A 57,671-nucleotide genomic window follows, 5' to 3' on the forward strand; every position below is an offset into this window, starting at 1 on the left:
GTTGTTAATTGGGCGTGGAAAAAAAATTATAAACTGAGAGTTGTGGGAGAGTCACATAACTGGTCGCCTTTGATCATTTCAGCTCAGGAACAAAATAATCATCAAGTCATGCTCATGGATCTTACCCAGCACTTTAATCAAGTAAGTATTAAACATCTTCCTGAGTATGCCATTGTCACTGCGCAGGCTGGTGTATTAATGGAAACACTCATGACAAAAATGGAAGAGCAAGGAGTTGGTTTTACTGCAACTCCGGCACCCGGTGATTTAACTCTCGGTGGAGTACTGGCAATCGGTGGGCATGGAACAAGTGTTAAGGCGCTGAATGAAGAACCGCAACCCGGCCATCACTTTGGCTCAGTCAGTAACTCTGTACTCTCTTTGTCCGCCGTCGTTTGGGATGAAAAAAGTGAGCAATATATTATCAGGAATTTTAAGCGCAATGATCCTGAGTGTGCGCCTCTTCTCGTGAATTTAGGCTGCTCCCTGATTTTAAATGCTGAGCTCCAGGCTGGTAAAAACCAGCGTCTTCGGTGTGAAAGTATTACTGATATTCCGGCAACAGAACTATTTGCACTTTCACAAGATAAAAAAAACAAAAAAACTTTTAGTCACTTTCTGGATAAAAGTGGGCGTGCTGAAGCTATTTTATTCCCATTCACTGCTAACCCTTGGCTAAAGGTATGGAGTGTTACACCGAAAAAGCCTATTTCCAGTATTGAAGTTACCCACCCGTACAACTACCCATTTTCTGATAATATTCCTGTTCAAATATCTCAACTCATTAAACAAATAACCCATGATAATCCTAGCCTCACTCCAATATTTTCCCATCTTCAATACGCAGTGATGCTAGGTTATTTTTTAGCTGCCGGAAATGATATCTGGGGCTGGAGCAAAAATTTATTGCTATATGTTAAGCCAACAACATTACGTGTTACTGCAAATGGTTATGCCATATTAACCAGCCGCAATAATATTCAAAAAGTTCTCCATCTCTTTTATTCCCAGTGGCAATCCTTAATGCAGGAATACCAGAATCAGGGTAAATTTCCTGTCAACGGACCCATTGAGATCCGGGTTACAGCACTGGATGAACCTTCTGACGTCATGCAGGAAAATGCTGTAGTACCGAGTCTATCTGCTATTCGCCCACGTCAGGATCGTCCGGAGTGGGATGTCGCTATTTGGCTCGATGTGTTAACCCATCCAGATACTCAATATGCTGCTGAATTTTATAGCAGGCTTGAAGCATGGATGTTTAAAGAATTTGATGACACTTACGCGTCTATTCGTGTTGAATGGAGTAAAGGCTGGGGATACAGCACAAAGGGTGCATGGGCTAATGAGGATATACTGACCCAAAAAATCCCGGCTTCATTTACGGATGGATTACCCGCTGATAATAATTGGCATTCGGCAATTAATACCTTACAGAAATTTGATCCGCATAATCTGTTCAGATCGCCATTATTAGAGAAGTTAATTTCTTTCAAATAAAAGCGAATACTCTATATTAGTTATCTAATTATATCCCACTGGATGGATAATTCAGCCCGTTTAAGAATCTGTTCTGATTTGGATGGCAATTATCGGGCTGAGTTTCTTTAAAATGCGCAATAAAAATACGAATTATCGATATTCCTTGATACACTACCGCTTGTATTCAAAACAATAACCTCCGCCCTATCGCTCTTAAATGCAGGGTATATTACCTTTGAGGAATCTTATGTCTTTGTATCAAGATAATCAGGCACTCTCTCAACTCACTCTCGGAAAACCAACTTCCTACTGTGATACGTATGAACCTGCATTACTACAGGCCGTTCCCCGCAGTATGAACCGTGAGCCACTTGGACTGTATCCTGATAATCTGCCGTTTTACGGCGCAGATATCTGGACAATGTACGAACTGTCATGGCTCAATTCGCGGGGTGTTCCTCAGGTTGCCATCGGGCATGTCAGTCTGAACGCTGCCAGTGAAAATCTTATCGAGTCAAAAAGTTTCAAGCTCTATCTGAATAGCTTTAACCAAACCCGCTTCGCTGATTGGGAAACCGTCCAGCAAACGCTGCAACGGGATTTGTCTGCCTGTGCCAATGGTGAGATTGACGTTGTTTTATACCCTCTGCATGATTTCAATCAACAGCCAATTGCCGATTTTGAAGGTAAATGTATTGATAATCAGGATATTGAAATTGATGATTATCAATTCAATCGCGATTATCTTAATGGAGCAGCGACAGGGCCTGTTGTTGATGAAGTTTTGGTCAGCCATCTATTAAAATCAAATTGCCTGATCACAAACCAGCCTGATTGGGGTTCAGTACAAATTCGCTATAAAGGCCCTAAAATCGATCAGGAAAAATTATTGCGTTATCTGGTTTCCTTCCGTCACCACAACGAGTTCCACGAACAGTGTGTTGAACGTATTTTCAACGACTTAATGCAGCTATGTGCACCGGAAAAACTCACTGTTTATGCGCGTTATACCCGCCGGGGTGGGCTGGATATCAATCCGTGGCGCAGTAATGACTCATTTGTGCCGCCAACCGGCAGGCTAGCCCGTCAGTAATCGCTGAATCCACCCCGATGGCATACATCCGTAGGCCATTCGGTAATCTAACGGGCTGACTTAAACCAGATAAATTCAATTAGTCCCTACAAATTTCAGGTAGAACCATTATTGAGAAACCCCTATTGGGGTATAAAAGGAGTCATTCTTGATTACACATGTCAGCCCGTTAGGGTCAATGGATTTACTCTCTCAGCTTGAGGTGGATACCCTTAAACGCACAGCAAGCAGTGATCTGTACCGTCTTTTCCGCAATTGCTCACTCGCCGTGCTCAATTCTGGTAGCCAGACTGATAACAGCAAAGAACTACTCTCAAAGCATAAAGATTTTGATATTAACGTTCTGCGTAGAGAGCGGGGAGTTAAACTGGAGCTGGTCAATCCACCGGAAGAAGCATTTGTTGATGGCAAAATTATCCGTTCTCTGCGGGCAAATTTATTCGCAGTATTGCGGGATATTCTGTTTGTTCATGCGCAGATTACCGATGCCCAAAAAGCCGACTCTCTGAATCTGAAAAATGGTATGCATATTACCAATACCGTTTTTTCCATCCTGCGCAATGCCAAAGCACTGCATCTTGCTGAAAATCCCAATATGATCGTCTGCTGGGGCGGGCATTCTATCAATGAACAAGAATATCTGTACGCCCGCAAAGTCGGCAATGAGCTTGGTTTACGGGAGCTGAATATTTGTACCGGCTGCGGAGCGGGTGCAATGGAAGCTCCAATGAAAGGTGCAGCGGTCGGTCATGCGCAGCAACGTTATAAAAATAGCCGTTTTATTGGTATTACAGAGCCTTCCATTATTGCAGCTGAGCCACCCAATCCGCTGGTTAATGAACTGATCATCATGCCTGATATCGAAAAGCGGCTGGAAGCTTTTGTTCGTATCGCTCACGGTATTATCATCTTCCCCGGAGGTGTGGGAACAGCAGAAGAGCTGCTTTATCTACTGGGGATCCTGATGCACCCTGAAAATGAGAATCAGGTATTGCCTCTGGTCTTAACCGGGCCAAAAGAGAGTGCTGATTATTTTCATGTTCTGGATGAATTTATTGTCAACACTCTGGGTGAACAGGCTCGCCGTCACTACCAGATTATTGTGGATGATCCATTAGAAGTGGCCAGAGTGATGAAAACTGCGATGCCACTGGTCAAGGAAAATCGCCGCTCAACCGGTGATGCCTACAGTTTTAACTGGGCAATGAAAATCCCTCATGATTTGCAGCATCCTTTTGACCCTAACCATGAAAACATGGCGAATCTGGATTTACATCTGGATCAGCCAACGGAAAAACTGGCAGCGGCACTGAGACGGGTATTTTCTGGTATCGTGGCGGGCAATGTGAAAGAGTTCGGCATTCAGGCTATCGAAAAGCACGGGGTGTTCGAGATCCACGGTGACGCAGAAATTATGCGCCGGATGGATAGCCTGCTGGAAGATTTTGTGAAGCAGAATCGCATGAAACTTCCGGGTGGCACAGCTTATGAGCCATGTTATAAAATCATTAGATAAATAATGGCAGATTACCTGCCTCATCAAAACCCAGTGAGGCAGTCGCCAGGGAATAAGTCCACGGATGGAATAAGAAACTATGATACACCTTTTGATTGTAGACGCCCTGAATTTGATTCGACGTATCCATGCTGTGCAGGGAACGCCCTGCGTTACCGCCTGTGAGCATGCGTTGAAGCAATTAATCTCTCACTCTTCTCCAACTCATGCCGTAGCGGTATTTGACGAAGATGATCGTTACCATAGCTGGCGCCATCAGTTACTTCCCAATTACAAAGCCGGGCGTTCGGCTATGCCGGAGGATTTACAACAGGAAATGCCGCTGATTAAACAGGCATTCAATGCGCTGGGTGTAGCCAGCTGGCATGCTGAAGGACATGAAGCAGATGATTTAGCCGCAACACTGGCAACCAAAGTTGCCGCTACAGGGAATCGGGTTACCATTGTTTCGACGGATAAAGGCTACTGCCAGCTACTTTCTCCGAATATCCAAATCCGGGATTATTTCCAGAAACGCTGGCTGGATCTGCCTTTTGTACAGCAGGAGTTTGGCGTTTCTCCTGCCCAGTTACCCGATTACTGGGGGCTGGCGGGGATCAGCAGCAGCAAAATTCCGGGAGTTCAGGGTATTGGTCCCAAAACAGCCGTTACTTTGCTGCAACAGGCGGGTTCGTTAGATAATCTCTTCCGGGATCTGGAAGCTCAGCCGGAGAAATGGCGTAATAAATTGGCGTCTGACAAAGAAATGGCCTACATCTGCCGTGAAGTTGCTTCGTTAAAAACCGATTTATCCCTGCATGGTAACTTGCAACAACTCCGGCTGAACCGTCTCTGAATCAAACTCGGGCAATGTGTTCAAGCAAAATTCAGGGTTCAGCCAAAATAATGAGAAAGCAGCTGAATATGTTCCCTATTTAGCTGCCCTGATTCATTCAATAAGCCAATCCAGGATTTCATATAGTCATATTTTGCCTGAGAAAGCTCACGACGGGCGGTATAGAGTTGCTGCTCTGCATTCAGTACATCCACATTTACCCGCTGTCCCAACAGGACGCTTTTTTCCGTTGCATGTACCTGCAATTCAGCGGCTTTTACCGCCTCTTCATAAGCACGTATCCGCTTCTGCCCATTAACACACCCGTTATAATGGCGACGCAGTGCATTGAGGATTTCCCCTGCCTGCGCATCCATTTCATATTTGGTCTTATCATAATTAGCCGCCGACTGACGCTCAGATGCCAATGTTCCATTGCCGTTATAGAGATTCATGGAAACACGCACGCCAATAGAATCTGTACGATATTTCTGATTGATGGTGTTGTCAGTACCGGATTTATTTTCACTATGAGAAGCATATAACTCCAGTTTCGGCAAATATCCTGCCTGACTACGTTTAATCTCCTGATATGCCACATCAATTTTCCGGCGAGCAACCGCTAATTGAGGATTTTGACGCAATGCGGCCTGTTCCCAATCGGCATAGCGTTCAAACATCAGATTTATTGTATTGAAATGCTCAACATTCGATAAACGCGTCACAGGGATATCTGCCGGTAATGGCGTTCCTACTAACAACTGTAAGTCACGAATTGCCGCATCCAGCTCATCCCGTACAGTCAACTCATCCGCCTGAACCTGACTGTAACGGGCCTGAGTTTCTGCTATATCCGTGCGGGTTCCTTCACCGGAAGTGAATAATTTCTGATTCATTTCCAACTGTTTTTCATAGGCCATACGCCGCTGTACAATCTGCGCCAGCCTGTCCTGTTCATACGCGACAGCAACATAGCTATTCACGACTCTGACAGCCAGTTGCTGACTGTCAGCCCGAAAACGGGCATCGCTCATCAGCGCATAAGCCTTACGGATCTGATAACGTGACCAGACTTCGATATCGAACAATGGCTGAGTCAGGAGCAGTACGCCGCTATAACTGTCATACTGCCGATCAAAACGCTCTTGAACCTGATGACCCCTTGTATTCATAGAACTGGATTCCATCTGCTGCCAGTTCTTTGGGGCATTCTGATAGCTAATGGATAACTTAGGTAATAACTCTGCCCGCCCGAGCGCTTTTTCTTCCTGCCCTGCTTCCTGCTCTTTTATCGCAGCCTGAAACGTTGGATCATGATGTAACGCCAGAGCATAAGCTTCCGTCAGGGAAAGTGCCCTGAGCGGAGCTGAATGCAATATTGCGGGAACAGTGATTAAAAATAACGACAGGAGCACAGAGCGTTTTCTTGTATTTTTCCCTGTAGTTTGATGATGCCTGAACATTTCCACTACTCCTCGATCAGCGATGTTGATGCTCTGTCCACCAGCGGTTTGAATAAATAACTCAGCAGTGAGCGTGACCCTGTTTTGACAAAAACCTCAACCGGCATTCCGGGTTTGATGTGTAAATCCGTCAGCTTCGCCATGCCTTCTGGTGTCACCCGAATTCGGATCTGGTAATAGGATTCTCGGGTCACATCATCCACTAAACGGTCGGCGGAAATAACCAGTAATTTCCCGGTCACTTTAGGTGTGCGGTTCTGGTTTAACGCTGTGAACATCAGGTCAACGTTCTGACCAATCTCAACTTTATCAATCAGGTGTACCATCAGACGCGCTTCAACTTCCAGTGCACTCTGTTCAGGCAGGATCTCCATCAGTTTTTCCCCTGATGCAACAACGCCTCCCTGAGTAAAAACCTTCAGTCCGACTACCGTTCCCTCAACAGGAGCCGCAATCGAGGTATGGGATAAATCAAACTGTGCGGTTTCCAGTTTATTGTGCAGTTCATTGGCCTGAACCTGTACATCAGCAAGCTGGCTACGAACTTCGCGCTGATAATCCGCCTGTCGCTGAATAATCCGTTGTTGCGTTTCCTGTTGTTGCTTTTCAAGCAACCCGATCCGTCCTGCCATCTCAGCCATACTGCCGCTTAACTCAATCTGGTTGCGCTGTAGTTCCAGATAACGGTTGCGGGGAAAATAGCCCTCTTCTGTCAGTGGGCGCAGGTTTGTGATTTGTTCTTTAAGTGAAGCCTTCTGCTGCTGTTTATTTACCATTGCCTCCCGCAATCCTTTGATCTGAACAATCACGCCCTCTTCTGACTGCTTCATTCCCGCCAGATCACTTTTCAGCATCTCCCGCCGGGAAAGAAAAAGCTGTTTCTGTAACGCCAGAATATTGTCAATCCGCGGCTCTGAGGACTGGGCCTGTAAAAAGGCCGGAAAAACCAGCTCATCTGCGCCCTGCTGTTCAGCCAGTAAACGCGCTTCCGTTGCCAGCATGGTATGCCACTGCTGTTTCAGAGAATCAATCTGGGCATTAACCTGAACCTGACTGAGCTGAACCAATATCTGTCCTGCCCTGACATGCTCTCCTTCTGCCACTAAGATCTGCCTGATGATGCCATTAGTCGGGGATTGAACAGTCTTACGGTTACCATCCACCACAACCATGCCGGAAGAAGCGACACCCTTATCGAGCGGAGCAAATGCTGCCCATATTAAAAACCCCAGAATGCCAATACCAATAACCAGCCAGCCCAATCGCAGATAACGGCTTGCATCCAGTGGCAGTAATGCGGGTTCATCATGTTGAGTCTGTTTTATGTTGGTCTGTTCGGACATTTTAGCTCCCAGACAAATTCATATTATCGGCACGTTTCGCCTGTACAGGTGTTGTCTGTACTGATGCGGATTGTACTGGTGCGGACTGTACTGATACGGATTGTGCCAATGTCGCCATAACCTGCTGAGATGGACCAAATAGTTTCGTTTTTCCCTGTACTAACAACAAAACTTTATTTGTTTGGGAGAGCAACGCCGGACGATGGGTAATTACCACTACCGTTTTTCCCTGTTGACGTAATTGGTTAATCGCCTGGCTCAGTGCTTTTTCCCCGATATCATCCAGATTGGAATTAGGTTCATCCAACACAACCAACGATGGATTACCATAAAGCGCCCGAGCCAACCCGATACGCTGTTTCTGCCCGCCGGATAATCCCATACCTCCTGCACCAATCAGCGTGTCATAACCCTGTTCAAGATTGAGCACCAAGTCATGTACACCAGCCTTCTCTGCCGCTTCGATGACTTTTTCCGCATCAATATCATTAAAACGGGCAATATTCTCCGCAATCGTTCCGGCAAATAATTCAATATCCTGTGGTAAATAGCCGATGTGAGAACCCAGCTCATCCTTGTTCCACTGGTAAATATCTGCACCATCAAGCCGCACCACCCCTTCCTGAGCTTGCCAGACCCCAACCAGCAAACGTGCCAGAGTGGATTTTCCTGATGCGCTGGGCCCAATAACACCGAGAATATCTCCGGCTTCAAGGGAAAAATTGATGTCCTGCAAAACAGGCTTATTCTTTTCAGTAGATTTAGCGGCTTTAATTTTTCCGGGCGGAGAAGCAAACACTTTTTCTAACAACAGCGTTCCGTTAGGAGCAGGTAACGTCATCCCGCTTTTCCGCTCAGGCTGTGCTTTCAGCAAATTATCCAGCCTCTGCCATGACAGACGGGCAGCATTCCAGCTTTTCCATGCCTGTATTAACTGCTCAATCGGCGATAGCGCCCGTCCCATCAGGATTGAGCCGGCAATCATCATACCGGGCGTGATATTGCCTTCAATTGCCAGCCAGCCCCCTAAACCAAGGATCAAGGACTGTAATGCCATGCGCACTGTTTTTGTGATGGCTGTAATCGATGCAGATCTTTCACTGGCGATACGCTGAAAGTTAAGGAAACGCTCATGCAGACCAAACCAGCGCCGGCGTAGCGCCGGTAACATACCTAATGCTTCAATAACTTCTGCGTTGCGTAAATTGGTACTGGCAAGATTGGCCGAACGCAGGGAAAGGTGACTAGCCTGTGCCAGAGGAGAATGAGATAACCACTGATTCAGAACAGCCAGCGCAATCAGGATAAGCGCCCCAACCAGTGCCAGTAATCCTAAATAGGGACTGAACAGGAAAATAACGCCCAGATAAACCGGAAACCACGGCGCATCAAAAAAAGCAAACAGTGCGCTTCCCGTCAGGAACTGGCGAATGGTCGATAAGTCATTCAGCATTTGTCCCGCATCTGTCGAGCCATTTTTCAGATTAGATTCATACGATGCGGTATACACGCGCTGATTCAGGCACATATCAAACTGACTGCCGATACGGATAACAACCTGACTCCGAATATATTCCAGTCCACCGATGATGGCGTACATACTCAGCGTAATCAGCGTTAACATCAGCAAAGTCATTGTGTTACTGGACGGCAGGACTCGATCATATATCTGAAGCATATAAATGGAGGGAACCAGCATCAGTAAGTTAATAAATGCTGTAAATAAACCGATTGTCCAGAATACTTTGCTGCGTGCACGGATAATATCCGTCATTTCACCTTTTGAATGGCGTAATTTCACAGAAATCCCTTCATTATCAGAAGACTTCATTATCAAAAGAAAGTCGCTTATTTATGTTCTTATCTTTATCTTGTTTTCACTATCCCCAGCAGGTTTCAGTTTCCTGAAAAACACTTTACTAAAAAGCACTGGGGATATTGTTTTCTTAATTTTGTCTATTCTTTACTTTTTAATGTCATAACCAGCTCCCGGCCATCGACAAGATAAGCGACCCATTCTTCAGAACCCTGACTAAAAAAAGCCAGACCATAACCCGTTGCATCCGTCAGAGTGATACCATCAGGTGTTGCTCGCCAGCCTGTGACCGGGTTGCCTATCATTTTTGTCAGACAGTCGTCGCTTTTCAGCGCCCAGATGGAACCTTCCGGCAAACGCACATCTGTCAGTTCGATACTGCATACCTGATGTTTATCCGTAACCTGCCAGATGCCTGTCAGTTCAGTTGGTTCAGGGAGATTCAAACTACTTGCCATACATCCTCCAATGAAAAATAAAGATACCGTTATCGATAGAGTGAAAAACTTCAATAAATTAAACAGCCTATTGATATTGAAGGAAACCAGATGTTGTTGTATCACAGCTCACCCTATAAATGGCTGCTGCCTCAAAAGAGACAGCAGCCTATCCGATTAAACGATGAAATCCATTTCAGGCGATGGCTGACCAATAATTTTCACCAGAAAATCATTTCCAGCTAATTCTCCTCCGAGACTGATAGACATATCTGTTACATCTGTTAACTCGTTATAATTCAGTAAAACTTCACCTGCTTTACCTGAGAATGAGTTAACAAACTTGAGATCGCCTTTGCTTCCGAAGTTAAATTGCGACAGGTCGATTTTGTCTTCACCTGAGACAAAATCGTGGATCCAGTCCGGATTACTTTTCAGTGATTCCTTGCCATCCAGATAGACAAAAGTATCCTTGCCTGAACCGCCCCAAAGATGATCGCCGCCCAGACCGCCATAAATGACATCATTGCCTGCACCACCTTTAAGGATATTATCTGCGCTGTTGCCGACGATGATGTCGTCACCACTGCCACCAATCGCATTCTCAATAACCACGCCACGTGCAATCGAAACATTACCTTTCAGGCCACCCACATCAGAGAACGCGCCTTCATTCAGATTAATACGCTGATTCTGGGTAAAACCGGAGAAATCAAATGTATCTTCCCCGCCCGCATCCCAGACGCTGAATAGCAGTTCACTGTCAGCATCTGTTGCTGTCATAAAATCGCGGTCGGTGTTGGAGTTGAAGCCATATACGGTATCACCTTTACGGGTTTCCATATTGGCACCGTACAGAGCCTGAATAGCAGTAATATCATTCAATAATGGCGCTGATGAGTAATTCCCCTGAAAATCCTGACCTGTGAATTTCTCACTGAAATAACTCATTACGGTATAAGCGCGGCTATCTTCGAAATATTGGCCGACATTGGGATAAGTTGGCCTTACGGCGTCAGAGGCATCATAATCAGCAGGATGTTCCAGACCTAAAGTATGCCCGATTTCATGAACAAACGTCTGTCGTCCGTAGCCATTTACACCGATATCATTCGTTTTGAAAGTATGGTTTTGCGCGTTGTACCAAGAATACGTTGTATTTTGTCCTCTGGGTAAAGTGGCAAAAGCATAATCGCCACTCGCACTATAATCAAAGAAACCAAAAGTGATATTAGCGTCGGAAAGTTTGCTGACTTCCGTAAATTTTATATTGGCGACATCAGACCAGGATTGTAATGAAAGTCTGGCTGCTTCTTTTTGTTCCGAATTAAAAGCCTGGAAGTCTGAAATATCAAACCTAGGCATAATAGAAGGTGCTGTTTTTAAAAAATGATAGGTTAATTCTAATGTGCCGGAAGAGCCGACTTTATTATTCCCCCAGTGGAAGTTGGTCCGCAAAAGCTCATCTGGGGCCTTATCCCCTAAAGGCTTATGAATAACGCGGATATTTAGATCAGAGTTTGGAACGTAGGCTGATAATAGTGATGTAATATCCTGTACAGAGTGAGAGTTAGAGTCGGATAACCCCGTATAGGTATATTTTTTCTTTGAGGTCATATAAATCTCCTGTAAAAAAAGACTCATAGTTTATGCCCCGCAATTTCAATAATAGCGGGTATATAAGTTTATTATTCTTCCTAAGCAAGTTATTAGAAGTAAAACTCTTGGATAAAATAACGTCAGTTTCTGGCTGTGTAAAAATGATTGATACATCATTTTAAGTTATACATTAAACATATTTAATTTCCATGTCTAATTATTAATTTGAAAATAAACGATTGCGTTAACAAAAAAGAATCTTTCTTTATTTATTAAAAAATACATCTTTGTATATATGAAATTAATTCAAATAAAGAGTTAACTTAGGTGAAAATTTCTTGTGATTTTAAATTTAGAACACAGAAAAACAAAAAATGCCCCGGTTATGTAAAAAATCAAATAACCGGGGCATTTTCAGATTGTTTAAGAGATAACTACCGGAAAATAGGAGGGGTTCAATCAAAAATCACGGTGCATTGCATAAGCAGACCAAATACGGCGAACGTGTACTGTGATTTCTTCACGATCATGATATAAGTGTTTTGCCTGAATCTGGGCATTAACACCACTTTCTTTCAACTGACTCTCAATTTTTTCCAGAATATGAGCCACTTCTTCATAACGTTTTTTCATCGGCAATTTGAGGTTGAAAATTGCTTCACGGCACCAGCTTTTAGCCAGCCAGTCAGTCATAAGCTGGGCAACTTTCGCCGGTTTCTCCACCATATCGCAGACTAACCAATAAATATTTTTTACCGATGGTTCAAACTTGAAGCCATCCACACGATGGTGTTTAACCTGACCGGTATCCATCAGGCTTTCAGCCATTGGCCCGTTATCTACTGCATGAACGATCATGCTGCGTTTAACTAACTGGTAAGTCCAGCCTCCCGGACAGGCTCCCAGATCCACGGCATACAAACCACTATCAAGACGCTCTTCCCACTCGTCATAAGGGATAAACATATGGAAAGCTTCTTCCAGTTTCAGCGTCGAGCGGCTTGGTGCATCTGACGGGAATTTCAGACGCGGGATACCCATGTAAAAACGCGAGTTATTATTACTGTAAGAATACCCCACATAACAGCATCCGGGGGCAATGAAAAAGACATGAATGACCGGACGACCGGGATTTTCTTTTGCCAGCAGGAGCTTTTCCTGTCGCATCGCATTACGCAAAGGAACCGTAAATTTACGGCAGAATTTCATCAATTCCTTACTCTCATTGGTATCCGGTACTTCTACGCGCAATTCGCCTGCACGTTCAATAACACCGCTCAGCATGCCAATGATAGGCGTGATACGATCTTCCTGAGGCAAATCTTTCAGCAACTCTCCCACAACCAGCATCTGGCGGGCAAAAATGAACTCACGGAATGGAATTTCACGGATCAGGCGATCGGCATCATCATGCTGATAACACTCGAACAGCACATAACCGCTGTTTTCTTTCACTCGGGCAAAACCGTAGATTTCTTTCTGCCCGGCTTTATGCGTAATTTCTGCCGCACACTCTTTTTCAAACCCGGGGCGGCAATATAAAGCAACTTTATTCATGGCTAAGCGCCGATTTCCTTAGACGCAGAGCGCCAATTAATACACATAACCAACCGATGAGAAAACTGAACCCACCAATTGGTGTCAGATAAACCAAAAATTTTAGCGGTAAAAAGGCCAGACAATAAAGACTGCCACTAAACAGGATGATCCCGGCTACAAAAAATATTCCTGCCCGGCTAAATAACGTCACAGGTTGCCTTATCAGTACAGCCGCCAGCGCCATCAGCGCCAATGTATGTAACCCCTGATATTGCAGACCGGTATGAATCCACTCCAGTTGCTTCGGTGTCAGCACCGATGCCAGAAGATGAGCACCCATTGCTCCAAAGGCCACGTAGAAGAAGCCACTTATTCCGGAAAAAACAAGCATTGCACGGCTATTCATTGCGCTGCTCCCGCTCTCATTCGTTAATGTCATTCGCTCGTAATAAAGCCTAATCTTTCCTGTTCGCTCGCAGCTTGTGTAAGTACCCATTTACGAAAAGCTGCAATCTTGCCCAATTCTGCCTGATTATCCTGACAAACCAAATAAAATGCATTCTTGCTGACCAGAACATCATTAAACGGGCACACCAGACGCCCTGCATCAATTTCATTTTGCGCCATCACATTATTGGCAAGCGCTACGCCCTGCCCGTGTACCGCAGCCTGAATCACCATAGCACTATGGCTGAATATCGGCCCCTGCTGGACATTAATCAACTGCTGCATATCAAGCTGGCGAACGTAGGCCTGCCAGTCCCGTCGGGACGAATCATGCAACAAAGTATGATTGACAAGATCTGCCGGTGTTTTCAGCGGGCGCTCACCCATTAATAACGAAGGCGAACAAACAGGCAGTAAATATTCAGGATAGAGCTTGTCTGTCCGCAACCCCGGCCAGTTTCCCCGCCCATAGAAAATAGCGACATCAACATCATCTGCCAGTTTATCTTCTTCCCGATCCACGGCCTGAATCCGCACATCAATCCCCGGAAAGCTCTGATTAAAACCAGAAAGCCGTGGCACCAGCCACTGAATAGCAAAACTGGGAGAAAGACTGACTGTGAGTGCACCTTTGGCACTACGGGCCTGAAGTTTCCGGGTCGCTTCATTAATGGCGGTGAATATTTCTTTAATATCCAGATAATAACTTTGCCCCTCTTCCGTCAGCAACAAAGAGCGGTTGCGACGACGAAAAAGTTTCAGCCCCAGAAAATCCTCCAGACTTTTCATCTGATGACTGACAGCAGCCTGAGTAACAAATAATTCTTCTGCCGCTTTAGTAAAACTTAAATGACGTGCAGCAGCATCAAAAACTCGTAACGCATTGAGTGGTGGTAAACGTTTGGACATGTTGGTTTCTTATATAGTGGTTACGATACCGGTAACTCTTTTCTCTCAGGTATTAGTTTTTGTAATCCGAAGCATTATAATTTGTCCATTGATGATATACCAGCAAATCCCTATAGTGTGCGCACTTCCTAAGCCGGAACGAAAAGTAGCTCTGTCGCGGGCAAATTTGGAGTGATACAAATTTGCAGCAATACATAGGTACTTTTGGCTTTGTGGTTGTGATGTTGTGTTTGCAAGTTGTCTGGGAAACCAGACTTTGTAGCGTATGCTACAGTTTATTTTTCACTTCCTGTACATTTACCCTGTCTGTCCATAGTGATTTTTTTATGCACCGCAATTGCGGTGCTTTTTTTCGCTGCTTTGCTGTAAAATCCCTCCAACCTGATTAAAGAAAATTAATTCTTTTACGACTCTAATTAACATCATTTATGAAATCCTTTGATTCAGAAAAATTTCGCTGCCAGTTTCCTGCCCTACAGCCATCCTCTGAGTTTCCAGAACCGGCAGTGTTTCTGGACAGTGCAGCAACTTCCCTCAAACCCGCGTGTATGATTGAGGCAACTCAGTGCTACTACCAGAATCACAGTGCGACAGTTCATCGCAGCCAGCACGCAACGGCGCAGGCAATGACCGAGCGCTACGAACAGGCGCGTTCTTTAGTAGCTGAATTGATCAGCGCCCCACAACCGGAAGATATTATCTGGACAAAAGGCGCCAGCGAAGCCATTAATCTGGTTGCACAAGGGTATTTTCGTTCCCGTTTATCAGCGGGTGATGAAATTATCGTCAGTGAGCAGGAACATCATTCCAACCTGCTGCCGTGGCTGATGCTGGCAGAACAGACCGGCGCTAAAGTTGTAAAATGGCCGATTGGTACAAATAAACAAAAACGATACCAACCAGAAATTGATACGCTGGCAACACTGCTCAATGAAAAAAGCCGACTGGTTGCGATTAGCCAGATGTCAAATGTCACCGGGGCGGCGGTCGATTTGGAACAGGTCACCTCCCTCGCTCATCAGTATAACTGTCTGGTACTGGTTGATGGCGCTCAGGGGATTGTTCATTCTCCCGTTGATGTACAGCGGTCAGATATCGATTTTTATGCTTTTTCCGCTCATAAACTCTATGGCCCGAATGGATTGGGTGTACTGTATGGCAAAGGAACATTACTGAATGCAATGTCCCCGTGGCAGGGTGGCGGAAAAATGCTGACTCAGGTTTCTTTCGACGGTTTCACTCCGGAAGCCGTTCCTTATCGTTTTGAAGCTGGCACACCGAACGTGGCTGGTGTTATTGGTTTCGCGGCTACTCTCGAGTGGTTAAAAACTGTCGATATTCCACTTGCCGAATCCTATGCCGTTGCCCTGACTGATTATACAGAGCAACAACTTAGTGCGATTCCGGGCTTTACCAGCTATCGCTCAACGGGCTCCAGTCTGCTGGCCTTCAATATTGCCGATATACATCATAGCGATTTGGCCATGCTTATTGCTGAACAAAATATCTCCCTGCGCTCAGGGCAACACTGTGCTCAGCCTCTGCTTGATTCATTAGGGATAGACGGATGCCTGCGGGCTTCATTTATGCCTTATAACAATAAGCCAGATGCAGATAAATTAGTCAGTGCGGTAAAATTCGCCCTATCGCTGCTTGAGGATTAAATAACCAATGACATCACTTTCAAACCGAATACCGCCAACATCAATCGTTGCTCCACATCCATTCGGAACCGAAATTACAGAGCAGCAGCTGATGGAAACATTTAAGCAATGTCGATTGTGGGAAGATCGCTATCGGCAGCTTATCGGGCTTGCCAAAAAATTACCGGCTCTGCCCGATGAGCTGAAACAACAACAGATTGAAATCAAAGGCTGTGAAAACAGGGTTTGGTTAGGACACCAGCTACTTGCTGAGAACCACCTGCATTTTTACGGTGATAGTGAAGGCCGTATTGTAAAAGGCTTACTGGCTTTTATCCTGACCATAGTGGAAGGAAAAACACCGGAACAGGTCTTGCAGACACCATTAATCGAACTATTTCAGCAAGCAGGCCTTGAACAACAACTAAGTGGCTCACGAGTTAATGGTGTCAAATCCCTGATTAACGCTATACAGGAAATCGCCCGTACTTATCAAAATCGTTCATAACAGACTGGCTAAAGACGATTCTCCCGCTCTGCCTTGGCAACCATTTTCTTCAATGCGTGAGAGACTGAAACAAACCCAAAAGTTGCCGTAACCATGGTTGCGGCACCAAAACCAGAAGCGCAATCCATCCGTTTTGAGCCATCAGCCGTACTTTTAGCCGCACACACCGTGCCGTCAGATTGTGGGTACACCAACTGTTCTGTTGAGAAAACACAGTCGATACCCAGTTTTCCTTTACCGTTTTTCACAACACGATAATCAGATTTCAGACGTTCTTTTAATTTGGCAGCCAAAGGGTCTTGCACTGTTTTAGCTAGATCCACTACCTGTATCTGAGTGGGATCGAGTTGCCCGCCAGCGCCTCCGGTTGTCACCACAGGGATCTTATAACGGCGGCAATAAGCGAGCAAAGCAGCTTTCGGGCGAACACTGTCAATAGCATCAATAACATAATCAAAATCCGCCGATATCAATTCCGCCACATTATCCGGTGTAACGAAGTCATCAATACAGGTGACGCGACATTCAGGATTGATTGCCCGTATCCGCTCCGCAATCACGTCCGTTTTTGCTAACCCGACATTCTGTACCAGTGTGTGCAACTGGCGGTTAGTATTCGTGATACAGACATCATCCATATCAATCAGTGTGATCGCTCCGATGCCCGTACGAGCCAACGCTTCCGCCGCCCATGATCCCACACCACCAATACCGACAACGCAGACATGTGAACGTGCAAATAATGAAAGCGCTTTCTGGCCATATAATCGTGCGGTACCAGCAAAACGTTGAAGATAAGCATCAGAGAGAGAAACTTGCATCATTAATAAATCCTGAATAAAACCTATGCCAGCTGATACCGTTATTTCCTGACAGGTAATCGGTCATGAATAGATAAAAGATGATAGGTGATCGATAGTTTGAACTGAGCAGGATCTTACTGGTTTGCTGCCAAAAAGCCAGTTGATGCTTTCTTTAATATCCAGACACGCCCGTAGTGATTATAGAAACCGGCCATTTCTCCGGCTCTATCACCAACACCATGATAAATATCGAAATGGTGGCCTTTTATCGCTCCACCGACATCCAGTGATACCAACAGACGCATCCGATATTGCCCGGTGAACTGTCCCAAATTATCCAGTACAGGCACTTCTGCCAGTAACACTGTTCCCGGCGGAACCAATATTTTATCTGATGCCACTGAGGCTTTGGCAATTAAAGGCACGGCGCTGGCTCCCCGAACCGGGGTATATGGTTCCGGTTTAAAAAACACAAAAGACGGGTTTTGCTCCAGAATTTGTCTCACATCAAATTCATTATTCTGTTCAGCCCACTGACGAATCGCTTTCATTGACATTTTTTCACGGGGAATATCCCCCTTATCGATCAATGCCTTGCCTATACTGCGATAAGCCTGACCATTTTTCCCGCCATAGCCGAAAAACGTTAGCGGGCTGTTATCACCAAAATCCACATAACCACTTCCTTGCACTTCCATGAAAAAATTATCAATCAGGGAATTGCTGTAGCCGATGATCCATTTTTTATCGAGGGCACCATTATAGATAGCTGAGCGATCCGGTAAGCGGGAAACCGATTTATCCGGCATCCGGTACAGAGGATATTTAAATTCCCCTTGCCTGCTGTGGCGAGCCTGTAAAATAGGCGTATAGTAACCCGTAAATTTGACATTACCGTAGTTGTCTTCGCCTTCCATCTGGTAAGCAAGCAGACCAAACTGATTTAAATTGCGGACATCACCACCATACTGTGTCCAGTTTTCAATCGCATCAAAAGTTGCGCGATGGCTGGCATATAGTTTGGGAGAGGTTTCACTGATTAATCTCACCTGAGTGGCAAAATCACTGATATTGACGGGAGAGCCTTGCGTATTTGGTGTATCAACCAGCCGGAGATCCTGAACAAAATGGCCATCCTTATACTGCTGCCCTTGCCCAGTTTGCTGCCCTTGTTCAGTCGGGCGCTGATGACAGGCAGATAATAAAGATATGGCGATGCCACATAAAAAATATTTACTCCAAAGTTTCATATTATGCTTCATATCCTGCCATCCCTAATCTGATAGCGAACAATATCAAACCTGTATAAATAATAAAATGTAGTTAGAAAAAAATAGATTATGCTACTTAAATCACAAGTGAACAAAAATAAAACAGGGCGCTTCGTTTTTAACCCATAAGCAAACAAAATTGGTAAATATCAACAAAAAAGCTTGCAACGGAAAGGATCCAGAGTATAGTGTGCCCACATCGGACGCGGGGTGGAGCAGCCTGGTAGCTCGTCGGGCTCATAACCCGAAGGTCGTCGGTTCAAATCCGGCCCCCGCAACCAATTCGATATCATATTTATCGAGACAATTTAGCATTTGCAGTAGTTAGACGGACGCGGGGTGGAGCAGCCTGGTAGCTCGTCGGGCTCATAACCCGAAGGTCGTCGGTTCAAATCCGGCCCCCGCAACCAATTCGATATCATGTTTATCGAGACAATTCAGCATTTGCAAGCAGTTAGACGGACGCGGGGTGGAGCAGCCTGGTAGCTCGTCGGGCTCATAACCCGAAGGTCGTCGGTTCAAATCCGGCCCCCGCAACCAATTCTCAGATTCACATCTTTATTTCTTCCTTTTTAGATTTCCAACTAGCTCACTCATTCCTGTAATTTTCCTCTTTTTCAGCAAAATTTACCGCTTTTTCCATATGCCTTGCTCTCATATAGAGAAATAATGGTAATGCGAATGATACACCAATACACAAACCTAACAGGGAATAAATGCCATTTGGCATTTTCAGGCGCCTGCTTTCATAAACAACAAAGAAAACTAACACGATAGCTGAAACAACGACATCAGCCACAAAGAAGCGAGAGGCATCATTTCCCAATAAAAGCTGTATAAACAAAGATACGTTTAAACCGTTTTCGGCTAAAAACAGGAAAACAAAATACCACGGGATTACTGCACCTAAGATAGCCAAAACCAAGTAAAATCGCGTCATGATTTAAACCCTTAATTGCTTTATTTCAGTTAAATAGCTCCATTAACACAATATACTGAGATTAACCGGGATCTAATATGCTAGATAAAAAACTCTAATTTTTTTGGGGGAAATATTTCACCTTCGTGCTAATTCTGCCCCATTTTTAAAGTAGGCTTTAATCCCCGAAAAAATAGACTCCGCTATTTGCTGCTGAAATTTTGCAGTACGTAGCTTTTTTTCTTCTTCCGGATTACTGATAAAAGCCGTTTCAACCAGAATGGACGGTATTTCTGGTGCTTTTAATACGGCAAATCCAGCCTGATCGACACTGTTCTTATGCAGCTTATTCACTTTCCCCATTCGTGTCAGGACTTCATCCCCGAATTTCAGACTGTCATTGATCGTCGCGGTCTGAACCAGATCCAGCATGGTATGATCCAGATACTTGTCACCACTTTTACTGACTCCACCAATCAGATCAGCTTCATTCTGAGTCTGAGCCAGAAAACGAGCCATATTACTAGTGGCTCCTTTGGTCGAGAGCGCAAATACAGAAGATCCCCGAATCGTACGATTAGTAAAAGCATCCGCATGGATGGAGACAAACAGGTCTGCCTGCATCTTACGTGCTTTTGCAACCCTGACAGTCAATGGAATAAAAACGTCTTCATTGCGGGTCATATATACTTTCATCCCCGGCTGACGTTTAATGAGAGCCTGCAAGCGACGGGCAATTTGTAAAACAACATCTTTCTCACGGGTTTTATGCTTGCCGATAGCGCCCGGATCTTCACCGCCGTGGCCCGGATCAAGCATTATCACAACCGGCCTGTCTTTTCCTGCCTTGCCAGCTTTTTTCCTCTTTGCCGGCATATGCTTTTCCAGATTCCCGCTGTTGTACTCTTCCAACAGAGCCAGTAACGGATCGTCATCAACTTTTGCTGCTTTTGGATAGAGATCCAACACCAGACGATGTTTAAATTCCGCAACCGGCGGCAAAGTAAAAATATGCGGCGAAACAGGTTGTTTAATTTCAAATACCAGACGCACCGTTTTAGGATCAAATTGCCCGGCTCGTATCAGTTTCAGATAAGGATCATTTTTCTGAATCTTCGCGCCCATACTGCTAAGCACACTATTAAGCTGAACTCCTTGTAAATCAATAACAATGCGGTTTGGATTCACAAGTGAAAACTGACGGTATTTAAGAGGAATATTAGACTCCAGCGTCACGCGGGTATAACTTGATGCCGGCCAGATACGGACAGCAATCACTTTTGATGCAGCAGCGCGCCCTACGGGGCTGATACTTAATAGCCACAGAGCCGCTGCACCTTTTAGTAAACGACGACGCGAAGAATTATGGTCTGAATGACTCATTATTTATTCCATTTAAAACAATCAAACAGTAACTTTTGTTAAAAAGCAAAAGACAGTCAGGTGGGAAACTCTAATTAATTACAACCAAACTGTCATCAAAAAAAGCATTTCCTGTTCCGTCAATAGCTTAATACTCATAGAAATAATAGTATTCTTTTAATCCGTACTCACTCTTGCCATTTTTCTCTCGATGAATAAAAATATAAAAAACACGAATAAAAATGCAATAAAGGGGAGCTTCATGAAAGAAAGTAGTACCGAATTGGTCGAAATCTTCCGGCATTCGGTTCCGTATATCAATGCACATCGCAACAAAACTTTTGTCGTTATGCTGGGTGGTGAAGCTATCGCCCATGAAAACTTCCCGAATATCGTTAATGACATCGGTTTGCTGCATAGTCTCGGCATTCGTCTGGTTGTCGTGTATGGTGCCCGACCGCAAATCGATCAAAATCTCACAGAACATCATTGCCAGCCGGTTTATCACAAGTACACCCGGGTAACCGATGCCCGAACACTGGATTTGGTTAAACAGGCCGCAGGCTTACTACAACTTGATATTACCGCCCGCCTTTCTATGAGCCTCAGTAATACACCACTACAAGGCGCTCATATTAATGTCGTGAGCGGAAATTTTATTATTGCTCAGCCTTTAGGTATTGATGACGGTATCGATTATTACCACAGCGGAAGAATTCGTCGGATTGATGATGAAGCCATAAATCAGCAGTTAGATAATAACTCCATTGTACTGATTGGGCCTGTTGCTGTTTCCGTTACCGGTGAAAGTTTTAATCTGACAACGGAAGAAATTGCTGCACAACTGGCAATTAAACTGAAAGCCGAAAAATTGATAGGGTTCTGTTCATCACAAGGGGTCACTGACACTGAAGGGCATACCTTATCAGAAATGTTCCCCAATGAAGGAGAAACACGGCTGAATAATCTGGAAAACGCCGGTGATTACGCCTCCGGGACAGTACGTTTCCTGCGTGGAGCCATTAAAGCCTGCCGCCGTGGCGTTCGGCGCAGTCATCTGCTCAGTTATCAGGAGAATGGCTCACTCATTCAGGAATTATTCTCCCGCGAAGGCATCGGCACCCAGATTGTCATGGAGCGATCCGAACAGATCCGCCGGGCTAATATCAATGATATTGGTGGCATCCTTGAGCTGATCCGCCCACTGGAGCAAAAGGGAATTCTGGTTCGCCGTTCACGTGAACAGCTGGAAATGGAAATCGATAAATTCACCCTGATAGAACTCGATAATATCACTATCGCCTGTGCAGCACTCTATTCCTATCCTGAAGAGAAAATCGGTGAAATGGCCTGTGTTGCTGTACATCCGGATTATCAGAACTCTGCGCGCGGTGAAGTTTTATTGGGTGCAATCATTAATCAGGCCCGACAGAGCGGGCTGGAAAAATTATTTGTTCTGACCACACAAAGCATTCACTGGTTTCAGGAGAAAGGCTTTGAACCCGCAGAGATTACGATGTTACCGGTGGAAAAACAGGCGCTGTACAATTACCAGCGCCGCTCCAAGATCCTGATGTTAGACCTGAAAATCCATTAAAAAAGAGGTTAGGTTTTAAACCATTCGGCCAGCCCACTCCGCCTTTGAGTGGGTGTCGCTACCGCTTTAACCAGAACTGCTTTATGCGCATAAATAGTCAGTTTTTCACGGGCACGGGTTAACGCTGTATAGACCAGCTCCCGGCTGACAACAGGAGAAAACTGAGTCGGCAGCACTAATGCCGTGTGCTCAAACTCAGAGCCCTGTGATTTATGTACTGTCATTACATATGCTGTCTCATGCAGAGGCAATCGACTCGGTTGGAAAGGCTTTATCTGCCCGTCAGATAACTGAAAATAGGCTTTCAGCTCATCATTCTGATCCTTCAGCATAATGCCAATATCCCCGTTAAACAGCCCCAATGTGCTGTCATTACGTAGGATCATAATCGGCCGACCGACATAGCCCCGGTTTTCTTTTTCTGCGTATTCTTTTTTGATGTAGCTGTGCCGATTACCTGTATATCTCGGTAAAACAACCATCCCTTTACTATGCAATAACTGCTCCACTCTCTGATTCAACCCACTGACACCAAATGGCCCGTCCCTTAATGCACTGAGTAATCTGAAACGGTTAAATTCGGCCAGAATCTCCTTTTCAGACGCCCTTTCTTTTACCAGAGTCAAATATCGTTGATAACCTTCAGCAGTTTCAGTCAGTAATCGCTGATAATCTTCATCATCAGCCAGAGTGTTAAAGTACACATCAGACAAAGGTTGTTTCAGTACCGTGGAAACACGCCTGCTATTCCCCTGATTGACTGCTGAGGCCAGTTGCCCGATACCGGATGCGGAATTAAAACGATAACTTTTACGCAGCAGGCATAAGCTATCACGCACTGCCAGCGCTGCATTTTCCGGTTCAGACTCTGAATATGACGATAACTGGCAGCCGGTTAACCGGGACAACTGTGCTGCACGTGCCGCACTGTAACCCTGTTCAGCAAAGCGACAGATATCCCCTAAAACAGCCCCCGCCTCCACGGATGCCAACTGATCCTTATCACCCAGAAAAATGACTTTTGCTTTTGCTGGCAAGGCTTCAATCAGGCGGGCCATCATCGGTAAATCCACCATAGAAGCTTCATCTATGATTAGAATATCCAGAGAAAGCGGATTACCCCGGTGGTAACGAAGTTTCTGGCTTTCCGGCTGTGCTCCCAATAGACGATGAATGGTTTGCGCCTGATCAGGAATACTCCGTCGCTGTTCATCCGTCCAAGCAAGCTTACTTACAGCTTCGCTGAGCGATTCTGTCAGTCTGGCCGCCGCTTTCCCCGTCGGAGCAGCTAGCTGAATACTTAATTGTTGCCCCTCATTCAATTTAATTAGCGCAGCCAGTAGTTTTGCTACCGTCGTTGTTTTCCCTGTTCCGGGGCCGCCAGAGATAACGGAGATACGGCTGGTCACAGCAACCGCAGCGGCCACTTTCTGCCAGTCAGTAGCCTCTTCGCCAGCCAGATCTTTATCAATAACGCCAAATAACTCATCTAAGATGCTGCGTAACTGTTTTTCATCAATATCGTCCGCCAATGCCACATCAGCAAAAAATGCCGCTACCTGACACTCACTCTGCCACATACGCTGTAAGTAAAGGCGATAATCAGAAAGCCCACGGCGGGAAAGTATGATCGGAGTAGGAGATTGCCCGTCTCCAATGGCAGGGCAGGCCTGCAATGCAGAAATAATCTGTTGCCGGGAAGGTTCGCCTGCCAAAGACCAGAGTGATGCCACCAGTTCAGGGTTGCGCCCTTCAAATAAATGTTCAGGAGTAACGCGCTCTAAGGGCAGACAAACATGACCGGCCCCCGCTTCCGCACTCAAATAGGCGGTAATTAATAACAGCAATGGGTTTTCATCTTCAACCATCGCATAGGCAAACTGCACATCCAATGGGCGCAGTAGTTTCTGGGCCACGGCCTGCTGCAATAATGACATCATTACATTCATATAACTGCACTCATACCTTCTCTTCCTCACCAGCCGCGCTGAAAAGCGCATCCAGTTCATCAACAAACTCAACCGGCGGCAGATAGCGATAAATACCATGCTCCGGATTATTATTATCGATGCCACGCAGAAAAAGGTATATCACTCCACCAAAATGTTGCCGATAATCATAGTTCACCAGCCGGTGACGCAGATAACGATGTAAGGCCAGTGTATAGAGCTGATACTGTAAATCATACCGATGCTCTATCATAGCGGTGGCCATTGCTTCCTGAGTATATGAACCGCTGCTTTCTCCCAGCCAGTTTGATTTATAATCCACCACGTAAAACTTACCCTGCCAGCAAAACACCAAATCAATAAACCCTTTCAACATGCCTTTCACCTGATGAAAAGATAATGGTGTGCACTGTGCTGACAATGGATCATAACGATGGGTCACCGCATCCAGCGCATTAGAATGCAGCAACTGATCAACAGGCAGATAAAACTGCATCTCGTTTTGTTGATGATGGCGCGGAATATCCGCAAGGCGCATACCCTGCTCATTCAATTCTGCCGTCTGAATATCTGTCATCCATTGTTGCAAAACTGGTGCCCAGCTTTCATCAAACCCTGCTGTTGACAGTTTTTCTTCCAGCCAGCGCTGACCCGGCTGGGAACTGAAATCCAGATCTTCCAGAATAGAATGCAAAAAAGTACCCGCTGTTGCTCCACGGGGAAAAGTGTGTGGTGTCATCAGCAATGAAGGTTCAGCCTGTTTTTCACCGCTGACATCAATATCCAGTTTCGGTGCAATGGATTGCACAATCACTTCCACCGATTCACCGAATGCGCTGGTATGGAGCTGGGAAGATGAATGTGCAGACGAGTTTTGTAAGCCGGAGTAACTGGTCACTCTCCAGTCATCCCGGATGAAACGCCGGAATTTTCTGGCAACCAGAGACAGCGTATTTTCCCGTTGTGGATCCCACTGTTCATCGCCGAAATTTTCTGGCTGTGTCACCTGAATATTGTCATCCCGGAGTTCATCTAGGCTACGCAGCAGTAATTCAGCATCGCCTTTTTCCCCTTTCTGCACCAAATAACCAAGCGCAGAAAAGTGCAAATCCGTATCTCCATTTTTTTTCCTATTACCGACAATCAGCGGAGCAACACCGACACTACAGTGATATACCGAGCGCGTCAGGGCCACATAAAGCAAACGTAAATCTTCAGCCAGACGTTCTTCATCCGCTAATTCCAGCTTCTCACTATCCTGAAACATACTGAAATGGGTATCAAAATTCTGACGGTCATGATAAATGGCCTGTTCCTGCTTCCTGAAACTGCAAATAAAAGGCAGCCAGACCAACGGGTACTCCAGCCCCTTTGATTTATGAATAGTGCAGATCTGAACCAGATGCTTATCACTTTCCAAACGCATTTGCTGGCTTTCTGACTGTGGGTCAGGGCGGGAAATCTGTTGTGCCAGCCAGCGAACGACTGCGTGTTCACTATCCAGTTGTAACGATTCTTCCTGCAACAATTCACCGATGTGCATGATATCAGTCAGACGACGCTCACCTTCATAGCCTGCCAGCAGGTTTTCTGCAATCTGGTATTTCCCCATGACAGCCCGCAGCATCGGCAAAACACCACGTGAACGCCACAGACGCGCGTAACCATCGAACTCATCCACCAGCTTATCCCATGTATTTTCATCATGGTTCAGCGCATCGATTTGGCGGGCACTCAGACCGAATAAACTACTGGCTAATGCACTTCTCAGTACACGTTCTTTTTCCGGTGCTAACACCGCCTGTAAAAGCCAGAGCAAATCTTTCGCTTCCGGCGTATCAAACACGCTTTCACGATTGGAAAGAAAGACCGACTGGATTTGTAATTCATTCAATTCATCACGGATCAGGGCTGCTTCACGGCGATTGCGCACCAGTACCGTAATATCCGCCGCAGTAACCGGGCGGCTTTTTTCATTTTGTTGCAAAAAGGCATCACCATTTTGCCCTGCCTGCAACCAGTCTCTGATTTGGGCGGCACACAGTTTTGCCATTCCCTTTTCATATTCACCCTTTGAAACGCCTTCTACAGACTGAAGCCAAAACTGTAAGGCCGTCTGTTCCTGACCATTAAGCAGGAATTTCAGGTTATGGTTTTTTTCTGCCGAATTGACATGAATAAACGGGATCTGGTCAAACAGGAACGGCTTCTCAGTATGAGAAAACAGCGTATTAACGGCCTGTACCATCGGTGCGGAAGAACGCCAGTTAGTTTCCAGCGTGTAATGGGCACTGACCTGAGAACGCGCCCGGATATAAGTGAAAATATCCGCGCCACGAAACGCATAAATAGCTTGTTTAGGGTCACCAATGAACAACAGGCCATTTTCCGACTGATTACGATAGATAGCCTGAAAGATCCGGTATTGTTGCGGGTCGGTATCCTGAAACTCATCAATCATGGCAACGGGATAGCGCTGCCTGATCGTCTCCGCCAGCTGCTCTGCTCCTTCCCGTTTCAGGGCAATGTCTAATCGCGTCAGCAGGTCATCAAACCCCATATACCCACGCATCAGCTTTTCCTGATTAACGGACTGGCGTATTTCAACAATCGCTTTAGAGAGGATAATGTCGCGCAGAGTCAGCGGTTGCTGATATAAATCATCAATAGCAGCAAATACAGAGTGACGGGGAATCTCGCCCTTTTTGGTCTTTTCTTCCAGCCTTGACTGGCAGAATTTATCCAGTTCCTTAGGAAGCTGATAATCTCTGGTTGGTGATTTTGCCCATTCAGAAACGCTATTTAGCCAGTTAGGCAAATACTTCTTACTATAACTGCGTTTATCCACTCCTGAATTATCAATCAGCGCCTGTAAATCCGGTATTGCTTCATTCCACTGCTGTTTTACTCCGTCGATCAGGGAAATTATCTTTTCATGGCGTCTGACTAAGGTTTCATTCTCATCCGGTGCATTAACGATATAAGGCATGTCCCCCTGCAAATGGGCTAAAACATCCATCAGCAGAGCCTCCGGCCCACTCCATTCCTGACTAATCACCGTCGCCATTGAAAGTGATAAGGGGTAACAGTGACGTCGCCAGAAATCTGCACACCCCTGCTTACGCAGAGGATGTTCATCCTGAATCAGTGTCTGCTCAAACAATACACCGGATTCAAACGCGTTGTGCACCAACATTCGCTGGCAAAAACCGTGGATCGTGTAGATTGCCGCTTCGTCCATCTGACGTTCAGCAGCCAGTAACCAAGCGGCGGCACTTTGCCTGTCAGGGATCTCAGCCAGCAATTGCTGATAAACCGGATCACTCACGTCGTTATCCTGCCGAATACATGCCAGCCGTAGCTGGTGAATATTTTCACGGATACGACCACGTAATTCATCTGTTGCAGCTTCGGTAAAAGTTACAACCAGGATCTCTTCAACATTAAGAGGACGGAAAAAGGCAGCATCGCCGCCCAGTCCGAGTAACAGACGCAGGTAGAGTAAACCTATTGTATAGGTCTTTCCTGTTCCTGCTGAAGCCTCAATTAGCCGCTGACCATGCAGCGGCAATGTTAATGGGTTAAGTTTATGAGACGTTATGTTACTGAGTATTTCTGTGCTCACTGAGCATTCACCTTAACCGGTAGTTTTTTCTGGAAGGTGGATACATTCGGATAAGTTTTCCAACCTTTCAACTGCGCATATTGATGAAGTGAGCCTTTCTTCCCGGTAATCTGTGAAATAAGTGCCAGTCCCTGACGTTTCATGACCGCTTTATCGTAAAACTCCATCAATTGTGCTTTAGTCACTTTTTCAAGAGAAGTCAGTAATTTTTCTCTGGTATCAAAACTGAAGTTATTACGACCAAAGTCATGACTGTAACGGGAGGCTTCTCCAGAAAATGTTTGTGGTGGCTGACGCATTTCCGTGAGTAATGACATTTTATACTGCTCAAATTCAGCATCGGGCATCGCCTGTAATTTCTTTTCAGCCTGCTGATAGAAGCTCAGGTATCGCTGGTGCAGATAATCCGGCTGTTTGCTGTTACTCTGCAACAGGAATCCCAGCCCCCACTGCTCTCCAACCCTTGTATTAAAAGCGAAAACTGCATAACCCAGCTGTTCTGTTGTTCTTAATTGATCATAGAACCACGGAGATAAAATGCTACTCAGTAGATTGGAATAGACAGCACCAGTATTGCGATCATATCCCGTTGGAATATAAATCTCAGCCAACGCATTATCGGTGCTGCTGGCAGTACCTTCGAAATTCACCGCATAATTGCGATCCAATTCGATATGCTCACCACTCCACCACTCTGTTCCCTGATTCCCGAGCTGTTTATGTGCAGAGTTAATAATATCAATGCTTTGCTTTTCAGTTAAATTACCAAAGATCATCGCTTGTAAAGCCGCACGTTGGATCATCTTCTGACGGTATTTAATAACATCATCAATGCTGACGCCATCCAGTGATTTCAGAAGTTCAGCCTGTTCGATATAAGGCACACCGGATAAGCGGGAAACAGGCTGCATTGCCATTTCATAAGCTTTGCCTTCATTCGCGATTTCCAGTTGGTTACGATACCAGGACTTAGCTTGTTGCAGTTCAGTCTGAGTTGGCGTAAATGCCATGTACTGGCTAATGGTAGAAGTTAATAATTCAGGTAAATGCTGAGTATAACCATATACTCCTATTTGCAGACCATCCGCATACCCGACTGAAGTTCCCATACCAGCAACTGATGCCTGATAGCCAAGTTGATTAAGTGCAAGATCAGATAGATAAGATAACAGTGAGTAGGTTACCTGTTCTTTAGCACTCTTCATACCATCAGCATTGCGTAGCTCCAGCACGATGTTTGCTTTCGGTTCATCCGCAAAATATTGGCTCGGCATATAAAGCAAACGCACGTTAGGCTGTTCCAGAATCATTCGGGGATGTTTCTGGCTACCTGATGCTTTAATCAGAGTTAAGTTATCAGGAATATAAGGGTTCAGTTCCGGTAAAGAAAATGACATTCCTTTTTCAAGTTTTTGCCATTCCGCGAGCTGTTTTGGGCTGATTTTATTAACCTGATACGGTGCCTGAACAAAATAAGCTTCTTTGTTGTGTGGCTCTTCCGGGCTGGTAAACCAGATGCGGGCATTTTCAGGTGTCAGTTGATCCAATCGTCTGAGAATGGCCTCAGGATTATATTTATCAGCAAGATAGGGGGCATCCAGCACATGGGAAACCGGCACTATCAGCATCATATCGGCTAACGACTCAATATAGTTCATATCCCGTACGATTGATGCGTACTTGAATGACAAATTGAATACCTTAACCATTTCATCAAAATAACTCTGTTGAATACCTTTCTGCTTCAACAAGTTAATGTAAGAAAAGATGGCAGCAATAACCTGATCACGCTGCTGAAGGCCTTTGTCGGTCAATTCGACATAAATACTGAATGAACCCGAATTACCATCAACATTTGGGTTAGCACTGGCGCTGATCCCTTCGGCTAATCCTTGTTTCAGTAACCAATCAGATAAAGTATTTTCACTGCGGTTTTCAATCAGATAGCTAATGTAACCCTCGGTTTTACTACGAAAATTCGCAATTTCATTAGGAATACTGAACTCCAGTTGCAATGATTTGTACGGTTTGGATGGCACATAATGGATAATGATGCCTTTTTCCTTCTCCGTTATCGCCGGGGCTGTAATAGCAGGCACAGAAGCATTCCGATTAGGAATACGGCCAAAAGTCTCTGCGGCAATTTGAGCCAGTTTGTCTATAGGCTGTTTTCCATACAGCACCCCTTTCATTAGGTTGGCTGAATAGTAGCGCTGATAAAAATCCACAAGTGCCGTCTGTAGATTACTGTCTGGTTTATCTTTCAGTGTTTCCAGATTACCACCAGCAAAACGGGCGTTAGGGTGAGCCGGATTAAGCGTTTCTGAACGGATCTGCCAGATTCGATGCCCTTCACCTGCACGGGCAATGGTCATCTCGTTATCAACGGCACTACGCTCACGATCTGCATTGACCGGATCCAGCAAAGGCTCGGCCAGTGCATCAGCCATACGATCTGTCGCCTCTGCTAAAGCCCCATTATCAACTTCCAGATAAAAAGCGGTTCTGTTAGATGAAGTGCTGGCATTACGGCTTCCTCCGTTTTTCTGCAAAAACTCGGCAAAACCGCCCGGCTGAGGGTAGCGTTTAGATCCCATCAGCACCATATGTTCCAGATAATGGGCCAGCCCTAGCTGATTATCCGGGTTCTCCATATGGCCGACAGGAAGTGCTACAGCCGCCAGGGACTTAACCGCTTTTTCATCTGAAACCAGCAGGACTGTCATCCCATTTTGCAGTTGGATAGCGCGATATTCACGTGAGTCACGTTCACTTTTATGAATCGTTTCCGGTAACGTCAGCCAAGACGGTTTGGCATATACGGTGACTTCCCAGAAAAATAAAAAAAGCATCGTCATGATGCGAATAACATGTTTAGGCATTACCTAATATTCTCCCTATTGCCTGTTATGTCTTTTTCAGATGGTGCGCCATAGGTAACAAATAACTCTGTACCTCGTGTTTCATACGAACCCAAAACGATTGATCTACCTGCCTGAATGCCCTTTGAGTATATGCATCGTTAATTTCACCATTTTTTCCTTGTGTTCCCAGCCATTGCAGCATTAATTTACTCTCTGCTTTTTGCTGAGCTTCTTCACTAAAATCGATCTGCTGGTTTTCCCTGTCATAACAGGCCTCAAGCCATGCCCAACCACTCCGGCAAAATAGGGGAAGAGGTTCTGTCATTCCCTGAAAATAACCAGCAACCAGATGATTCAGATAATCTCTGGCCTCGTTAATCGATAATGATGAAAAACGCCATGCACTGTTTTCTCTTCCATATATGCGGCTTTCGCCGTCTCCTCCAGAAAGACAATAGGCAAGGTGTTCAATCCATAATTGGATACCATCATTGGCAGTTAAGTTCGCCGGACGCCAACATAAAATTCCATCCGGTTGAACTTTATTCACTTTTCCGGTCAACGTGACAGTATCCAACTCATAGCATAGCTCAATAACAGAACTCTCCACTCTCTCTTCACGGATCTTATCTGCCAGTAATTGCATCGCTTCCAACTGATTAAGCCAGTAAACTTCCCCAAATGCGCCATGTGGCAGCCCGCCAGAGGCACGCAGGTGATAAAATAACGATTCAGGCTGTTCCTGCTCAATCAGGATATTGAGCAATAGTTGGTTGAATTGATAACGTTGCAGGTGATCCAATACAAAGGGTTCTTCTTCAGGCAGCTCCGTTTCTTCAATAACAAAATGGACTTTAAGTGTTTGCTGGAAGAATGCCCTGACCGGATGGCGATAGAACCGCACCAGCTCATCCAGTGATACCTCTTTTATTTCGCTGGTGTCACAATCTAATGGCTGACCAAAATAAACCGGGGAAACACCCTGCAAACTGGCCGCTGGCAGCCATTCTGCCGCATAACTTTGTTGTTCATGTTCAGGCTGAAAATTTTCTATCGCAAAAGGGACACGGGTATGCTGGAGCAATAAATGGTTTCTGATCCTTTTTGCGCTGTCATCCACATTCAGCATCTCATCTTCCGGCAAGCGGCAACTCTGGCAAATATAATCCAGCAGTTCATTTACCAGTACGGAGGGATTGCACTCTTTATCATCGCGGATTGATTTACCAATATAGCTGACATAAAGACATTCTTCTGCTGAGATCAAGGCTTCCAGAAACAGATAGCGGTCATCATCACGCCGTTTCCGATCACCTCTCTGGCTTTTTTCTGCCATAAGATCGAAACCCAATGGCGGAATAGTTCGCGGATAAACCCCATCATTCATTCCCAGCAGACAAACAACTTTAAAAGGAACAGAACGCATTGGCATCAGGGTACAGAAATTCAGTGATCCCGCCAGAAAACGCTGGCTTATCTTTTCATCATCAAAACGAAGTGCCAGTTCATCACGTAACAATACCAGCGGTATTTTTTGGTCATAATGCGCATACAGGCCATTTTCTACCACTTTCTGCCATTGCTGGGTAATCAGTGCCAACACCAACTCTGTTTCATTATCCGCAATAAAAAAGGTTTCCAGCAATTGCGGACAAATACCGAGCCAGTCCGCCAGAGGCTGTTCTTCACTCAGGATCTTGCGCCAGCGGTTAAGCTCCATCAGAAATTCAGCCAGTTGCCCTGCCAGTTCTGCGGCCAATCCGCTGGATTCATCATAAGGTAAAACATCATTCCACGGCCCGGCATGGCTATCCATCGCATAACCCAATAGCATACGTGTCAGGCCAAAATGCCAGGTATTCTGCCCTGTAGCAGGCAGGGACAGCGCTTCAATATTGTCATCGTCCAGCCCCCAACAGATCCCGGATTCTTTTACCCAACGACGTAATAAACGCAGCCCTTCTTCCTGAATTGAAAATTTACCCGCCAGTGCCGGAACTTCCAATAATGCCAATACCTGCTCGGCGGTAAAACGGCTTTGGGGTAAATCCAGCAGAGTAATGAAAGCCTGTAATACCGGATGTGCCTGACGGGCTTTACGGTCAGAGATAGCAAAAGGAATATAACGTTCACTCGGGGCATTACCGAATACAGCCTGAATATAAGGCGTATAACTGTCGATATCCGCCATCATCACAATAATATCCCGTGGCGTCAGAGAAGGATTTTCATCTAACAGGCGCAGGATATAATCCTGCAAAACCTCGACTTCTCTTTGTGGGCTATGACATGAGTGAAAAGACACGGAGCGATCTTTTCGATCGATCGGACGTTTTTTCAGGCTATTGCTGAATGTGTTTTCTGTGGAGCCAATCTGGGCATGATCTTCAAGGTCCAGAATATCACGCTGAATCTGATGTAAAAGGCAGCCCGGCGCCTGTTCAACAAAGCCATGAATATCAGCATCTGGCTCCAGCTGTGACAGCAGATAAAGATTATCTCGGCCCAGTTTTCCCCATGAGGCCAGTAACGGATTACTCAGTTCCTGTTCACCTTCTTCGTTGAAAAGAGAAGGAGCATTATCCGGATCCCGGAACCGCTCCAGATATTGCTGAGTACGATAATGTTTAGGTTTACGGCTGTTCAGTCTGGCGAGAAATGTATAACTCTGAATATCCCCCCAATAATATTGGCACGGATTGGTAAACATCAGGTGGATATCAATCTGTTGCCCCAGCGCCTTAATTACCTGCATATAAGTGGGTGGCAGGGAGGATATGCCACAGATAAAAACCCGTGAAGGCAGTTTTTCCCGTGGAAAATTACCCTCTTCCAGCGTTGAAATAAACCGGCTATATAAGTTGGCACGATGCCACATAGGCTGCTGCAATTGAAGGGTATATTCGTTCAGTGCAACCCATAGCCGTTTTTGCCACTCCTGACTGGCACTCAGTCCTTCAACAAGTTGCCCTTTTTCCCAGCTTTCCAGCCATTGCGGACGATAAACCAGATACTGGTCAAACAGGTCAGCTACCCTGCCAGCCAATTGGTGAATTTTGCGTTTATCGTTATCCTGATCAAGATAATGCCTGAGCGCTATAAATTCCGGTTCTGTTAACAAATCAGGCAGAAGTGTCATCAGTTTCCATTTCATAGCATCTTTGCTGAATGCACTTTCTTTAGGAACGTCAGGTAATACCACGGTGAACATCTGCCAGATAAACGTTGCCGGCAGTGGAAACTCGATATTTGCCGCAATCCCCAGTCTTTCAGCCAGCTGAATTTGTAGCCACTGCGACATACCGGGGCTTTGAACCAGAATCACTTCTTTGTCAAATGGGTTGGCGAGAGGGTTTTCCCCAATAAATCTCGTCATCAACTCCTTCAGAAGATCAAGTTGATTTGAATGATAAACTGTAAACATCAATACTCCCACCTGCACAAAACCAGCGTTCTAATTTACCTGAAGGATTATAGCCTTTTGTCACCTTCACCGTTATCCGGTAGCACCCCGATAATTCAAATTCCTGCTGAAACTCAGTTTCCCACCCTTGTTGTGGGGCTGTTTTATCCCGCTGAGGTTTACCTTCTGATGGTTCATATCGTTCCAATTGTTCATGTGCCAGCTTTACTGCCTGAAGTTGCAGCCAATACTGCTGGAAATTTGATGACAGCGCCTGATGGTAACGCATCAAACCTAACAGGGAGATAGCGAACACCACCGATGCCACCATAACCTCCGGCAAACTTATGCCACTCTGTCGGTTATTTCTCGGGTTTATCGGGACTATTTTCATAAACTATTTTCATAAACAACATTCATAAACAAAAAGCAGCCTGAGTCACAGGGCAAAAATCCAGCCAGCCACTTTCAATAGGAATAAGTGTATCCCGGTTTAAGTGTTTCATCTGTTTCATCCATTGATAAAATTCTAGCTTTTCTCCTGCGGAAAACTGCGCTGTTCCCTTTAATAGAAAAAGATTGCCCTCAAAGCGCCGGAGACAGCTTTTCAGATAAGAGCCGGGCTTTTGTAAACAGTACCAGTTTTCCAGTTTCTGCGACTCAAGCGGCCATAACTGGACTTTTCCCCACGCCAGAGATGATTCAGCATGTTGAAAAGCATTCAGATACCGTTGTTCATCGAACATCATTAACATGGCGTTTTCCTGTTGATAATGAAGTGCTTTCAGCGTCATCAAACTTAATGTCAGCATCATAAGAATAGAGATCAATAAGGCATTTCCGCTTTGCTGTTCGCATCTTGAATGCCTGTGTTGCTTCACCGAGTTATTTCCTGATATTACGCAACCGGATTGTGGTGCGGTGATGATGAGTAATAGAAGGAGATTTCACCCAGCTGGCCTTGATGGATAACGTGATAAATATTACTCCATGCGGTGACCGCGATTGTTCAAGGTGAAACTTATCAATATTCACCTCTTTGGGATAAAAAAGCCGTTCCCAGCCATTGTCCTGACAGTTTATTGCCCCTCTTTTCCATTCGAGAATGCGATTATTTAGCCGATAACCGAAGAATTCAGAGGCTGCATGTTCAGGTTCTTCCCAGCGATTATTTAAATTAAGATCAAAAGCGGTAATAAAGCAGGAGTTTGTAGATTCAGCCTGTTTATTTTGGATCACCAGCGGTTCCCCTTTACATTGCTTTCTGTCCAGACAATAACCCGCTCGCCGGAGATCTTTTTCCATCATATGTGCCACTCGGTTGACCAGATAATGAAGACGATACTGGCGATAAAGATCGAGTATCTGACTCGATAAAACCGGATAGGTTTTTGCCATCGCAATAAAAATGACACTACCAACCAACATGGCCACTAACACTTCCAGCAGGGAAAAACCTGACTGTTTTTGCCTGCAATAGCCAATAGCCCAGCTCATAGGTTTTTTATTCCCTCACAATCAGGCAGCTGATTTAGATTATTACTACATGTTCTGATCCTGCCCCGTCCTGAGATCACAACACTGATTTCTCCGGCAGCATTTGCCAGCGTAAAGCTGGCTGGCATTGCGGTATTCCGGATACCATAAAAATCAATTCGATGGCTGGTTGCTGATGCCAGAAACACATCATTATGGGGGGAAATAATCCGTTCGCCCTCACCTTCATGGCAATCACTGCTTTTAGTGACTGATGAAACCAGACACCAGGGCGGACCGGCCACCAGCCATAATGTCCGTTCCTGATTCTGATAATTAGCCAGAGCCTGCTGCCTTTCCATAAACGACAGTACATTCTGCGTTGCCGATTGTAAGTGCAGGCTGTTCTGATAATTTCCCCAGCTATACAGCCCCCAAAGCAGACTCATAGAAACTAAAACCATTGCTACCAATAGTTCTAATAGCGTGAATCCATTTTGTTTATTACCCATCAGTATTCAGCCTATGCAGCGATTGATTCCGACAGGCAAAATATCTTCAATCCGAAAGAGAGTAAAAGCGTCAGTTTCTATTTATGCGAGAGGATTTGAGGAAAGAAATCAGTATATTGCGGGGTTACATTTTATGTGCGAGCCTGCTCGATAATATTACCAAGAGATTTTGGAATCATCGTACATCTGGGATGTGAGTAAACCCATTTCCGAACAGTTTCATCAATGGCAGAGCTGATTAAAATTTGCTCAAATTAATGATTTCATATACTATGCTAAATATAAAATCGTTAATAAAATAGCTATGCCCTGCATATTTCAAGATGCAACTTACATAAGGAGTATCAAATGAGCACTTATGTCCCAGCTCGTGATTACAACGACACTGATGTAGTGATAGACCGCATTGCAACTGTTTCTGACATCATAAGAAAAGCATTTACCTCAGGTCAGGCCCATATCGATAAACGTATATTGGGAAAGAGTGATGTTGAATTCATGTTTGAAGTTCTGGCCAGCACAACTAAGGCGATGGCAATAGAAGAAATTACTCCTGAAAAGAAAACGCTATTACGCCGCTTAAAAAGCAAACTCATTTTCATGGAAACTCTGAAAAAAGATGGCGGGGTGCTTTCATCCGCAGAAACTGCCAAGCAATTAGGTGTATCGAAAGTGACCGTTAAAAATTGGAAAGATGCAGGAAAACTGTTAGCACTAAATATTGATGGGGAATTTTATTTTCCAGTATTTCAGTTTACTGATAACAGCAAGATTTCTAATAAAGGTGTATTAAAAGGAATTAGTCAATTACTGCCTTTACTGAAAGAGAGAGGGTTTAGTGATCGTCTGCAATATTCGTTCTTTATGGAGAAGTGCAATACCGCATTGAATGGCGTATTTCCAGAAGGAAAAGAATTTAGCGTTGCCCAGTTATTACAAGAGGGGGCATCTGATGCTGTTATGCAGGAATTGTATCATCTTGTTCACTTATACGGCTCTCAGGATGCTGCATAATCAGGAAAAGGGGATAATTTTCCCCTGCCTGTCTGTATATTCTATAAATTTCAATATCAGCCTTCTTCTACCGGAATTCCTAATTGTTCTACCAGAATATCTGCCACAGCTTCCCCCTGATATTCAAATTCACTAAGACGCTGTATAGAATGTGCTTTAGTGACTGCAATCCCGGTTCCATCGGGAACATCATGCCATAGAGCAAAACATTCTTCAGTCGTCACATTAGAAGGAAATTTTATACCATTCAGCCCGGCTACATGGACTTTTTTAGCCAGTAATTGGGTTGTTTTCCGTGATGATGTGGTCATATCGTTGAGTGTCAACGAGGTTTTCTTTATTAATTTTGTTGTATCAAGGAGCCTCAGATCCTTTTCGATGACAACAATACCAATATAGAAATTTTCCAGATCAGATTCCCGAATCCCCAGCTTCCCCTGAAATATTTCTTTCATTGCCGTCAGGGGATCACTCGCCAGATACATTGTGCCATTTATCCCGTCAGTTAAACCAAAACGGGTACCGGTACCATTCGGATTGAAAAAAACACAACTTCCGCCATACTTTCCGTGTTGCAATCGTATTTTCTCACTACTTGACGGTACTTTCATTGAGCAGGCGTGAAATATATCCTCTGAAAAACTTTCGACTTTTTTTTCAATAGATTTACTTTTCATTTCAAAAACTCTCACTCTTTATTGGCTGTGATGCATCTTGAAATCCATTCGGTATATCTTTGTCACTTTCTCGTTAATTTATTTCTTCTGTGAAGGGTATTCAGGTTTTCCAGAAATGATAATTTATTAAATTGTTTTTTTCTTTACCGATTTACTTATCCGAAGATATCTAAATAGAAAAAGAATATTTCCATCCCCAAAATGGGGACGGAAAAAATAGGTAATTATTTTTACTGACTGAATTAAGTCAGAATTAGATTGCAACCGGTGCTTTAATACCCGGATGCGGGTCGTAGCCTTCGATTTCAAAGTCTTCGAATCGATAATCGAACAACGATGCTGGCTTACGCTTGATAACCAGTTTCGGCAATGCGCGCGGTTCTCGGCTCAGTTGAAGTTTCGTCTGTTCCATGTGGTTGTTATAAAGGTGAGTATCACCACCCGTCCAAACAAAATCACCCACTTCCAGGTCACACTGCTGAGCCATCATATGTACCAACAACGCATAGCTCGCGATGTTGAATGGTAGCCCCAGGAAAACATCACAGGAACGCTGGTAAAGCTGGCAGGACAGTTTGCCATCTGCCACATAGAACTGGAAGAAAGCATGACATGGTGCCAGTGCCATTTTATCCAGTTCTCCGACATTCCAGGCGGAAACAATGATCCGACGCGAGTCCGGGTCACTTTTCAGCTGTTCAATAACGTTGGTCAGCTGATCAATCTGGCGACCATCCGGTGCTCCCCATGAGCGCCATTGCTTACCATAAACCGGCCCTAAATCTCCGTTTTCATCAGCCCATTCGTCCCAGATACTGACGCCATTTTCATGCAGGTATTTGATATTAGTATCACCATTCAGAAACCATAACAGTTCATGAATGATGGAACGAAGATGGCAGCGCTTGGTTGTCACCAGCGGAAAGCCCTCCTGCAAATTGAAACGCATCTGATGACCAAAGATCGAAAGTGTTCCTGTGCCTGTGCGGTCATCTTTTGCTGTGCCTTCTTCCAGCACTTTTTTCATTAAATCCAGATACTGTTTCATTTTGCCTCTTGTACCTTGTCTTTCTGCGTATTTTTTCGCGTATTGTTGCCGGTGTTATTGTTGCTGGGGCGTTTATAGGCCCATATCATCATCAATATCCCGACTAAAATCATTGGAATCGAAAGGATCTGACCCATGCTGATCCCATCAAATAATCCGAGCTGCGCATCAGGCTGGCGGAAAAACTCAACGATGATGCGGAATGCACCGTAACCGATCAGGAATAATCCTGAGACGCTTCCCATCGGACGTGACTTACGGATAAATAAATTAAGGATGATAAACAGTACGATGCCTTCCAGTACCATTTCATACAGTTGTGAGGGGTGACGGGGCAGGACACCATATTTTTCCAGAATAGGCCATAAAGAAGGGTCTTTAGTTGCCAGTGCGATGTCTTCACTTTGAGAGCCGGGGAACAACATTGCCCACGGTGTATCAAGCGTAACACGCCCCCACAGTTCGCCATTGATAAAGTTACCAATGCGCCCCATCCCTAAGCCAAAAGGAACCAGTGGAGCAACAAAATCGGCGGTTTGTAGGAAGTGGCGCTTAGTCCTGCGAGAGAACCACCACATTGCACAAATAACACCGATCAGCCCGCCGTGGAAAGACATCCCGCCATCCCAGACCTTAAACAGATACAGAGGGTTTTCCATAAACACCGGGAGGTTATAGAACAGAACATACCCGAGACGCCCGCCGAGGAATACCCCGACAAACCCCGCATACAGCAGGTTTTCTACTTCGTTCTTCTCCCAGCCACTATTTGGTTTTGCTGCCCGACGATTTGCCAGCCACATGGCAAAAACAAAACCAACCAAATACATAAAACCGTACCAGTGAAGTGATACCGGCCCGATTGAGAATATGACCGGATCAATATTAGGAAATGCCAGATAGCTAGTGCTCATCGTTCCCCACTAAAAATAATGTTGTGTGAATGCCCTAAGGCAGATCATTGTAAATAACAGATCACCGTAAATAACCGATCACCTTAAATAACAATGGTAAATAATAGCATGGGCGGCTAAATGCCACCACGCACCAGCCCACCAAGGCCGTGGGTTTCCATAAAAGCAGAACAGATTTCTTTCACCTGTTGGGTGGTTTCTGCCTTCAGGATTTCCTGAATAAAATAACTCAGTTCTGCGGAATCTAAATGATGTAATAGGTATTTAATTCGCGGAATACTCCGGCCGCTCATGCTCAGGCAACGATAACCAAGGCCGACTAATATCAGCACTCCCATCGGCAAACCCGCCATTTCACCACAAACACTCACGGGTAAATCAATGCGCTGGCTTTCATCAACAATCTGTTTTAAGGCCTTAATCATTGCTGGATGAAGATTGTCATACAAAGAAGCAACATGGGTATTATTACGATCCACCGCAAGTAAATACTGGGTTAAATCGTTGGTACCAATAGAAATAAAATCAACGCGTTTCTTCAATTGTGGTAACAGCAGGATCAGAGAGGGCACTTCTACCATGACGCCAATTTTTGGCATCGCAATAGTTATGCCAGCGGATTCTTCAACTTCTGTCTTTGCCCTGTTGATCAGTTTTTTGGCTTCATCAATCTCTTCAATACAGCTTACCATCGGCAACAATATTTTCAGATTTCCGGTCGATATATTCGCTTTCAACATCGCCCTAAGCTGGATCAGAAATATTTCCGGCTGATCCAGTGTTATGCGAATTCCCCGCCAGCCAAGGCAAGGATTTTCTTCATTAATAGGCATATACGGAAGATGTTTGTCAGCGCCAATATCCAGTGTTCTCAACACAACTGATTTGTCAGGGAAAAGTGTCAGCATTTCCTGATAGCGATTTCTCTGTTCATCTTCTGATGGAAAACCGCTGTGCAGCATAAAAGGGATCTCAGTTCGGTACAACCCGACGCCATCAATACTATCGCCTATTTGTTGCTCATATTTCAGGCTCAGCCCTGCATTAAGTTGAACCCGTACCCTCTCTCCACTTTTAAGCCGGGCTTTTTGTTGCTGCCCGCCTTCAGCCAGTTTACTGAGAACCTGCTCTTCTTCTATGATCTGGCGGTATTCCTGAACAACCAGTGGCTCCGGATCAATGAAAAATTCTCCCCGATAACCATCCAGAATTAACATTCGGTTATGCAGCAATTCAGGATGAATATCAGCGCCCATGATCGCCGGTATTCCCATAGCCCTGACTAAAATTGCAGAATGTGAATGAGTTGCCCCATCACGCACAATAACACCCACCAGCTTATCCTGCGGGATTTCAGCCAGTAAGTTAGCGCTGAGTTCATCTGCCACCAGAATAAAACGCTCTGGCCACTGGCTATTGCCGGTAAAATCATCGTCCAGATGAAAGAGTAACCGCTGCCCGAGCGCCCGTAGATCAGAAGCCCTTTCCCGCATATAGGCATCCTGAAGATTGGCAAATTGTTCCGCATATTTCTCCACAACACTTTTTACCGCCCACTCTGCAATAAAACCATTATCAACCGAGTGAAACAGATCCTGTTTAAGTTTCGGATCATTCAGTAAGTGGGAATAGAGATCAAAAATAGCAGCACTTTCTTTCTGCGAGCTGGCGGTAAAGCGTTTACTTATCCGGCGACATTCTGCTGTTGCCTGCTCAAGCGCACGGGTCAGGCGGGAACGTTCTGCCTGATAATCGAGTGTTAACGCTTCAGATACCTGTTCAAGTGATGGCTGGGAGCAATCCTGCCAGCCCTGAGCCATAGCAATACCCTGTGAGACCGCCAGTGCTTTGATGTGGGTCTGACAATACTGGCTTGATAATCCACGAACCTGAGCCTGAGCAAGGATCGCAGCCAATTGCATGGCAAGAGTCACCATAAAGGACTCTTCACTTTCATCAAACGATCGCCGCTCATTTTGCTGAACGACCAGAATCCCCTGCAATTGGCGGCGGTAGATGATCGGAACACCTAAAAAGGCCCGGAGATTTTCTTCTTTTACCTGAGGAATATATTTGAAGCTGGGGTGATCACGTACATCAGCAAGGTTGATTAACTCTGACAAGCGCCCGACTTCACCCACAACACCTTCGTCAAAGGAGAGGCTGACTGTGCGCTTTCCCGGCTTCTTCAACCCCCGGGTTGCCATCAGGTAATAACGCTGGCGCTGATGATCGGCCAGATAAATAGAACAAACATCCGTGTTCATTGCTAAGCAGGTTTCATTAACTAACAGCTCAAGCGCTTCCGATAAATGCGTTGCCATCGCAACCTTTTCAACAATTTCCCGTAAGCGCATGAGCATAACAATTACCTAACTTCTTCTACGACGATAATAGGCTGAGTAGGGTTGTGGCGCTGATTCCTGTACTGGCATCACGATGGAGGAAAACTCTTTCATCACACGGCGATACACATCCCGTTTAAAGGAAACAACCTGCCTGACAGGGTACCAATAACTCACCCACCGCCAACCATCAAATTCTGGTGTACTACTGCGCTGCACATTAATCTCTTTTTCACTGCAAAGCAGCTGCAATAAAAACCAGCGTTGCTTTTGCCCTATACAAACGGGCTTTGTATCCCAACGCACCAAACGTTTGGGTAATTTGTAACGCAACCAGCTACGGGTGGAGGCTAAAACCCGTACATCTTTGCGACTTAAACCAACTTCTTCGAACAACTCACGATACATCGCTTGCTCTGGCGATTCTCCCGGATTGATACCTCCCTGGGGGAACTGCCATGAATGCTGTCCATAACGGCGGGCCCACAGAACCTGCCCCTGACGATTACAAATTACAATTCCTACATTCGGGCGGTAGCCATCATCATCGATCACCAGACTACCTCTCGATAAAACGAATTTGAAAAGATAGCTAATTGTTTCACACTCCCCTCAAGCGGTAAACCTCTATACCCAATGGATTTAGAATTGCATCCCGGCGGTCAGGAAACACCCCTTTGGAACGCGGATCCCCGCCTATTTATAAAACGATAGCAGGAATGTGAGCACAGCCAATAAATCAGAAAAAATAGTCAGAAATATGACAGATATATTAATGAGGCTTTGCAGTCACTGCTTTAGCCTCTACAATACGGTCATCTCAACGGGGTGCGAGTGTTGTCGGACAACATCGCTGAGAGCAAACCCGTAGAACCTGATCCGGTTGGTACCGGCGTAGGGATTTGAGCCACTATTCATTGATATATAAGAGTCATTGATATATAGCAGTCATTTTATCAGACACTTTCTCAAATCCTTTACCAATCTGCTGGTCACTTATTTAATTATGAGTGCTAATAACGATTATTAATAACCACTATTAACAATTACTATTAATAACGACAGGAGAGCAAAGTGTTTAAGCGTTTATTTTCCCGGTTTATCGCAATCAGTGCATTATCGGTTTCAGCATGTGCCTTTGCTCAGGCTGCACAGGCTAAGCCTACGCTGACTGTTTATACTTATGATTCGTTTGCCTCCGAGTGGGGAGCAGGCCCGGCTATTAAAAAAGCTTTTGAATCCGAGTGTGACTGTGAATTAAAACTCGTTGCGCTGGAAGATGGTGTTTCTTTACTGAACCGTATAAGAATGGAAGGTAAAAAAACTCAGGCTGATATCGTGCTGGGTTTAGATAATAACCTGATTCAGTCTGCCCAACAGACAGGGTTATTCACTCCTGTCAGCATTGATACCACAAAATTAAAACTGCCTTTCACATGGAATAACAGTACTTTTATTCCCTACGATTACGGTTATTTTGCTTTTATTTACAATAAAAACACCCTGCCTAATCCCCCAAAAAGCATGGCTGAACTCATTAACAGCCAGCAGAACTGGAAGATTATTTATCAGGACCCGCGCACCAGTACCCCCGGCTTAGGCTTTTTACTCTGGATACAGGAACTCTATGGTGATAAGGCCGCACAAGAGTGGCAGAACATTGCCAAAAAAACGCTGACGGTAACTAAAGGCTGGAGTGAGGCTTACGGGTTATTCCTGAAAGGAGAAGGCGATATGGTGCTCAGTTATACCACCTCACCGGGCTATCACATCATGTCTGAGAAAAAGGATAATTACGCCGCAGCCATATTCGATGAGGGGCACTATTTACAGGTTGAAGTTGCTGCACAGCTGGCTTCAAGCAAGCAGCCTGAACTGGCTCAGAAATTCATGCAATTCATGCTCTCCCCAGCATTCCAGCAAGTTCTTCCGACCACGCAGTGGATGTATCCTGTTACTGATATTCCTCTGCCAGAAGTGTTCAAACAACTGCCTGTACCAGAGAAATCACTGCAATTCAACGCAGATGAAGTAGCAAAACACCGTACACAATGGATCCGTACATGGCAAAGTGCTGTAAGCCGTTAATCGCGGGTTGGTTATTGCCGGGGGTGATTGCCTCCGGCCTGTTGCTCCTCATTGCGCTTTCCGCTTTTGGCGTACTATTATTTTATGCGCCGGAAATGTTTTATGCGCCTGAAAGTCACTGGCAGGTCTTTCTGAATGACAGCTATTTATGGCATGTGATTCGTTTTACTTTCTGGCAGGCATTTTTATCCGCCTTATTCTCGGTGATACCCGCCATATTTCTGGCCAGAGCGCTCTATCGCCGCCGTTTTCCGGGCAGAACGCTTTTCCTACGCCTGTGTGCCATGACGCTGGTTCTGCCGGTTTTAGTCGCTCTGTTTGGCATACTGACTGTTTACGGACGTGTTGGCTGGCTGGCCAGTCTTTGCCAGTGGATAGGAATTGAATACCATTTCACGCCTTATGGTCTTCAGGGTATTTTACTGGCACATATTTTCTTCAATATGCCGATGGCTACGCGCTTATTACTCCAGTCACTGGAAAATATTGCAATAGAACAACGGCAGCTTGCAGCTCAGCTTGGTATGAATGAGTGGCAACATTTTCGTTTTGTCGAATGGCCTTACCTGCGCCGCCAGATTTTGCCAACAGGCGCACTGATTTTCATGCTGTGCTTCGCCAGCTTTGCCACCGTACTGACATTAGGCGGCGGCCCTTCTGCAACTACGATTGAGCTCTCTATTTATCAGGCTATCAAGTATGACTACGATCTGGGTCAGGCTGCTCTGCTCGCGCTTATCCAGCTCTTTTGCTGTCTTGGTCTGGTGTTACTGAGCCAAAAACTCAAAGGCATACTTTCGGTCGGTTATGGGCATCAGCAACAATGGCGTAACCCACAGGATTCCTGGTCGAAAAAGTTATGTGACGGATTGCTTATCACTCTTGCATTACTGCTTTTGCTCCCGCCATTACTGGCTGTCATCATGGATGGGCTGAACAGCGCAGTGTTAGATGTTCTCAGTAAACCCGAATTATGGCAGGCGTTCACAACTTCCATTGTTATCGCACTGGGAGCGGGGTTATTGTGTATCTTCCTGACGATGATGCTGTTATGGAGCAGCCGCGAATTATACCTGCGTCATTTATCGCGCTGGGGACAGGCTCTGGAAAGCAGTGGCTTACTGATTCTGGCGATGCCGGGTATTGTGCTTGCAACTGGCTTTTTCATTTTACTGAATAATACCATCGGGTTACCCGATTCTCCTTACGGACTGGTTATCCTGACCAATGCCTTAATAGCAATTCCCTATGCATTAAAAGTACTGGATAACCCAATGCGCGATCTGGCAGTGCGCTACAACCCGTTATGCCACTCCCTGAATATTAAGGGATACAATCGCCTGCGCTGGATAGAGCTTAAGGCCCTGAAAATCCCGCTGGCACAGGCACTGGCTTTTGCCAGTGTGCTGTCAATCGGGGATTTTGGCATTGTGGCGTTATTTGGTGACGAAAATTTCCGTACCCTGCCTTTCTATCTCTATCAGCAAATCGGGGCATACCGCAGTCAGGATGGCGCAGTAACTGCTTTCCTGCTTTTGTTCCTCTGTTTTATTTTGTTCAGCGTGCTTGAACGCTTACCGGGCCGACGCCATGATTAAACTTGAAAATGTGACTTATACCTATGAACAAATTTCCATGCATTTCAACGTCAGTATTGAGGCGGGCGGGCGCATTGCTATCCTCGGCCCGAGTGGGGCGGGTAAAAGTACATTATTAAGTTTAATCGCAGGATTTCAGTTCGCAGAACGCGGTGATATCCGGCTGAATGGGGACAATCATACCAATACATCCCCTTCCAATCGCCCGGTATCCATGCTGTTTCAGGAAAATAATCTGTTTTCCCATTTAACCATTGAGCAAAATATCGGTCTGGGTTTACACCCCGGACTTAAATTAAGTGCGCAACAGCAGCAAACACTGCAACAAATTGCATCGCAGGTATCACTGACGGAATATCTGAACCGCCTGCCTGCGCAGCTTTCCGGTGGGCAACGCCAACGTGCGGCACTGGCGCGCTGTTTAGTGCGTCAGCAGCCCATTTTATTGCTGGATGAGCCTTTTTCAGCCCTTGACCCTGCCTTACGTAATGAAATGCTGGAATTACTGGATCAGGTATGCAGAGATCGGAAACTCACTTTACTGATGGTGTCCCATAATCTTGATGATGCCGCTAAAATCGCCCCGCGTTCTCTGCTGATTGTGGATGGTGAAATTTATTATGACGGCGCTACGGAGAAACTGGTAAAGGGCGAGGTAGCAGAAGCCGGGGTTTTGGGAATTATATAATTGGTAATATATGCTCCATGACTTCTTTGTAGTGGCATAAGGATCACGGGCATTTTTTCAGGACAGGATAGTCAATGCACACTCTGCCATTTTGCCTTATGCAAGAGGGATGTACGCCATTGAACAACTTATGACAGTAGGATCGCGAGAAAAGATAGAAAAAGCAGCTGGAGCGACTATCCATTATGTGGACTCTGGAATTGATACTGGAAGAATCATAAAATTTAAAAAAATAAAATCATTATGGTCATTACCTTCTATTTGGGCAGTCAAAGGTGAATCCTATTTATTAGCCTTTGATCTAATGTCTGACTATTTAAATATACACTTCGTCTTTCAAGTTGCCTCTTTGTTGGCTGCGCTCGTTCACCCCAGTCACATAGTTATCTATGCTCCTGGGGATTTACTCCCTTGCCGCCGCGACGCATCTTGAAATTCATTGTGTATAGTAAATCAAAATTCAATTTTCAGGATTGTATTCCTGTAGATGAAAATCTAGAAAGTCCGTTATTTTATAGTAAAAACTTTACTGAAGATGTTAAGTCTTTGGCTGAAAATAAATTTTTCTCATATAAATTTGGAGAATAATATGCTTGATATTAACTGGGGGCTTTTTTGGGTTGCAAGTCTTACAATCAATTCAATTCCTGGCGCTGATGTTGTTTATGTGACAGGAAAATATTATACAAAAGGAACAAAAAGTGCGGCATTATCTGCTGCTGGATTAGCAGTAGGTTATTACTTTTATATATTTATTACATGGCTAGGCGTTACCGCTATACTTCTATCAAATCCATCACTCTTCGGAATAATTCAATTCATTGGTGCGGTTTATCTTATATGGATGGGTAGAAATATTCTTCGATCCTCTCCCATAACGACTACTCAAAACATCGAAAAAAATAGTTATAATAAAAGTGCAAAAAACTATGATTTCCTAGGAGGGTTTGTTATCAGTGTCCTTAATCCTAAAGTGGGATTATTTTTTGTTTCATTTTTTCCTCAATTTATAAAATCTGATAGCCCTAATTATCTAATACTCATTCTCGGTAGTGTGTTTTGCTTAGGAGCAACATTTTTTAACGTGTTATATTGCTTTTTATTTTCTAGAGTACAAAAACTTTCCCCCAATAAATCTCATTTGATTCTAGGGATTATCCCAGGAGTTATTCTCATCTTTCTAGGTTGCCTGATGATCTATGATACAGTTTCAATTTATTATTGATAAATTATTTTTTAGATAATACTTCCAAGGCCAGATGACGAAAGTCCGTGTTTTAGGAGAGCATAAATTTATGGTCTCCCATTTTTGTAAAATTCATCAATCCCTCATTCGTTCAATGAAAAACAACTGTATAAATAACCATGTAATGCTATACTTAAATCCCATTACCAATCAAAAGAAATAAGCTTTACCTTAAAGCTAAAATAGTATGCAGATAAATCACGCTGAACAAGGCTTCATCCTGTCCCGTCACTGGAAAGATACGCCATCCGGTATTGAGTTGGTGTATTGGTTAGCAACGGATAAAGGTAGCCGACGCATTACTATTCCTCATCAGAAAGCTGTCGCCTTTATACCCCAATGTGATTTGCCTGAAGCGGAAAAACTGCTGGCTCAGGAGCACCATTATGAGCTGAAAAAACTCCCTCTGAAAGATTTTAACCGCCAGCCTGTTTCCGCGTTGTATTGTTCACAGTATCGCCACCTACAACATCTGGAAAAAGTGTTAAAGGAACAGGATATTCCCCTTTACGAAACCGATATTCGCCCGCCGGATCGCTTTATGATGGAACGTTTTATTACTGCTCCCGTCTGGTTTAGCCAAAAGGCCGACGGGAGTTATCAAATGAAACCCAATCCTGACTACCGACCCAGCCTGAAATGGGTTTCTTTGGATATCGAAACCAGTCAGCATGGCGAGCTTTATTCCATCGGCTTAGCTGGCTGTGGTGAGAAAACGGTCTTTATGCTGGGAGCGGCAAATGGTGAACAACAGGAACTGGATTTCAGGCTGGAATATGTTGCCAGCCGTCCACAAATGCTGGAGAAACTCAATGAGTGGCTGGAAGTTTACGATCCCGATGCAATTATCGGCTGGAGCCTGATTCAGTTTGATTTAAGAGTGCTCCAGAAACATGCTGAACGCTATAACATTCCCCTGCGGTTTGGTCGTGGAAAAGGGGTACTGGAATGGCGCGAACATGGTTTTAAACCCGGGCATTTTTTCGCTTCTGCGGCAGGTCGCCTGATCATTGATGGTATTGATGCGCTGAAAACCGCAACATGGAATTTTCCTTCGTTCAGCCTTGAATATGTTGCTCAGGAGTTATTGGGGGAAGGGAAAGCGATTGATAGCCCTTATGATCGAATGGATGAAATTAATCGCCGCTTTCAGGAAGATAAACCCGCCCTCGCTCATTACAATTTGCAGGACTGTATTCTGGTCAACCGGATTTTTGAGAAAACCAATCTCATGGCATTTTTGCTGGAACGGGCGACAGTCACAGGGTTAGCGGTGGATCGTGCCGGAGGCTCAGTGGCTGCATTCACTCATCTTTATCTGCCTCGTATGCACCGAATCGGCTATGTGGCTCCTGTTCAGCCAACGAGTTTCACCGACCACAGCCCCGGTGGTTTTGTGATGGATTCATCCCCCGGTCTGTATGATTCCGTGCTGGTATTGGACTATAAAAGCCTCTACCCTTCCATTATCCGTACTTTTCTTATTGATCCGGTCGGAATGGTGGAAGGTCTTGCCCAGCCCGATAAAGAACATTCTGTTCCCGGTTTCCGGGAGGCATTTTTTTCCCGCACTCAGCACTGCCTGCCAGATATTGTTACTCACATCTGGCATGAGCGAGATAAAGCAAAGCAGCAAAACAATGCTCCGCTTGCTCAGGCGCTGAAAATTATCATGAATGCCTTTTATGGCGTACTCGGTGCCTCCGGTTGTCATTTTTTTGATCCGCGCCTGACCTCATCGATTACCATACGCGGCCACAAGATTATGCATCAGACACGAAAATTAATTGAATCAGAAGGTTATAAGGTAATTTATGGTGATACTGATTCCACGTTTGTCTGCCTGAAAAAACCTCACTCCGAAAAAGAAGCCAGCCAGATTGGTCATTCGCTGGCACAGTACGTCAACCAGTGGTGGAAAGATCACCTCAAGACAAAATTCAACCTCGAAAGTACACTAGAACTGGAATTTGAAACCCACTATCGCCGTTTTCTTATGCCGACGGTAAGGGGAGCAGAAGAAGGGAGTAAAAAGCGTTATGCCGGGTTGAGCGGCGATAAATTGGTATTTAAGGGGCTGGAAACGGTAAGAAGTGACTGGACTCCGCTGGCGCAGGTATTTCAGCAGGAGCTGTATTCCCTTATTTTTTATAAGAAGCCTTATCAGGATTATATACGTAATTATATCGCCAGTACGCTCGCCGGTGAGTTTGATAAACGTCTGGTTTACCGAAAACGGCTGCGGCGTAATCTCACTGATTATCAGCGTAATGTTCCTCCCCATGTCAGGGCTGCTCGTCTGGCGGATGAGTATAACAAGCAGAAAAACCGCCCGTTACAGTATCAGAGTGGTGGCTGGATTAGTTACATTATCACCCAGTTCGGGCCTGAGCCGCTGGAAAATCTCACCTCTCCACCGGACTATGAACACTATATCAGTAAGCAGATTATGCCGATTGCAGATGCCATTCTGCCGTTTCTTCAGGATGATTTTACCACCCTGCTGACAGGGCAAATGAACCTTACTTTCGATTAATTGATGTTTTTGCAGGTGACGACTTGCTCAGCTTCAATTAACATAACGCCCCTTTAAAGGGAAATTACTCCCGAAAAGTGTCACAGAACTAGTCATGAAAACTAGTCATAAAGACGAACCCTATCGATAACCAATGATGATCGATATCCAACAAAAGCAGCCACCCTGCAACCATAAATAACATTATCTAACAGAAAACTGAGCCAAAATTTATGCCATTTACTCTTGGTCAACGCTGGATAAGCGATACAGAAAGCGAACTTGGATTAGGTACAGTCGTGGCGCTTGACACGCGCATGGTGACATTGCTTTTTCCAGCCAGCGGAGAAAACCGCCTCTACTCACGCAATGATTCCCCGATCACCCGAGTTATGTTTAATGCGGGCGATACCGTGACCAGTCACGAAGGCTGGAAACTCAAGGTCGATGAAGTTCAACAAGAGAATGGCCTGCTGAACTACATCGGTACTCGTTTAGATACTGAAGAAGAAAATGTCATCCTGCGGGAAGTATTTCTGGATAGTAAGCTGACATTCAATAAGCCACAGGATCGCCTGTTTGCCGGCCAGATTGATCGCATGGATCGCTTTGCCCTGCGTTTCCGCGCTCGTAAGCATCAAAGTGAACAATTTCGTCTGGCAGAAAGTGGTCTGCGCGGTATTCGTGCTAGTTTGATCCCCCACCAGTTACATATCGCTAATGAAGTCGGTAAGCGCCATGCACCGCGCGTATTACTGGCGGATGAAGTTGGTCTGGGTAAGACCATTGAAGCCGGTATGATTATCCATCAACAACTGATGGCTGGTCGTGCCGAACGTGTGCTGGTTATTGTGCCAGACAGTCTCCAGCATCAGTGGCTGGTGGAAATGCTGCGCCGCTTTAACCTGCGCTTCTCTCTGTTTGATGATGGCCGTTATTCCGAAGCCCAGCATGACAGCGATAATCCATTTGAAACAGAGCAGTTAGTTATCTGTTCGCTGGATTTTGTTCGCCGTAATAAACAGCGTTTTGAGCATTTGCTGGAAGCGGGCTGGGATTTGATGGTCGTGGATGAAGCACACCATCTGGAATGGAGTGAAAAAGCGCCAAGCCGCGAATATCAGGTTATCGAGCAACTGGCAGAACAAATCCCGTCTGTTCTGCTGCTGACAGCGACACCAGAACAGCTAGGGCAGGAAAGCCACTTTGCCCGTCTGCGTCTTCTTGATCCAAATCGTTTCCACGATTATCAGGCTTTCATTGAAGAACAGCAGAAATACCGCCCGGTTGCTGATGCAGTAACGTTACTGCTGTCCGGTGAAACGCTGAGCAATGACCAGCAAAACCTGATTGTTGAGCTGATCAGCGAACAGGATATTGAACCTCTGCTGAAAGCGGCGAATAGCAATAAGGAAGAAGAGAGTGAAAACGCCCGCCGTGAATTAGTTGCGATGCTGATGGATCGCCACGGTACCAGCCGGTTGCTGTTCCGTAATACCCGTGGTGGTGTAAAAGGTTTCCCTCACCGCGAACTGCATGAAATTAAGCTGCCACTGCCATCCCAGTATCAGACTGCTATCAAAGTGTCTGAAATTATGGGCGCGAAAAAAACGGTGGAAGCACGTGCAAAAGATATGCTCTACCCTGAGCGGATTTATCAGGAGTTTGAAGGCGAAAATGCAACATGGTGGAACTTTGACCCCCGTGTTGAATGGCTGCTTGGCTTCCTGCTGGCAAACCGCGATGAAAAAGTGCTGGTGATCTGTGCTAAAGCAGAGACTGCCCTGCAACTGGAGCAGGTTCTGCGTGAACGCGAAGGGATCCGCAGCGCGGTATTCCATGAAGGGCTTTCCCTGCTGGAGCGTGACCGTGCAGCGGCTTATTTCGCTTCCGAAGAAGAAGGCGCGCAGGTGCTTCTGTGTTCTGAAATTGGTTCCGAAGGACGCAACTTCCAGTTCGCCAATCAGCTCGTTATGTTCGATCTGCCTTTCAATCCTGATTTGCTGGAACAGCGTATCGGTCGTCTGGATCGTATCGGTCAGAACCGCAATATCACGATCAGTGTGCCTTATCTGGAAAGTACCGCACAATCTGTCCTGCTGCGCTGGTATCACGAAGGTCTGGATGCATTCGAACATACCTGCCCGACAGGTCGCCCTATTTATGATAAGTACTATGAAACGCTGCTGAATTTCCTTGCCAAGCCTAACGAACAAACGGGCTTCTGCGAGTTTATCTCCGAGTGCCGTACGCATCACGAACAGCTCAAACAACAGCTGGAGCAAGGCCGTGACCGTCTGCTGGAAATGAATTCTAACGGTGGTGAGCAAGGGCAGATTCTGGCTGAAACCATTGCCGGGCAGGATAATAATACTGATTTGGTGAATTTTGCCCTGAACCTGTTCGATATCATTGGTATCAATCAGGAAGATCGCAACGATAACATTATTATTCTCAACCCGTCTGAACACATGCTGGTGCCTGACTTCCCGGGTCTGCCACAGGATGGCTGTTCTGTTACATTCGATCGTGAAAAAGCCTTATCCCGCGAGGATACTCAGTTCCTGAGCTGGGAGCATCCGATTATCCGTAATGGTCTGGATCTTGTCCTGTCAGGCGATACCGGAAGCTGTGCAGTTTCTATTCTGAAAAACAAAGCACTGCCGGTTGGCACGCTGTTAGTTGAGTTAGTTTATGTTGTTGAGGCTCAGGCACCGAAACACCTGCAATTAACCCGCTTCCTGCCTCCGACACCGTTGCGCTTATTGATGGATCTGAAAGGTACTAATCTGGCACCTCAGGTGGAGTTTGAAAGTTTTAACCGTCAGTTGAATGCCATCAACCGCCATAATGCCAGCAAGCTGGTTAACGCGGTTCAAAAAGAAGTCCATGCTGTTTTGCAGCAATCTGAACCTCTGGTTGAACAACAGGCGCGCGAATTAATTGAGAAAGCGAAAAAAGAAGCTGATGAAGTCCTGTCCGCTGAGTTGTCACGTCTGGAAGCCCTGAAAGCGGTCAACCCGAATATCCGTGATGATGAACTGGAAGCCATTGAATCCGAGCATAAGCATCTGTTGCTGAATCTGGATCAGGCAAACTGGCGTCTGGATGCAATTCGTCTGGTCGTTGTCTCTCACCAATAAAGAATAGTTATTCTGTCATAAGGGGCATCCATAACGAGGTGCCCCTCTGTTTTATCCCATCGATATGCTGTTAGAATGCGCCCCGTTATTTTTTCCAACCCAATTTTCCAAACCCATTGGAGCGACTATGCTGGAGTTTTATAATCCCCCGACTGACCCCTGGTTACATGTGCTTTATCAGGATGAGCACATTATGGTTGTCAATAAACCCAGCGGATTGCTTTCTGTTCCGGGAAAAGCTGAGGAACATAAAGACAGTATCATGACCCGGGTACAGGCCGAATTTCCCTCTGCCGAATCTGTTCATCGGCTGGATATGGCGACCAGTGGTATCATGGTGGTCGCACTGACCAAAGCGGCCGAACGTGAGCTCAAGCGACAATTTCGTGAGCGTGAACCGAAAAAAGTCTATATCGCGCGTGTCTGGGGGAAATTAGAACCGGAAGAAGGGCTGGTTGATTTACCGTTAATCTGCGACTGGCCGAATCGCCCGAAACAAAAAGTCTGCTTTGAGACGGGAAAATCGGCACAGACCGAATATCAGGTACTTGAATATGAAGCACAGGCAACCCGCGTCAGGCTCGCGCCTATCACCGGTCGTTCCCATCAGCTTCGTGTACATATGCTGGCACTTGGCTATCCCATTCTGGGTGATCGGTTCTATGCGCATCAACAGGCAAAAGAGTTAGCTCCTCGCCTGCAATTACACGCACAGGAGCTGTCTATCACTCATCCGGCTTATGGTTCTCCGATGCATTTTGAATGTATCGCCGACTTTTAATTGCCGTTAACTTCTTTCTGACAACGGCTATTTAAAGCCTTTCTCTTTCTTGATCAGATCATAAGCGGCCTGAATGGACTGTGCCTTTTGTTTGGCAAGCTCCATCATTTCTGGTGGTAAACCTTTTGCCACCAGCTTATCGGGATGGTGCTCACTCATCAGCTTCCGATAAGCCCGCTTAATGGTTGTGGCATCATCATTCTGGCTGACCCCCAGTACCTTACAGGCATCTTCCAGCGTCGCACGCTGTTGGGCGGCTCCCTGATAATGACCATTCTGCTGATATTGCCCGCCAAAATGACGACCGCCTTCCATCATCGCCAGAAACTGCTCGAACTGCATACGGGAAATTCCCAGTTCTTCAGCAATCACAAACAGCACTTTTCTTTCATTGGGATGAAGTTCGCCATCAGCAAATGCAGCCTGAAGCTGAATTTCGAGAAACATTCTGATCAGATCAAAGCGCCCGAAACAGGCCCGACGAAGCTGTTTTAATGTCTCACGTAATGGAAACTCAGGGCGTTTACCCTCGCGAAATGCCTGCTGTGCAGCAAGACGGGCGTCACCATGCAGGCGCATTCGATCCATAAGCTGGCTGGCCAGTTGGATATCCGTTTCAGTGACCCGTCCTTTTGACTTGGTCAAATGGCCCAATACCTGAAAGGTACTGCGGAAAAACAGTGCCTGCCGCGATGGGTTTTTCGCAGGGGTTCCCTGATTCCGTATCCTGACTTTATCAAGGATATGGCCCAGCAGAACACCCACAACAATGCCCCAGAACCCGGCACCAGATGCAATACCAAATATTAACCCTAATAATTTTCCCCAATACTGCATATACTCTCTAATTCCTCAATGCCCTGAGTGAAATTTTGCATTATCATACTATTCATCATTATCATACTATCCATTAAGCTCTGTGCCTAACAGCATGATTAGTGAAATTTAACTTTACTCTGGCGCATATCTATCAAGTGCGTTAGTCTCTCAGCGTTTGTCGGCATGATGCCACTCATGATGGAACCGCATAAGCATCTATGAATAAATGTTATCCCACTTTGCTGGCCACGATGGTATGGGCAGCACTTTACAGTCAGCAGGCACACGCTGACCTTGCAGCACAATGTATGCTGGGTGTCCCTGTCTACGACAAACCCATTATTACCGGGGATCCCAACACACTGCCGATTAAAATTCAGTCTGATGACACCCATGGTGAATACCCTACTGCTGTAGAGTTTGTCGGTAATGTCGATATCCAACAAGGAAATAAAACACTGACTGCCGACAGAGTCAGATTCGAGCAGACTGAAGCTAAAGACCCGGTGCGGACTATCCATGCAGCCGGGAATGTCAGATATGATGATCCCCAGATAATTCTGAAAGGGCCACGCGCCTGGGCTAACTTAACCACAAAAGATACCGATGTGGAACAAGGGAAGTACCAGATGGTAGGTCGCCAGGGACGCGGTAGCGCAGATAAAATGATGCTGCGTGGTGAGAACCGCTATACCATTTTAGATAATGGCGTGTTTACTTCCTGTCTGCCGGGTAACGATAGCTGGAGCGTTATCGGTTCAGAAGTCATTCTGGATCGTCAGGAAGAAGTGGCTGAGATTTGGAACGCCCGTTTCAGGGTCGCAAATGTTCCCGTGTTTTATACTCCCTACCTGCAACTACCGATTGGCGATAGACGCCGCTCTGGTTTTTTGATCCCTAATGCCAGTTTTTCCAATAAAGATGGTATTCAGTTCATTCTGCCTTATTACTGGAATATTGCTGCCAACTACGATGCGACCATCACACCACATTTGATCAGCAAACGCGGTCTGAAGCTCGATAACGAGTTCCGTTACTTAACGAAAGCTGGCTCAGGCACCGTGGCATTCGATTGGATCAAGAAAGACCGCCTGTATGCAGAAGATAAAGATTTTAATCTCAGACCTGAACGGGATAGCAACAGCCGCTGGTTATTCTACCTGAACCACGGTGGAGTGATGAATCAGGTCTGGCGCTTCAGTGCTGATTATACCAAAGTCAGTGATCCACACTATTTTACGGATTACAGCTCTCAGTACGGCACCAGCACTGATGGTTATGCCACGCAAAAATTCAGTATCGGCTATGCGCAACAGAACTGGAATGCAACGTTAACTACCAAGCAATTCCAGATCTTTACCGCCAGCGATACCAGAAAAGCATACCGGGCTACCCCTCAGCTAGATCTGAATTACTATAAAAATGATCTGGGGCCATTTGATTTCCGCACCTATGCGCAATTTGCCAAATTTACCAGCGTTGGTAAGGAGCAGCCGAATGCAACCCGCTGGCATGTAGAGCCTTCCATCAACCTGCCACTCTCCAATGGCTGGGCCAGCCTCAACAATGAAGTTAAGTTGATGGCAACCCACTACCAACAAGATATTCCTGCGGCGCAAAAGACCTCTGATTTGGAGAAATCAGTTAATCGCGTTCTGCCACAGTTTAAATCAGATGCACAAATGGTATTTGAACGTGCTATGTACTTTAAGCCCGGTTTTACGCAGACACTGGAACCTCGGGTCCAGTATCTTTATGTTCCTTATAGGAATCAGAATAATATTTACGACTACGATTCCTCCCTGCTGCACGCCAATTATACTGGCTTGTTCCGTGATCGGTTTTACAGTGGTCTGGATCGCATTTCATCAGCCAACCAGTTCACGAGTGGTATCACCACCCGTATCTATGATGAAGATTTAGTTGAACGTTTTAGTTTCTCTATAGGTCAAATTTATTACTTTGAGGCACCACGTGTTAAGGATGTGGGTTCTTCCGGGCAGACACAGAGTCCGATTGATGCCAGTAATAACAGAAGAACGGGTTCTACAACCTGGGCCAGTGATGTTGAATGGAACATCAACTCATCCTGGGGCTTTAAAGGTGGGGTGCAGTATGATACCCGTCTGAGCCAGGTTTCAATGGGGAATTCAGTCGTGGAATACCGCCGTGATGCTGACCGCCTGATACAGCTGAATTATCGCTTTGTTAATCGTGACTATATTCGGGCTACCCTCAGAAACGCGCCTGCATATCAGCAGGGTATTTCTCAGGTAGGTGTGATAGGAAGCTGGCCGTTGACTGATCGCTGGGCGGTCGTCGGCGCATATTACTACGATGCCAAAGAGAAACAACCCGCCAGTAAGATGCTCGGTATGCAGTATAGTACCTGTTGTTGGGCTGTG

At 45.5% G+C, this 57,671-nt stretch carries 43 protein-coding genes, 3 tRNA genes and 1 riboswitch (2 of these 47 running past the window's edge); of the genes, 20 read left to right on the top strand and 26 right to left on the bottom strand.

All coding sequences use genetic code 11. The features are described 5' to 3' along the window. The 4 genes from AACS90_RS01820 to xni form a co-directional block, all read left to right on the top strand. On the top strand, nucleotides 1–1,500 hold the 3' portion of the coding sequence (locus tag AACS90_RS01820; protein ID WP_099120119.1) for a cholesterol oxidase substrate-binding domain-containing protein. Its footprint begins 189 nt before the window's first position; the window shows 1,500 of its 1,689 coding nt (coding positions 190–1,689); its start codon lies off the left edge, out of view; it ends in the stop codon at nucleotides 1,498–1,500. A 229-nt stretch (nucleotides 1,501–1,729) separates the two neighbouring features. Beyond that, the gene (gene queF / locus AACS90_RS01825) at nucleotides 1,730–2,575 is read left to right on the top strand and encodes an NADPH-dependent 7-cyano-7-deazaguanine reductase QueF (protein ID WP_099108925.1); all 846 of its coding nucleotides are present in this window, start codon (nucleotides 1,730–1,732) and stop codon (nucleotides 2,573–2,575) included. Between the two features lie 148 nt (nucleotides 2,576–2,723). Further along, nucleotides 2,724–4,091 carry a nucleotide 5'-monophosphate nucleosidase PpnN gene (ppnN, locus tag AACS90_RS01830; protein WP_099120120.1) on the top strand — a complete coding sequence of 456 codons (1,368 nt, stop codon included), beginning with the start codon at nucleotides 2,724–2,726 and terminating at the stop codon, nucleotides 4,089–4,091. A gap of 79 nt (nucleotides 4,092–4,170) precedes the next feature. Then, nucleotides 4,171–4,926, top strand: coding sequence for a flap endonuclease Xni (gene xni / locus AACS90_RS01835; RefSeq protein WP_099120121.1), 756 nt, complete (start codon nucleotides 4,171–4,173; stop codon nucleotides 4,924–4,926). A 38-nt stretch (nucleotides 4,927–4,964) separates the two neighbouring features. On the opposite strand, the gene AACS90_RS01840 is transcribed toward xni, so the two are convergent. From AACS90_RS01840 to AACS90_RS01875, 8 genes are all read right to left on the bottom strand, one after another. After that, nucleotides 4,965–6,368 (bottom strand): TolC family outer membrane protein, encoded by a 1,404-nt coding sequence (locus AACS90_RS01840; protein ID WP_099120122.1) that lies wholly within the window; start codon nucleotides 6,366–6,368, stop codon nucleotides 4,965–4,967. A gap of 5 nt (nucleotides 6,369–6,373) precedes the next feature. Next, entirely contained in the window at nucleotides 6,374–7,711 is a 1,338-nt protein-coding gene (locus tag AACS90_RS01845; protein ID WP_099120123.1) for an HlyD family type I secretion periplasmic adaptor subunit, read from the bottom strand. Between the two features lies 1 nt (nucleotide 7,712). Next, complete coding sequence (locus AACS90_RS01850; protein ID WP_193757102.1) at nucleotides 7,713–9,542, bottom strand: type I secretion system permease/ATPase; 1,830 nt, start codon at nucleotides 9,540–9,542, stop codon at nucleotides 7,713–7,715. Nucleotides 9,543–9,667: 125 nt separating this feature from the next. Further along, complete coding sequence (locus AACS90_RS01855; protein ID WP_099120125.1) at nucleotides 9,668–9,985, bottom strand: AprI/Inh family metalloprotease inhibitor; 318 nt, start codon at nucleotides 9,983–9,985, stop codon at nucleotides 9,668–9,670. 156 nt (nucleotides 9,986–10,141) lie between these two features. Then, a complete protein-coding gene (locus AACS90_RS01860; protein ID WP_099120126.1) occupies nucleotides 10,142–11,581 on the bottom strand; it encodes a serralysin family metalloprotease in 1,440 nt (479 codons plus the stop codon). A gap of 441 nt (nucleotides 11,582–12,022) precedes the next feature. Next, nucleotides 12,023–13,120, bottom strand: coding sequence for a 23S rRNA (cytidine(2498)-2'-O)-methyltransferase RlmM (gene rlmM, locus AACS90_RS01865; RefSeq protein ID WP_099120127.1), 1,098 nt, complete (start codon nucleotides 13,118–13,120; stop codon nucleotides 12,023–12,025). Beyond that, nucleotides 13,113–13,508 carry a DUF423 domain-containing protein gene (locus AACS90_RS01870; RefSeq protein ID WP_099120203.1) on the bottom strand — a complete coding sequence of 132 codons (396 nt, stop codon included), beginning with the start codon at nucleotides 13,506–13,508 and terminating at the stop codon, nucleotides 13,113–13,115. Before AACS90_RS01870 ends, rlmM begins: the two co-directional genes overlap by 8 nt. 29 nt (nucleotides 13,509–13,537) lie before the next feature. Then, nucleotides 13,538–14,458 (bottom strand): transcriptional regulator GcvA, encoded by a 921-nt coding sequence (locus AACS90_RS01875; protein ID WP_099108934.1) that lies wholly within the window; start codon nucleotides 14,456–14,458, stop codon nucleotides 13,538–13,540. A 428-nt stretch (nucleotides 14,459–14,886) separates the two neighbouring features. On the opposite strand from AACS90_RS01875, the gene csdA reads away from it, so the two are divergent. Continuing rightward, complete coding sequence (gene csdA / locus AACS90_RS01880) at nucleotides 14,887–16,122, top strand: cysteine desulfurase CsdA (RefSeq protein WP_099120128.1); 1,236 nt, start codon at nucleotides 14,887–14,889, stop codon at nucleotides 16,120–16,122. 7 nt (nucleotides 16,123–16,129) lie between these two features. Then, nucleotides 16,130–16,609, top strand: a complete 480-nt coding sequence (gene csdE, locus AACS90_RS01885) for a cysteine desulfurase sulfur acceptor subunit CsdE (RefSeq protein ID WP_099120129.1) — start codon at nucleotides 16,130–16,132, stop codon at nucleotides 16,607–16,609. Nucleotides 16,610–16,617: 8 nt separating this feature from the next. On the opposite strand, the gene tcdA is transcribed toward csdE, so the two are convergent. Beyond that, nucleotides 16,618–17,430 carry a tRNA cyclic N6-threonylcarbamoyladenosine(37) synthase TcdA gene (gene tcdA / locus AACS90_RS01890; RefSeq protein WP_099120204.1) on the bottom strand — a complete coding sequence of 271 codons (813 nt, stop codon included), beginning with the start codon at nucleotides 17,428–17,430 and terminating at the stop codon, nucleotides 16,618–16,620. A gap of 116 nt (nucleotides 17,431–17,546) precedes the next feature. Beyond that, the gene (gene mltA / locus AACS90_RS01895) at nucleotides 17,547–18,662 is read right to left on the bottom strand and encodes a murein transglycosylase A (protein ID WP_099120205.1); all 1,116 of its coding nucleotides are present in this window, start codon (nucleotides 18,660–18,662) and stop codon (nucleotides 17,547–17,549) included. Nucleotides 18,663–18,887: 225 nt separating this feature from the next. On the opposite strand from mltA, the gene AACS90_RS01900 reads away from it, so the two are divergent. From AACS90_RS01900 to AACS90_RS01910, 3 genes are all read left to right on the top strand, one after another. After that, a tRNA-Met gene (locus AACS90_RS01900) sits at nucleotides 18,888–18,964 on the top strand. A 52-nt stretch (nucleotides 18,965–19,016) separates the two neighbouring features. After that, nucleotides 19,017–19,093 (top strand) — tRNA-Met (locus AACS90_RS01905). Nucleotides 19,094–19,146: 53 nt separating this feature from the next. Further along, nucleotides 19,147–19,223: transfer RNA gene (locus AACS90_RS01910), tRNA-Met, on the top strand. A gap of 49 nt (nucleotides 19,224–19,272) precedes the next feature. Here AACS90_RS01910 and AACS90_RS01915 read toward each other — a convergent pair. Both AACS90_RS01915 and amiC read right to left on the bottom strand, forming a co-directional pair. After that, entirely contained in the window at nucleotides 19,273–19,623 is a 351-nt protein-coding gene (locus AACS90_RS01915; RefSeq protein ID WP_099120130.1) for a DUF2834 domain-containing protein, read from the bottom strand. A gap of 117 nt (nucleotides 19,624–19,740) precedes the next feature. Further along, a complete protein-coding gene (gene amiC / locus AACS90_RS01920) occupies nucleotides 19,741–20,985 on the bottom strand; it encodes an N-acetylmuramoyl-L-alanine amidase AmiC (protein ID WP_099120131.1) in 1,245 nt (414 codons plus the stop codon). A gap of 241 nt (nucleotides 20,986–21,226) precedes the next feature. Between amiC and argA the strand changes: the two genes are divergently transcribed. Further along, entirely contained in the window at nucleotides 21,227–22,561 is a 1,335-nt protein-coding gene (gene argA / locus AACS90_RS01925; RefSeq protein ID WP_099120132.1) for an amino-acid N-acetyltransferase, read from the top strand. Nucleotides 22,562–22,569: 8 nt separating this feature from the next. On the opposite strand, the gene recD is transcribed toward argA, so the two are convergent. The 8 genes from recD to AACS90_RS01965 are packed head-to-tail and all read right to left on the bottom strand — an operon-like array spanning nucleotide 22,570 to nucleotide 36,390. Continuing rightward, nucleotides 22,570–24,501 (bottom strand): exodeoxyribonuclease V subunit alpha, encoded by a 1,932-nt coding sequence (recD, locus tag AACS90_RS01930; protein ID WP_193757111.1) that lies wholly within the window; start codon nucleotides 24,499–24,501, stop codon nucleotides 22,570–22,572. A gap of 19 nt (nucleotides 24,502–24,520) precedes the next feature. Further along, nucleotides 24,521–28,135, bottom strand: a complete 3,615-nt coding sequence (gene recB / locus AACS90_RS01935; RefSeq protein WP_099120134.1) for an exodeoxyribonuclease V subunit beta — start codon at nucleotides 28,133–28,135, stop codon at nucleotides 24,521–24,523. After that, nucleotides 28,132–31,017 (bottom strand): pitrilysin, encoded by a 2,886-nt coding sequence (gene ptrA / locus AACS90_RS01940; protein ID WP_099120135.1) that lies wholly within the window; start codon nucleotides 31,015–31,017, stop codon nucleotides 28,132–28,134. The genes recB and ptrA overlap by 4 nt, the downstream gene beginning before the upstream one ends. Nucleotides 31,018–31,042: 25 nt before the next feature. After that, entirely contained in the window at nucleotides 31,043–34,423 is a 3,381-nt protein-coding gene (gene recC / locus AACS90_RS01945) for an exodeoxyribonuclease V subunit gamma (protein WP_099120136.1), read from the bottom strand. Continuing rightward, a complete protein-coding gene (locus AACS90_RS01950; RefSeq protein WP_099120137.1) occupies nucleotides 34,392–34,796 on the bottom strand; it encodes a prepilin-type N-terminal cleavage/methylation domain-containing protein in 405 nt (134 codons plus the stop codon). Before AACS90_RS01950 ends, recC begins: the two co-directional genes overlap by 32 nt. A 22-nt stretch (nucleotides 34,797–34,818) precedes the next feature. Further along, entirely contained in the window at nucleotides 34,819–35,283 is a 465-nt protein-coding gene (locus AACS90_RS01955) for a YgdB family protein (protein ID WP_241538154.1), read from the bottom strand. A 4-nt stretch (nucleotides 35,284–35,287) separates the two neighbouring features. Further along, nucleotides 35,288–35,899 carry a prepilin peptidase-dependent protein gene (locus AACS90_RS01960; protein ID WP_099120138.1) on the bottom strand — a complete coding sequence of 204 codons (612 nt, stop codon included), beginning with the start codon at nucleotides 35,897–35,899 and terminating at the stop codon, nucleotides 35,288–35,290. Continuing rightward, nucleotides 35,896–36,390 (bottom strand): prepilin peptidase-dependent protein, encoded by a 495-nt coding sequence (locus tag AACS90_RS01965; protein ID WP_099120139.1) that lies wholly within the window; start codon nucleotides 36,388–36,390, stop codon nucleotides 35,896–35,898. The genes AACS90_RS01960 and AACS90_RS01965 overlap by 4 nt, the downstream gene beginning before the upstream one ends. A gap of 348 nt (nucleotides 36,391–36,738) precedes the next feature. Here AACS90_RS01965 and AACS90_RS01970 point away from each other — a divergent pair, with 348 nt between their 5' ends. Further along, nucleotides 36,739–37,404 (top strand): helix-turn-helix domain-containing protein, encoded by a 666-nt coding sequence (locus AACS90_RS01970; protein WP_099120140.1) that lies wholly within the window; start codon nucleotides 36,739–36,741, stop codon nucleotides 37,402–37,404. A gap of 56 nt (nucleotides 37,405–37,460) precedes the next feature. Here the strand turns inward: AACS90_RS01970 and AACS90_RS01975 are convergent, their stop codons facing one another. From AACS90_RS01975 to rppH, 5 genes are all read right to left on the bottom strand, one after another. Further along, on the bottom strand, nucleotides 37,461–38,081 hold the full coding sequence (locus tag AACS90_RS01975; protein ID WP_099120141.1) for an RES family NAD+ phosphorylase: 621 nt from the start codon (nucleotides 38,079–38,081) through the stop codon (nucleotides 37,461–37,463). A gap of 253 nt (nucleotides 38,082–38,334) precedes the next feature. Beyond that, the gene (gene thyA / locus AACS90_RS01980) at nucleotides 38,335–39,129 is read right to left on the bottom strand and encodes a thymidylate synthase (protein ID WP_099120142.1); all 795 of its coding nucleotides are present in this window, start codon (nucleotides 39,127–39,129) and stop codon (nucleotides 38,335–38,337) included. After that, entirely contained in the window at nucleotides 39,126–40,043 is a 918-nt protein-coding gene (gene lgt / locus AACS90_RS01985; RefSeq protein WP_228863003.1) for a prolipoprotein diacylglyceryl transferase, read from the bottom strand. Before lgt ends, thyA begins: the two co-directional genes overlap by 4 nt. 116 nt (nucleotides 40,044–40,159) lie before the next feature. After that, a complete protein-coding gene (gene ptsP, locus AACS90_RS01990) occupies nucleotides 40,160–42,406 on the bottom strand; it encodes a phosphoenolpyruvate--protein phosphotransferase (protein ID WP_099120143.1) in 2,247 nt (748 codons plus the stop codon). A gap of 9 nt (nucleotides 42,407–42,415) precedes the next feature. Continuing rightward, on the bottom strand, nucleotides 42,416–42,943 hold the full coding sequence (gene rppH, locus AACS90_RS01995) for an RNA pyrophosphohydrolase (RefSeq protein WP_099108954.1): 528 nt from the start codon (nucleotides 42,941–42,943) through the stop codon (nucleotides 42,416–42,418). A 259-nt stretch (nucleotides 42,944–43,202) separates the two neighbouring features. Next, nucleotides 43,203–43,307: riboswitch (TPP riboswitch) on the top strand. A gap of 155 nt (nucleotides 43,308–43,462) precedes the next feature. On the opposite strand from rppH, the gene thiB reads away from it, so the two are divergent. From thiB to rluA, 8 genes are all read left to right on the top strand, one after another. Next, on the top strand, nucleotides 43,463–44,476 hold the full coding sequence (gene thiB, locus AACS90_RS02000) for a thiamine ABC transporter substrate binding subunit (protein WP_099120144.1): 1,014 nt from the start codon (nucleotides 43,463–43,465) through the stop codon (nucleotides 44,474–44,476). Next, nucleotides 44,452–46,074, top strand: coding sequence for a thiamine/thiamine pyrophosphate ABC transporter permease ThiP (gene thiP, locus AACS90_RS02005; RefSeq protein ID WP_099120145.1), 1,623 nt, complete (start codon nucleotides 44,452–44,454; stop codon nucleotides 46,072–46,074). The genes thiB and thiP overlap by 25 nt, the downstream gene beginning before the upstream one ends. Then, nucleotides 46,067–46,762, top strand: coding sequence for a thiamine ABC transporter ATP-binding protein ThiQ (gene thiQ / locus AACS90_RS02010; protein ID WP_099120146.1), 696 nt, complete (start codon nucleotides 46,067–46,069; stop codon nucleotides 46,760–46,762). The genes thiP and thiQ overlap by 8 nt, the downstream gene beginning before the upstream one ends. Before the next feature lie 67 nt (nucleotides 46,763–46,829). Beyond that, nucleotides 46,830–47,195 carry a formyltransferase family protein gene (locus AACS90_RS02015; protein WP_153043631.1) on the top strand — a complete coding sequence of 122 codons (366 nt, stop codon included), beginning with the start codon at nucleotides 46,830–46,832 and terminating at the stop codon, nucleotides 47,193–47,195. A gap of 156 nt (nucleotides 47,196–47,351) precedes the next feature. Continuing rightward, complete coding sequence (locus tag AACS90_RS02020; RefSeq protein ID WP_193757103.1) at nucleotides 47,352–47,987, top strand: LysE family translocator; 636 nt, start codon at nucleotides 47,352–47,354, stop codon at nucleotides 47,985–47,987. A 214-nt stretch (nucleotides 47,988–48,201) separates the two neighbouring features. After that, entirely contained in the window at nucleotides 48,202–50,544 is a 2,343-nt protein-coding gene (locus AACS90_RS02025; protein WP_371635061.1) for a DNA polymerase II, read from the top strand. A gap of 212 nt (nucleotides 50,545–50,756) precedes the next feature. Next, nucleotides 50,757–53,666: an RNA polymerase-associated protein RapA gene (gene rapA / locus AACS90_RS02030; protein ID WP_099120150.1), complete on the top strand. Its 2,910-nt coding sequence runs from the start codon at nucleotides 50,757–50,759 to the stop codon at nucleotides 53,664–53,666. A 127-nt stretch (nucleotides 53,667–53,793) separates the two neighbouring features. Next, nucleotides 53,794–54,447, top strand: coding sequence for a bifunctional tRNA pseudouridine(32) synthase/23S rRNA pseudouridine(746) synthase RluA (gene rluA / locus AACS90_RS02035; protein ID WP_099120151.1), 654 nt, complete (start codon nucleotides 53,794–53,796; stop codon nucleotides 54,445–54,447). 27 nt (nucleotides 54,448–54,474) lie between these two features. Here rluA and djlA read toward each other — a convergent pair whose 3' ends face one another. Then, nucleotides 54,475–55,284 (bottom strand): co-chaperone DjlA, encoded by an 810-nt coding sequence (gene djlA / locus AACS90_RS02040; protein WP_099108966.1) that lies wholly within the window; start codon nucleotides 55,282–55,284, stop codon nucleotides 54,475–54,477. Between the two features lie 200 nt (nucleotides 55,285–55,484). Here djlA and lptD point away from each other — a divergent pair, with 200 nt between their 5' ends. Beyond that, a protein-coding gene (gene lptD / locus AACS90_RS02045; RefSeq protein ID WP_099120152.1) for an LPS assembly protein LptD crosses the window boundary here: on the top strand, nucleotides 55,485–57,671 show its 5' portion. 165 nt of this gene lie beyond the right edge of the window; 2,187 of the gene's 2,352 nt are visible here — the first part of the coding sequence; the start codon lies at nucleotides 55,485–55,487; the stop codon falls past the right edge of the window.

This window comes from Xenorhabdus sp. KK7.4 (assembly GCF_963876465.1).
GTDB classification, from domain to species: domain Bacteria; phylum Pseudomonadota; class Gammaproteobacteria; order Enterobacterales; family Enterobacteriaceae; genus Xenorhabdus; species Xenorhabdus stockiae.

Excerpts from the sequence above, each read along its gene's own strand:
- xni (WP_099120121.1), top strand. The coding sequence starts at position 4,171 with ATGATACACCTTTTGATTGTAGACGCCCTGAATTTGATTCGACGTATC.
- recD (WP_193757111.1), bottom strand. The coding sequence starts at position 24,501 with ATGATGTCATTATTGCAGCAGGCCGTGGCCCAGAAACTACTGCGCCCA.
- ptrA (WP_099120135.1), bottom strand. The coding sequence starts at position 31,017 with ATGCCTAAACATGTTATTCGCATCATGACGATGCTTTTTTTATTTTTC.
- thiQ (WP_099120146.1), top strand. The coding sequence starts at position 46,067 with ATGATTAAACTTGAAAATGTGACTTATACCTATGAACAAATTTCCATG.
- AACS90_RS01860 (WP_099120126.1), bottom strand. The coding sequence starts at position 11,581 with ATGACCTCAAAGAAAAAATATACCTATACGGGGTTATCCGACTCTAAC.
- AACS90_RS01845 (WP_099120123.1), bottom strand. The coding sequence starts at position 7,711 with ATGTCCGAACAGACCAACATAAAACAGACTCAACATGATGAACCCGCA.
- AACS90_RS01855 (WP_099120125.1), bottom strand. The coding sequence starts at position 9,985 with ATGGCAAGTAGTTTGAATCTCCCTGAACCAACTGAACTGACAGGCATC.
- AACS90_RS01965 (WP_099120139.1), bottom strand. The coding sequence starts at position 36,390 with ATGGGTAATAAACAAAATGGATTCACGCTATTAGAACTATTGGTAGCA.
- AACS90_RS02020 (WP_193757103.1), top strand. The coding sequence starts at position 47,352 with ATGCTTGATATTAACTGGGGGCTTTTTTGGGTTGCAAGTCTTACAATC.
- AACS90_RS01875 (WP_099108934.1), bottom strand. The coding sequence starts at position 14,458 with ATGTCCAAACGTTTACCACCACTCAATGCGTTACGAGTTTTTGATGCT.
- AACS90_RS01960 (WP_099120138.1), bottom strand. The coding sequence starts at position 35,899 with ATGAGCTGGGCTATTGGCTATTGCAGGCAAAAACAGTCAGGTTTTTCC.
- tcdA (WP_099120204.1), bottom strand. The coding sequence starts at position 17,430 with ATGCAAGTTTCTCTCTCTGATGCTTATCTTCAACGTTTTGCTGGTACC.
- AACS90_RS01915 (WP_099120130.1), bottom strand. The coding sequence starts at position 19,623 with ATGACGCGATTTTACTTGGTTTTGGCTATCTTAGGTGCAGTAATCCCG.
- djlA (WP_099108966.1), bottom strand. The coding sequence starts at position 55,284 with ATGCAGTATTGGGGAAAATTATTAGGGTTAATATTTGGTATTGCATCT.
- ptsP (WP_099120143.1), bottom strand. The coding sequence starts at position 42,406 with ATGCTCATGCGCTTACGGGAAATTGTTGAAAAGGTTGCGATGGCAACG.
- rlmM (WP_099120127.1), bottom strand. The coding sequence starts at position 13,120 with ATGAATAAAGTTGCTTTATATTGCCGCCCCGGGTTTGAAAAAGAGTGT.
- thyA (WP_099120142.1), bottom strand. The coding sequence starts at position 39,129 with ATGAAACAGTATCTGGATTTAATGAAAAAAGTGCTGGAAGAAGGCACA.
- AACS90_RS01870 (WP_099120203.1), bottom strand. The coding sequence starts at position 13,508 with ATGAATAGCCGTGCAATGCTTGTTTTTTCCGGAATAAGTGGCTTCTTC.
- amiC (WP_099120131.1), bottom strand. The coding sequence starts at position 20,985 with ATGAGTCATTCAGACCATAATTCTTCGCGTCGTCGTTTACTAAAAGGT.
- csdE (WP_099120129.1), top strand. The coding sequence starts at position 16,130 with ATGACATCACTTTCAAACCGAATACCGCCAACATCAATCGTTGCTCCA.
- rapA (WP_099120150.1), top strand. The coding sequence starts at position 50,757 with ATGCCATTTACTCTTGGTCAACGCTGGATAAGCGATACAGAAAGCGAA.
- argA (WP_099120132.1), top strand. The coding sequence starts at position 21,227 with ATGAAAGAAAGTAGTACCGAATTGGTCGAAATCTTCCGGCATTCGGTT.
- lgt (WP_228863003.1), bottom strand. The coding sequence starts at position 40,043 with ATGAGCACTAGCTATCTGGCATTTCCTAATATTGATCCGGTCATATTC.
- recC (WP_099120136.1), bottom strand. The coding sequence starts at position 34,423 with ATGTTTACAGTTTATCATTCAAATCAACTTGATCTTCTGAAGGAGTTG.
- thiP (WP_099120145.1), top strand. The coding sequence starts at position 44,452 with ATGGCAAAGTGCTGTAAGCCGTTAATCGCGGGTTGGTTATTGCCGGGG.
- queF (WP_099108925.1), top strand. The coding sequence starts at position 1,730 with ATGTCTTTGTATCAAGATAATCAGGCACTCTCTCAACTCACTCTCGGA.
- csdA (WP_099120128.1), top strand. The coding sequence starts at position 14,887 with ATGAAATCCTTTGATTCAGAAAAATTTCGCTGCCAGTTTCCTGCCCTA.
- AACS90_RS01850 (WP_193757102.1), bottom strand. The coding sequence starts at position 9,542 with ATGAAGTCTTCTGATAATGAAGGGATTTCTGTGAAATTACGCCATTCA.
- AACS90_RS01975 (WP_099120141.1), bottom strand. The coding sequence starts at position 38,081 with ATGAAAAGTAAATCTATTGAAAAAAAAGTCGAAAGTTTTTCAGAGGAT.
- mltA (WP_099120205.1), bottom strand. The coding sequence starts at position 18,662 with ATGAAACTTTGGAGTAAATATTTTTTATGTGGCATCGCCATATCTTTA.
- AACS90_RS01840 (WP_099120122.1), bottom strand. The coding sequence starts at position 6,368 with ATGTTCAGGCATCATCAAACTACAGGGAAAAATACAAGAAAACGCTCT.
- AACS90_RS01970 (WP_099120140.1), top strand. The coding sequence starts at position 36,739 with ATGAGCACTTATGTCCCAGCTCGTGATTACAACGACACTGATGTAGTG.
- AACS90_RS01950 (WP_099120137.1), bottom strand. The coding sequence starts at position 34,796 with ATGAAAATAGTCCCGATAAACCCGAGAAATAACCGACAGAGTGGCATA.
- rluA (WP_099120151.1), top strand. The coding sequence starts at position 53,794 with ATGCTGGAGTTTTATAATCCCCCGACTGACCCCTGGTTACATGTGCTT.